This window comes from Escherichia sp. E10V10 (assembly GCF_004211985.1).
GTDB lineage: Bacteria > Pseudomonadota > Gammaproteobacteria > Enterobacterales > Enterobacteriaceae > Escherichia.
Window position 1 is genome coordinate 115,343 of the sequence record NZ_RHJO01000007.1, and the last position, 57,671, is coordinate 173,013.

The 57,671-nt window shown below is 50.3% G+C and carries 55 protein-coding genes and 1 tRNA gene (2 of these 56 running past the window's edge); 17 read left to right on the plus strand and 39 right to left on the minus strand.

The features are described 5' to 3' along the window. The 9 genes from phnI to D9736_RS13160 all read right to left on the minus strand — a co-directional run. Nucleotides 1-883, minus strand: the 5' portion of a protein-coding gene (gene phnI, locus D9736_RS13120; protein WP_130258479.1) for an alpha-D-ribose 1-methylphosphonate 5-triphosphate synthase subunit PhnI. Its footprint begins 182 nt before the window's first position; 883 of the gene's 1,065 nt are visible here — the first part of the coding sequence; the start codon lies at nucleotides 881-883; the stop codon falls past the left edge of the window. Beyond that, nucleotides 883-1,467 carry a phosphonate C-P lyase system protein PhnH gene (gene phnH, locus D9736_RS13125; RefSeq protein WP_089574897.1) on the minus strand — a complete coding sequence of 195 codons (585 nt, stop codon included), beginning with the start codon at nucleotides 1,465-1,467 and terminating at the stop codon, nucleotides 883-885. The genes phnI and phnH overlap by 1 nt, the downstream gene beginning before the upstream one ends. Further along, the gene (phnG, locus tag D9736_RS13130) at nucleotides 1,464-1,916 is read right to left on the minus strand and encodes a phosphonate C-P lyase system protein PhnG (protein WP_130258480.1); all 453 of its coding nucleotides are present in this window, start codon (nucleotides 1,914-1,916) and stop codon (nucleotides 1,464-1,466) included. The genes phnH and phnG overlap by 4 nt, the downstream gene beginning before the upstream one ends. Next, a complete protein-coding gene (gene phnF, locus D9736_RS13135; RefSeq protein WP_001295387.1) occupies nucleotides 1,917-2,642 on the minus strand; it encodes a phosphonate metabolism transcriptional regulator PhnF in 726 nt (241 codons plus the stop codon). 20 nt (nucleotides 2,643-2,662) lie between these two features. After that, nucleotides 2,663-3,442 carry a phosphonate ABC transporter, permease protein PhnE gene (phnE, locus tag D9736_RS13140; protein WP_001193500.1) on the minus strand — a complete coding sequence of 260 codons (780 nt, stop codon included), beginning with the start codon at nucleotides 3,440-3,442 and terminating at the stop codon, nucleotides 2,663-2,665. 105 nt (nucleotides 3,443-3,547) lie between these two features. Then, nucleotides 3,548-4,564, minus strand: coding sequence for a phosphonate ABC transporter substrate-binding protein (gene phnD / locus D9736_RS13145; protein ID WP_130258481.1), 1,017 nt, complete (start codon nucleotides 4,562-4,564; stop codon nucleotides 3,548-3,550). Nucleotides 4,565-4,588: 24 nt separating this feature from the next. Further along, on the minus strand, nucleotides 4,589-5,377 hold the full coding sequence (gene phnC / locus D9736_RS13150) for a phosphonate ABC transporter ATP-binding protein (protein ID WP_112043037.1): 789 nt from the start codon (nucleotides 5,375-5,377) through the stop codon (nucleotides 4,589-4,591). A gap of 132 nt (nucleotides 5,378-5,509) precedes the next feature. Next, nucleotides 5,510-5,953 (minus strand): VOC family metalloprotein YjdN, encoded by a 444-nt coding sequence (gene yjdN, locus D9736_RS13155; protein WP_130224349.1) that lies wholly within the window; start codon nucleotides 5,951-5,953, stop codon nucleotides 5,510-5,512. A 286-nt stretch (nucleotides 5,954-6,239) separates the two neighbouring features. Then, complete coding sequence (locus D9736_RS13160; RefSeq protein WP_001300891.1) at nucleotides 6,240-6,575, minus strand: zinc ribbon domain-containing protein YjdM; 336 nt, start codon at nucleotides 6,573-6,575, stop codon at nucleotides 6,240-6,242. A 397-nt stretch (nucleotides 6,576-6,972) separates the two neighbouring features. Between D9736_RS13160 and crfC the strand changes: the two genes are divergently transcribed. The 4 genes from crfC to pmrR all read left to right on the plus strand — a co-directional run bounded on the left by crfC (nucleotide 6,973) and on the right by pmrR (nucleotide 12,045). Continuing rightward, the gene (crfC, locus tag D9736_RS13165) at nucleotides 6,973-9,201 is read left to right on the plus strand and encodes a clamp-binding protein CrfC (RefSeq protein WP_130258482.1); all 2,229 of its coding nucleotides are present in this window, start codon (nucleotides 6,973-6,975) and stop codon (nucleotides 9,199-9,201) included. Beyond that, nucleotides 9,198-10,076, plus strand: a complete 879-nt coding sequence (locus D9736_RS13170) for a diguanylate cyclase regulator RdcB family protein (RefSeq protein ID WP_130258483.1) — start codon at nucleotides 9,198-9,200, stop codon at nucleotides 10,074-10,076. The genes crfC and D9736_RS13170 overlap by 4 nt, the downstream gene beginning before the upstream one ends. Before the next feature lie 262 nt (nucleotides 10,077-10,338). Beyond that, entirely contained in the window at nucleotides 10,339-11,841 is a 1,503-nt protein-coding gene (proP, locus tag D9736_RS13175) for a glycine betaine/L-proline transporter ProP (protein WP_130216781.1), read from the plus strand. Between the two features lie 114 nt (nucleotides 11,842-11,955). Continuing rightward, nucleotides 11,956-12,045, plus strand: a complete 90-nt coding sequence (gene pmrR / locus D9736_RS13180; protein WP_074399408.1) for an LpxT activity modulator PmrR — start codon at nucleotides 11,956-11,958, stop codon at nucleotides 12,043-12,045. Here pmrR and pmrB read toward each other — a convergent pair. The 7 genes from pmrB to melR form a co-directional block, all read right to left on the minus strand. Beyond that, nucleotides 12,021-13,121: a two-component system sensor histidine kinase PmrB gene (gene pmrB / locus D9736_RS13185; RefSeq protein ID WP_165383162.1), complete on the minus strand. Its 1,101-nt coding sequence runs from the start codon at nucleotides 13,119-13,121 to the stop codon at nucleotides 12,021-12,023. The genes pmrR and pmrB overlap by 25 nt on opposite strands. Then, nucleotides 13,122-13,790 (minus strand): two-component system response regulator BasR, encoded by a 669-nt coding sequence (gene basR, locus D9736_RS13190; protein WP_064525700.1) that lies wholly within the window; start codon nucleotides 13,788-13,790, stop codon nucleotides 13,122-13,124. Further along, nucleotides 13,787-15,430, minus strand: a complete 1,644-nt coding sequence (gene eptA, locus D9736_RS13195; RefSeq protein WP_130258484.1) for a phosphoethanolamine transferase EptA — start codon at nucleotides 15,428-15,430, stop codon at nucleotides 13,787-13,789. The genes basR and eptA overlap by 4 nt, the downstream gene beginning before the upstream one ends. Nucleotides 15,431-15,534: 104 nt before the next feature. Next, nucleotides 15,535-16,872, minus strand: coding sequence for an arginine/agmatine antiporter (adiC, locus tag D9736_RS13200; RefSeq protein WP_130216777.1), 1,338 nt, complete (start codon nucleotides 16,870-16,872; stop codon nucleotides 15,535-15,537). Between the two features lie 136 nt (nucleotides 16,873-17,008). Next, nucleotides 17,009-17,770, minus strand: coding sequence for a DNA-binding transcriptional activator AdiY (gene adiY, locus D9736_RS13205; RefSeq protein WP_130205913.1), 762 nt, complete (start codon nucleotides 17,768-17,770; stop codon nucleotides 17,009-17,011). Nucleotides 17,771-18,103: 333 nt separating this feature from the next. Then, a complete protein-coding gene (adiA, locus tag D9736_RS13210; RefSeq protein WP_130258498.1) occupies nucleotides 18,104-20,371 on the minus strand; it encodes an arginine decarboxylase in 2,268 nt (755 codons plus the stop codon). A gap of 197 nt (nucleotides 20,372-20,568) precedes the next feature. Next, nucleotides 20,569-21,477 (minus strand): transcriptional regulator MelR, encoded by a 909-nt coding sequence (gene melR, locus D9736_RS13215; RefSeq protein WP_130258485.1) that lies wholly within the window; start codon nucleotides 21,475-21,477, stop codon nucleotides 20,569-20,571. 282 nt (nucleotides 21,478-21,759) lie between these two features. Here melR and melA point away from each other — a divergent pair, with 282 nt between their 5' ends. Beyond that, nucleotides 21,760-23,115: an alpha-galactosidase gene (gene melA, locus D9736_RS13220; protein ID WP_130205917.1), complete on the plus strand. Its 1,356-nt coding sequence runs from the start codon at nucleotides 21,760-21,762 to the stop codon at nucleotides 23,113-23,115. Here the strand turns inward: melA and D9736_RS13225 are convergent. The 5 genes from D9736_RS13225 to D9736_RS13245 all read right to left on the minus strand — a co-directional run bounded on the left by D9736_RS13225 (nucleotide 23,112) and on the right by D9736_RS13245 (nucleotide 29,853). After that, on the minus strand, nucleotides 23,112-23,762 hold the full coding sequence (locus D9736_RS13225) for a DUF2238 domain-containing protein (protein ID WP_130221794.1): 651 nt from the start codon (nucleotides 23,760-23,762) through the stop codon (nucleotides 23,112-23,114). The genes melA and D9736_RS13225 overlap by 4 nt on opposite strands. A 122-nt stretch (nucleotides 23,763-23,884) precedes the next feature. Next, nucleotides 23,885-25,531, minus strand: coding sequence for a class I fumarate hydratase (gene fumB / locus D9736_RS13230; RefSeq protein WP_130205921.1), 1,647 nt, complete (start codon nucleotides 25,529-25,531; stop codon nucleotides 23,885-23,887). Nucleotides 25,532-25,608: 77 nt separating this feature from the next. Then, nucleotides 25,609-26,949, minus strand: a complete 1,341-nt coding sequence (dcuB, locus tag D9736_RS13235; RefSeq protein WP_000899528.1) for an anaerobic C4-dicarboxylate transporter DcuB — start codon at nucleotides 26,947-26,949, stop codon at nucleotides 25,609-25,611. A gap of 556 nt (nucleotides 26,950-27,505) precedes the next feature. Beyond that, entirely contained in the window at nucleotides 27,506-28,225 is a 720-nt protein-coding gene (gene dcuR, locus D9736_RS13240; protein WP_130205923.1) for a two-component system response regulator DcuR, read from the minus strand. Further along, nucleotides 28,222-29,853, minus strand: a complete 1,632-nt coding sequence (locus D9736_RS13245; protein ID WP_130258486.1) for a sensor histidine kinase — start codon at nucleotides 29,851-29,853, stop codon at nucleotides 28,222-28,224. The genes dcuR and D9736_RS13245 overlap by 4 nt, the downstream gene beginning before the upstream one ends. Nucleotides 29,854-30,032: 179 nt before the next feature. On the opposite strand from D9736_RS13245, the gene yjdI reads away from it, so the two are divergent. From yjdI to ghoT, 4 genes are all read left to right on the plus strand, one after another. After that, nucleotides 30,033-30,263 (plus strand): 4Fe-4S mono-cluster protein YjdI, encoded by a 231-nt coding sequence (gene yjdI, locus D9736_RS13250; RefSeq protein ID WP_130216765.1) that lies wholly within the window; start codon nucleotides 30,033-30,035, stop codon nucleotides 30,261-30,263. 11 nt (nucleotides 30,264-30,274) lie between these two features. Then, nucleotides 30,275-30,547, plus strand: a complete 273-nt coding sequence (locus D9736_RS13255) for a GNAT family N-acetyltransferase (protein ID WP_000405647.1) — start codon at nucleotides 30,275-30,277, stop codon at nucleotides 30,545-30,547. Nucleotides 30,548-30,764: 217 nt separating this feature from the next. Continuing rightward, nucleotides 30,765-31,061, plus strand: coding sequence for a type V toxin-antitoxin system endoribonuclease antitoxin GhoS (gene ghoS, locus D9736_RS13260; protein ID WP_130205929.1), 297 nt, complete (start codon nucleotides 30,765-30,767; stop codon nucleotides 31,059-31,061). A gap of 27 nt (nucleotides 31,062-31,088) precedes the next feature. After that, on the plus strand, nucleotides 31,089-31,262 hold the full coding sequence (gene ghoT / locus D9736_RS13265; protein WP_064525730.1) for a type V toxin-antitoxin system toxin GhoT: 174 nt from the start codon (nucleotides 31,089-31,091) through the stop codon (nucleotides 31,260-31,262). 118 nt (nucleotides 31,263-31,380) lie between these two features. Here ghoT and lysS read toward each other — a convergent pair whose 3' ends face one another. The 11 genes from lysS to aspA form a co-directional block, all read right to left on the minus strand. Beyond that, nucleotides 31,381-32,898, minus strand: a complete 1,518-nt coding sequence (gene lysS, locus D9736_RS13270; RefSeq protein WP_130216763.1) for a lysine--tRNA ligase — start codon at nucleotides 32,896-32,898, stop codon at nucleotides 31,381-31,383. Between the two features lie 237 nt (nucleotides 32,899-33,135). Continuing rightward, nucleotides 33,136-34,593 carry a dipeptide/tripeptide permease DtpC gene (gene dtpC / locus D9736_RS13275; RefSeq protein ID WP_130258487.1) on the minus strand — a complete coding sequence of 486 codons (1,458 nt, stop codon included), beginning with the start codon at nucleotides 34,591-34,593 and terminating at the stop codon, nucleotides 33,136-33,138. A 58-nt stretch (nucleotides 34,594-34,651) separates the two neighbouring features. Continuing rightward, nucleotides 34,652-36,799, minus strand: coding sequence for a lysine decarboxylase CadA (cadA, locus tag D9736_RS13280; protein ID WP_130216761.1), 2,148 nt, complete (start codon nucleotides 36,797-36,799; stop codon nucleotides 34,652-34,654). A gap of 79 nt (nucleotides 36,800-36,878) precedes the next feature. Next, nucleotides 36,879-38,213 (minus strand): cadaverine/lysine antiporter, encoded by a 1,335-nt coding sequence (gene cadB, locus D9736_RS13285; RefSeq protein WP_130216759.1) that lies wholly within the window; start codon nucleotides 38,211-38,213, stop codon nucleotides 36,879-36,881. Nucleotides 38,214-38,575: 362 nt separating this feature from the next. Continuing rightward, complete coding sequence (gene cadC, locus D9736_RS13290) at nucleotides 38,576-40,114, minus strand: lysine decarboxylation/transport transcriptional activator CadC (protein WP_130221790.1); 1,539 nt, start codon at nucleotides 40,112-40,114, stop codon at nucleotides 38,576-38,578. Between the two features lie 602 nt (nucleotides 40,115-40,716). Next, a tRNA-Phe gene (locus D9736_RS13295) sits at nucleotides 40,717-40,792 on the minus strand. A gap of 106 nt (nucleotides 40,793-40,898) precedes the next feature. Then, on the minus strand, nucleotides 40,899-41,474 hold the full coding sequence (locus tag D9736_RS13300) for a transcriptional regulator (RefSeq protein ID WP_130258488.1): 576 nt from the start codon (nucleotides 41,472-41,474) through the stop codon (nucleotides 40,899-40,901). A 35-nt stretch (nucleotides 41,475-41,509) separates the two neighbouring features. Further along, entirely contained in the window at nucleotides 41,510-43,207 is a 1,698-nt protein-coding gene (gene dsbD / locus D9736_RS13305; protein WP_130258489.1) for a protein-disulfide reductase DsbD, read from the minus strand. Continuing rightward, nucleotides 43,183-43,521 carry a divalent cation tolerance protein CutA gene (gene cutA / locus D9736_RS13310; protein ID WP_064525746.1) on the minus strand — a complete coding sequence of 113 codons (339 nt, stop codon included), beginning with the start codon at nucleotides 43,519-43,521 and terminating at the stop codon, nucleotides 43,183-43,185. Before cutA ends, dsbD begins: the two co-directional genes overlap by 25 nt. 115 nt (nucleotides 43,522-43,636) lie before the next feature. Next, a complete protein-coding gene (gene dcuA / locus D9736_RS13315) occupies nucleotides 43,637-44,938 on the minus strand; it encodes an anaerobic C4-dicarboxylate transporter DcuA (protein ID WP_130216753.1) in 1,302 nt (433 codons plus the stop codon). Nucleotides 44,939-45,055: 117 nt separating this feature from the next. Then, complete coding sequence (gene aspA / locus D9736_RS13320; protein WP_130205949.1) at nucleotides 45,056-46,492, minus strand: aspartate ammonia-lyase; 1,437 nt, start codon at nucleotides 46,490-46,492, stop codon at nucleotides 45,056-45,058. Nucleotides 46,493-46,828: 336 nt separating this feature from the next. On the opposite strand from aspA, the gene D9736_RS13325 reads away from it, so the two are divergent. Next, nucleotides 46,829-47,305: an FxsA family protein gene (locus D9736_RS13325; RefSeq protein ID WP_130258490.1), complete on the plus strand. Its 477-nt coding sequence runs from the start codon at nucleotides 46,829-46,831 to the stop codon at nucleotides 47,303-47,305. A gap of 15 nt (nucleotides 47,306-47,320) precedes the next feature. Here the strand turns inward: D9736_RS13325 and yjeH are convergent, their stop codons facing one another. Then, nucleotides 47,321-48,577: an L-methionine/branched-chain amino acid transporter gene (gene yjeH, locus D9736_RS13330; protein WP_130258491.1), complete on the minus strand. Its 1,257-nt coding sequence runs from the start codon at nucleotides 48,575-48,577 to the stop codon at nucleotides 47,321-47,323. A 275-nt stretch (nucleotides 48,578-48,852) separates the two neighbouring features. Here yjeH and D9736_RS13335 point away from each other — a divergent pair, with 275 nt between their 5' ends. The 3 genes from D9736_RS13335 to D9736_RS13345 all read left to right on the plus strand — a co-directional run bounded on the left by D9736_RS13335 (nucleotide 48,853) and on the right by D9736_RS13345 (nucleotide 51,327). Beyond that, nucleotides 48,853-49,146: a co-chaperone GroES gene (locus D9736_RS13335; protein ID WP_001026276.1), complete on the plus strand. Its 294-nt coding sequence runs from the start codon at nucleotides 48,853-48,855 to the stop codon at nucleotides 49,144-49,146. Between the two features lie 43 nt (nucleotides 49,147-49,189). After that, nucleotides 49,190-50,836, plus strand: coding sequence for a chaperonin GroEL (gene groL, locus D9736_RS13340; RefSeq protein WP_000729132.1), 1,647 nt, complete (start codon nucleotides 49,190-49,192; stop codon nucleotides 50,834-50,836). 137 nt (nucleotides 50,837-50,973) lie between these two features. Further along, nucleotides 50,974-51,327, plus strand: a complete 354-nt coding sequence (locus D9736_RS13345) for a DUF4156 domain-containing protein (protein WP_000558209.1) — start codon at nucleotides 50,974-50,976, stop codon at nucleotides 51,325-51,327. 202 nt (nucleotides 51,328-51,529) lie between these two features. Here D9736_RS13345 and D9736_RS13350 read toward each other — a convergent pair whose 3' ends face one another. Then, complete coding sequence (locus D9736_RS13350; RefSeq protein ID WP_130258492.1) at nucleotides 51,530-52,399, minus strand: YjeJ family protein; 870 nt, start codon at nucleotides 52,397-52,399, stop codon at nucleotides 51,530-51,532. A gap of 393 nt (nucleotides 52,400-52,792) precedes the next feature. After that, complete coding sequence (epmB, locus tag D9736_RS13355; protein WP_130258493.1) at nucleotides 52,793-53,821, minus strand: EF-P beta-lysylation protein EpmB; 1,029 nt, start codon at nucleotides 53,819-53,821, stop codon at nucleotides 52,793-52,795. Between the two features lie 41 nt (nucleotides 53,822-53,862). On the opposite strand from epmB, the gene efp reads away from it, so the two are divergent. The 4 genes from efp to sugE all read left to right on the plus strand — a co-directional run bounded on the left by efp (nucleotide 53,863) and on the right by sugE (nucleotide 55,356). Next, on the plus strand, nucleotides 53,863-54,429 hold the full coding sequence (gene efp, locus D9736_RS13360; RefSeq protein WP_000257278.1) for an elongation factor P: 567 nt from the start codon (nucleotides 53,863-53,865) through the stop codon (nucleotides 54,427-54,429). Nucleotides 54,430-54,480: 51 nt separating this feature from the next. Continuing rightward, nucleotides 54,481-54,606: a lipoprotein antitoxin entericidin A gene (ecnA, locus tag D9736_RS13365; RefSeq protein ID WP_064525758.1), complete on the plus strand. Its 126-nt coding sequence runs from the start codon at nucleotides 54,481-54,483 to the stop codon at nucleotides 54,604-54,606. Nucleotides 54,607-54,716: 110 nt separating this feature from the next. Beyond that, nucleotides 54,717-54,863: a lipoprotein toxin entericidin B gene (gene ecnB / locus D9736_RS13370; protein WP_000239596.1), complete on the plus strand. Its 147-nt coding sequence runs from the start codon at nucleotides 54,717-54,719 to the stop codon at nucleotides 54,861-54,863. A gap of 175 nt (nucleotides 54,864-55,038) precedes the next feature. Next, nucleotides 55,039-55,356, plus strand: a complete 318-nt coding sequence (gene sugE / locus D9736_RS13375; RefSeq protein WP_130205961.1) for a quaternary ammonium compound efflux SMR transporter SugE — start codon at nucleotides 55,039-55,041, stop codon at nucleotides 55,354-55,356. Here the strand turns inward: sugE and blc are convergent. The 4 genes from blc to frdC all read right to left on the minus strand — a co-directional run. Further along, nucleotides 55,353-55,886 (minus strand): lipocalin Blc, encoded by a 534-nt coding sequence (blc, locus tag D9736_RS13380; protein ID WP_130216743.1) that lies wholly within the window; start codon nucleotides 55,884-55,886, stop codon nucleotides 55,353-55,355. The genes sugE and blc overlap by 4 nt on opposite strands. Before the next feature lie 87 nt (nucleotides 55,887-55,973). Next, nucleotides 55,974-57,116 (minus strand): BlaEC family class C beta-lactamase, encoded by a 1,143-nt coding sequence (locus D9736_RS13385; RefSeq protein ID WP_130258494.1) that lies wholly within the window; start codon nucleotides 57,114-57,116, stop codon nucleotides 55,974-55,976. A gap of 62 nt (nucleotides 57,117-57,178) precedes the next feature. Beyond that, the gene (gene frdD, locus D9736_RS13390) at nucleotides 57,179-57,538 is read right to left on the minus strand and encodes a fumarate reductase subunit FrdD (RefSeq protein WP_000609663.1); all 360 of its coding nucleotides are present in this window, start codon (nucleotides 57,536-57,538) and stop codon (nucleotides 57,179-57,181) included. Between the two features lie 10 nt (nucleotides 57,539-57,548). Then, nucleotides 57,549-57,671, minus strand: partial view of a fumarate reductase subunit FrdC gene (frdC, locus tag D9736_RS13395; RefSeq protein WP_001568431.1) — the 3' end only. It continues 273 nt past the right edge of the window; 123 of the gene's 396 nt are visible here — the last part of the coding sequence; its start codon lies beyond the right edge, outside the window; it ends in the stop codon at nucleotides 57,549-57,551.

A 57,671-nucleotide genomic window follows, 5' to 3' on the forward strand; every position in this document is an offset into this window, starting at 1 on the left:
GCAGAGCGCGGTCAACCAGCGCCATCGCCATCGCTTTACGTTCGCTCATACCGAACACCAGCCCGTAGCCGCGCGTGAAGTGCGGCGGCTCATCCGGCGGGTCGATAAAACCGTTGACCATTTCACACTCGGTCATCAGCAGTTCGCCGACGTTCACCGCAAATCCCAGCTCTTCCGGCACAATCGACACGTCGATATAGCCGCTGCGGATTTCGCCCGCGAACGGGTGATTGCGCCCGTAACCGCGCTGGGTGGAGTAGGCCAGCGCCAGCAAGTAGCCTTCGTCGCCGCGCATGAGCTGTTGCAGGCGGGAGGAGCGTGAGCAGGGATAAACCGGCGGTGTGCGGGTGATGTCATCCGGCTGTGCGCCGCTCTCTTCTTCAAACTTCGCCAGCCCCTGACGCGCCAGCAGACTGAAAACGTGCGGCGACGGGGCTTGCTCGCTGTCGGCGGTGGTCAGCGTTGGCGCTTCGCCGTTTGCCAGCAGGGTAAAATCGAGCAGGCGATGGGTGTAGTCGTAGGTTGGGCCAAGCAGCTGGCCGCCGGGAATGTCTTTATAAACGGCGGAGATACGGCGTTCGAGACGCATCCCGGTGGTGTCGAGCGGCTCGCTCACCGCCAGTTTCGCCAGCGTGGTGCGGTAGGCGCGCAGCAGGAAAATCGCCTCAACGTTATCGCCGCTGGCCTGTTTCAGCGCCAGCGCCGCCAGTTCGCGGTCGGCAATGCCGCCTTCGGTCATCACGCGATCCACCGCGAGATTAAGCTGCTGTTCAATCTGGGCGACGCTCAGTTCAGGCAAATCGGTATTGCCCCGGCGTCGGCTCTCTTGCAGGGCGTGGGCGGCGTCGATCGCCTTTTCGCCCCCTTTCACGGCAACGTACATCAGCACACCTCCACATGAGTGGTTCGCGGGATAGCCAGCAGGCGCTCGCCGCAGGTCAGGATCAGGTCGATGCCGAGCGGGAACGGGTGCGGGCGCTCGGTGAGTTCGTGCAGAATGCACTCCGGTAGCTGCGGGGCGATCATTCGTTCTTCGGCAATACCCGCGCCGGTGAGACGCAACATGCGCCCGCCGCTCAGGCTGGCGACCTGTAAAATCAGCGTTGCACCCGCTTCCGGCGCAACGGCGGTGCCGGTGGAAAGGGCGTTGAGCTGTTCGCTGGAAATCGCCTCATCCGTCACCGCGAAGGTCGCCTGTTCCGGTTGATTGACCAGCGGCGCGTTGGTATGAAAACGCAGGCTCTGGCTGACGATATCGTTACTTAATGGCGCGGAAAGCCACACCGGCGTGTCGTTATCGGCCAGCGTCAGCAGCACGCTGGTGGTGGCGATATTCAGCGGCTGCCAGCCGCGCTTGAGCTGATGCAGGGCGACAATCACGCCCGGCTCGCTCATGGCCTTTAACAGGCGACGAAAACTGTGCTGGGCATCCTGCACGGGAAGCATAAAAGCGGTTTCCAGGGTCATGCGTTGTCTCCGCGAACCATCGTAAAGAAGTCGACTCGGCTGGCGTTCACTTCGGCCTGGCGTGCGGCAATGCGTGCCATACGGTCAGCATCCAGCGGGGCAATAAGGGTTTCTGATAAGTTTTGAAAGTGGCGAGAATGCTGCATCAGCGCGTCAATCAGTGCGCAGCGTTCGGCGTGCTGTTTATCACGCCCCAGCACCCAGCTGTAGCCGAGCGTGCCGTCAGTCAGGCGTACGGCGGCGCGGGTCAGCGTGGCGTCGCCGGCAAAAAAACGATCGCCGGTGCCGCCCATCCGCGCCTGAATCTGCACCAGGCCGGTTTCGGCGGCGCGGATAACGTCATAGTCGGCGGTGATGTTCAGCGCGTTCAGGCGGGCTGCCAGTTCAGCCGGTTGGCTGTGCGCCAGTACGGACATCCAGTGCTGGCGGGTCGCGGTATCTGCGTGCATTCAGTGCTCCATAGTGAATTCAATCATGTCGGCGCGCGTCAGGCTGACGGAGTACTCCGCCGGGCTGCTTTCACCGTCACGGTGGTTAAGGGTTCGCACGCACAGCAGCGGCGACATATTCGGGATTTCAAGACGCTGGCACTCTTTGGCCTGGGCGCGGCGGGCGCTGATCCGCGTCTGGCTGCGGCGCAGCGCAATCCCCGTTTGCTCGCGCAGAAAATCGTGCAGCGAGCCGCTGTCGAAGCGTTGCAGCGTCGGCCAGAGGGTGAGGTCCGCAAAGTAGTGGTCGATTAAACAGAGCGCGACGCCGTTGACCCGACGCAGGGTGCGCAGGTGGATGACGTTCTCCCCCTCGGTTATCCCCAGCGCGTCAGCGACGTGACCGGAGGCGGGGCGCAGCACCGACAGCAGTTTTTCGCTGGTGGGATGGCTGCCCTGGTCCAGCAGGTTCTGGCTAAAACGCGCCTGGGCGTTGAGTGGGTAATCGAACGGGCGCATCAGCACCAGCACGCCGACGCCCTGACGGCGCTGTACCCAGCCTTTCTCCACCAGTTGGTCGATGGCGCGGCGCAGGGTGTGGCGATTCACCTCAAAGCGCGCCGCCAGTTGCTGCTCGGCGGGAAGATAGTCGCCGCAGCGATAGTGTTGACGAAGCTCCTGCTCAAGTTTTGCGGCTATCTCCTGATAGCGTGTTGGGTAGCTGGTCGGATGTGTAGACAAGTGCATAGCTATCAATGCCTCGCTAATCAGATAAAGTGCTTACGCAACCGTTGAGAGAGGAAATCCAGCAGGCTGACCGTGACGATAATCAGCACCATCAGGGCGCAGGTTTGCTGGAACTGGAAACCACGAATCGCTTCCCACAGCGTGACGCCGATCCCGCCCGCGCCGACCATGCCGACGACGGTCGCCGAACGGACGTTGGATTCGAAGCGATAGAGGGAATAGGAAATCAGCAGCGGCATCACTTGCGGCAGCACGCCGTAGAGGATCTCTTCCAGCTTGTTGGCGCCGGTGGCGCGAATACCTTCCACCGGGCCGGGTTCGATCGCTTCCACCGCTTCGGAAAGCAGTTTGGAGAGCACGCCGGTGGTGTGGATAAACAGCGCCAGCACGCCAGCGAACGGGCCGAGGCCGACGGCGACCACGAACAGCATGGCGAAGACCATTTCGTTAATGGCGCGGCAGGCGTCCATCAGGCGGCGAACGGGCTGGTAAACCCACCACGGCACCAGGTTTTCGGCGCTCATCAGGCCGAAGGGGATGGAGAGAACGACTGCCAGCGCGGTGCCCCAGACGGCGATTTGCAGCGTGACGGCCATTTCGGTGAGGTAATCCTGCCACTGGCTGAAATCGGGCGGGAAGAAGTCGGCGGCGAACGTCGCCATGTTGCCGCCGTCTTTAATCAGCGTGAGCGGGGCCATTTCCGCGCCCTGCCACGAGACGACTAGCACGGCGAGAACAACGGCCCAGCTCAGAAGCGAGAACCAGCTTCGCTTGGGTGGGGCGATGGTGATGGTTTGCATGTTTGGCTCCGGTTTGTAGGCCAGATAAGGTGCTTGCACCGCATCCGGCATCAACGTCTGCACATTGTCGGATGCGACGCCGGGGCGTCTTATCCGACTTACGATTTACTGCACCGCTTTACTCACCGAACTCATCGCGCTTAACGCGTTGTTCAGTCGGTCCAGGTCATCCAGCTGTGCCTGAATGGCGGTGGTTTTCGCCAGCTTGTCCTGCTCATTCAGTCCTTTATTGCCCTTAACGCCCTGCATCTCTTTAAACAGCGCGAGCTGGCGAATGGGAACCAGTTGCAGGTCGCTGGAGGCGCGGAACGGCGCCCAGCCCAGGCGTTCCAGCACCGCTTTCTCTTCCGGCGTTTTGCCGTAGTTCATAAAGAAGTCGTAGATCTTGTCTTTGGTGGTTTCGGACAGATTTTTGCGCCAGACGATCGGATCGCCTGGGATCAGCGGCGATTTCCAGATCACTTTCAGTTCTTTCAGCTTCTCCGGTGCGGAGGTTTTCAGCTTGTCGAGGTTTTCGGTGTTGTTGGTCGCCACATCCACCTGCTTGTTGGCGACGGCCAGCGCATTGGTTTCATGTCCGGCGTTGACGGTGCGCTTGAAGTCGCTGGCGGAGATATTGTTTTTGGCAAAGACGTAGTAACCGGGGACGAGGAAGCCAGAGGTGGAGTTAGGATCGCCATTGCCGAAGGTGAGATCTTTTCGCTTCGCCAGCAGATCGTTCAGGTTGTTGATCGGGCTGTCTTTGTTGACGATCAACACGCTCCAGTAACCCGGCGATCCATCCGCCGCGACCGTTTGGGCGAAGACCTGGCCGTTGGCGCGATCCACCGCTTCCATTGCCGACAGGTTGCCGTACCAGGCGATATCCACTTTGTTGAAGCGCATTCCCTGGATAATGCCCGCGTAGTCCGGGGCAAAGAAGGCGTTGACCTTCAAGCCCAGCTTCTTCTCCATATCCTGTAAGAATGGCGTCCATTGCGGTTTCAGGTTTTGCTGTGATTCCGTTGAAATAATGCCGAAATTCAGCGCCTTTTCCTGTTCTTCGGCGTGTGCCGGGCTTAACAGGGTGCTGAGGCTGAACATGCTGGTGAAGGCCAGCGAGGCAATTATCTTAGCGTTCATTCGTTTTCCTCAATGATGGGGATGTCAGGCAGCTTTCGCGTTCTCTTCGATGCGATTAATGCTGCGGTAGAGATGGTCAAAACGTTCGTTATCAAACTGTTGGCTGCTGCCGTCGTAGAAGACGTGCCCCTGGCGCAGGGCGACGATGCGTTCGCAGTAGCGCAGGGCGTAATCCACCTGATGCAGCGTGACGACCACGGTGATGCCGTCGTTCTGGTTGATGTCGCGCAGGGTATCCATCACGATGCGGGCGGATTCCGGGTCCAGCGAGGCGATCGGTTCGTCCGCCAGAATCACCTTCGCCTGCTGCATCAGCGCGCGGGCAATCGCCACACGCTGCTGCTGTCCGCCGGATAGGGTGGAAACGCGTTGATGGGCAAAATGCACCATGCCAACGCGGGTCAGCGCCTGTAACGCGCGTTGTTTCTGCTCGCGGGTGAACCAGCTAAAACAGGTGCGCCAGAACGGCGTGCTGCCGAGCGCGCCAATCAGCACGTTTTCCAGTACGCTCAGGCGATTCACGAGGTTGAATTGTTGGAAGATGTAGCCGGTATGGGCGCGGCTTTTGCGGATATCGCGGGCCAGACGGCCTTCGCGCTGGACAGTGCGGCCCAGCAGCTCGATATGGCTACCGACAGATTTATCGCCGGTAATCAAACCGCTTAAGTGACGTAAAAGGGTGGATTTGCCGGAACCGGACGGCCCAAGCAGAGCCACCATTTCACCATGATGAATGTTCAGATCAACCGCGTGCAGCGCCTGATGCTGATTGAAGGTTTTGGCGAGCTTCTCGACACGGATAATCGTTTGCATGATGCAGCCTCCCTAAAAAAGTGGCTCCATCGTGGCGGATTATTGTGACGATTTGGTTAATTAAAAGTGACTAACAGATGAAGAGTTACCGAGATTTCGATGACAGTGCGGGAGGGCGGGCCTCCCGGCGGGTTATTGCGTTGGTTGTTGTTTAACGACATTAATCATCCACGGCACGCCAAATTTATCGGTGACTTTGCCGAAGCCATGCGCCCAGAAAGTTTCCTGCCAGTCCATTTCGATTTTTCCGTTAGCTGCAAGGTTATCAAACCAGCGTTTTCCTTCTTCGACCTGTTGCGAATCGAGTACCAGTGTAAAGCCGGAGTAGCTGGCTTTTCCTGACGGCATGGCATCGCTCATCATGATATCGCTTCCGGCAATACGCACGTTAGCATGGGCGATGGCGGTATCAGGAAATTGCATCCCGGAAGGGCAGCCTTCGGCGCTGTCCTGCGCTGATTTCGGCATTTCCCCGAAGCTGATTTTATAGAGCAGTTCCGCGCCCAATGTGCGTTGATAATAAGCAATTGCGTCGGCACAGTTACCGGCAAAAGAGAGGTAGGGACTTAACGGCATGATGGTGACCTCAGTTAAGAGAAGCCAGTTAAGTGTAGTTCGAAATTTGTACAGATGAGAGGGAGGCCTGATAAGACGCGCGAGCGTCGCATCAGGCATCTGGCACCGTTGCCGGATGCGGCGTAAACGCCTTATCCGGCCTACGGAGGGTGCGGGAATTTGTAGGCATGATAAGACGCGCGAGCGTCGCATCAGGCAGTCGGCACCGTTGCCGGATGCGGCATAAACGCCTTATCCGGCCTACGGATCTACCGATCATGTGCCAACATTACATTGAGCAATACAATCAGTTCTTTTTCACAAACTCAGATTTCAGTTTCATCGGACCAAAACCGTCGATTTTGCAATCGATGTTATGGTCGCCTTCAACCAGGCGGATGTTTTTCACTTTGGTGCCGATCTTCAGCATCGAAGAGCTACCTTTCACCTTCAGATCTTTAATGATGGTAACGCTGTCGCCGTCAGCCAGCAGGTTGCCGTTAGCATCTTTAACGATCAGCTCGTCACTTTCCTGTGCAGGTTCTGCGTCGTTCCATTCGTAGGCACATTCCGGGCAGATGTACATGCCGTTATCTTCGTAAGTGTATTCGGAGTTGCATTTTGGGCAGTGTGGTAATGACATGTGGATTTCCTCAAAAGTCAGCGGGGCAAAAGCGCCAAAAAACGGCAGATTGCCGAAAAAGGCCGCAATTATACACAAAATCCCTGAGTTTGTCGGGGGTACTGCTGATTTTAGACGACGATCGTTTTCATTTGAAAGAGAAGGCAAAAAGAAAATAATCTTTTTGCCTCAGTTTATTATTTGAGATAAGGTTAACTTTATTCTTGTTCTTTTTTTAATTTAATTGTTTTTTATCTTTCTGACTTTTAAACGTGTCGGAAGAGACTTCGTCATTCTAATAAAAACAACAAATTAAATATAAATTATTTCCCGCAGTAATTATAAAAGCCGAAAACAGAACTAAAAAACGATCTGGCTAAATAAAAGTAATAAAATTTGCTTTAAGGAAGAACTTTCCATGTGCACACAGACAATATATGAGTTAAGTCAGGAGGCGGAACGTCTGTTACTGCTTTCCCGACAACAGTTGCAGTTGCTGGAAAAAATGCCTCTCACTGTACCTGGAGAAGTGGCGCCGCCTCTGACTTTACCCTGGAGTCAGCATAATATCGTCGAGCGCCACGCGATGCTGAATAATGAGCTGCGTAAAATTTCCCGTCTGGAAATGGTGCTGGCGATTGTCGGCACAGTGAAAGCAGGGAAATCAACCACCATTAATGCCATTGTTGGCACTGAAGTTCTTCCTAATCGCAATCGCCCTATGACTGCGCTGCCAACGCTTATTCGCCATATGCCGGGGCAAAAAGAACCCGTGCTGCATTTTTCACATGTCGCGCCAATTGACCGTTTAATCCAACAATTACAACAACGCCTGCGTGATTACGATATTAAGCATCTGACCGATCTGCTGGAAATAGATAAAGATATGCGTGAACTTATGCAGCGGATCGAAAATGGCGTCGCTTTCGAAAAATATTACCTGGGCGCCCAGCCTATTTTTCATTGTCTGAAAAGTTTGAATGATTTGGTGCGCATGGCGAAAGCGCTGGACGTTGATTTTCCTTTTTCTGCTTACGCCGCCATCGAACATATCCCAGTGATTGAAGTGGAGTTCGTTCATCTGGCGGGGCTGGAAAGTTATCCGGGGCAGTTAACATTACTGGATACTCCCGGGCCAAACGAAGCCGGGCAACCACATCTGCAAAAAATGCTTAATGAGCAGCTGGCGCGCGCTTCTGCGGTGCTGGCGGTGATGGATTATACGCAACTGAAATCGATCTCCGATGAAGAGGTGCGCGCGGCGGTTATGGCCGTCGGCAAGTCAGTACCGCTGTATGTATTGGTCAATAAATTCGATCAGCAGGATCGTAACAGCGACGATGCCGAACAGGTGCGGGCGCTGATTTCCGGGACGTTGATGAAAGGCTGTGTTACGCCAGGGCAGATATTTCCGGTATCGTCGATGTGGGGCTATCTGGCGAATCGGGCGCGCCATGAGTTAGCTAGCAGCGGCAGGTTGCCCGATCCTCAACAGCAACGCTGGGTGGAGGATTTTGCTCATGCGGCGCTCGGCAGGCGCTGGTGTAACGCGGATCTGGAGGATATCGACCATATTCGCCATGCAGTTGAGCAATTGTGGGAAGACTCGTTATTCGAACAGCCGGTGCAGGCGTTGCTTCATGCCGCGTATGCCAACGCGTCGTTGTACGCTCTGCGTTCTGCCTCGCATAAATTGTTGAATTACGCCCAGCAGGCGCGGGAGTACCTTGATTTTCGCGCCCACGGCCTGACTGTCGCCTGCGAGCTATTGCGGCAAAATATCCACCAACGCGAAGAAAATTTGCAGCTATTGCAACTCAATCAGACGCAGGTGAGCGGTGAGATTCAACATGAAATAGAGCTGGCCCTGGCATCAGCCAACGACTTTTTGCGTCAGCAGCAAGAGCAGGTGAATGCCCAGTTAGCCGTGCTGTTTCAACATGATTCGTGGCCATTAAGCGAGATTCGTACTCGCTGCGAGACACTGTTACAGACGGCACAGACCCAAATCAGCCGGGATTTCACGCTGCGTTTTGCTGAACTCGAATCCACCCTTTGCCGGGTACTAACCGATGTTATTCGTCCCATTGAACAACGGATTAAAGTGGCATTGAGTGAGTCTGGGTTTCGCCCTGGATTTGAGTTTCCTGTTTTTCGCAGCGTGGTTCCCCACTTCAATACTCGTCAGCTATTCAGCGATGCAATATCACTCCAGGAAATACCGGATGAGCAAGTCACCCGTTTAGGTGTTGTACGTGAGACTTTCTCGCGCTGGTTGAATCAACCAGACTGGGGACGGAGTAGTGATAAATCCCCGACGAAGACCGTTGATTACAGTGTGCTACAACGTACGTTAACCGAAGAAATTGACCTCTATTGCCAACAAATGGCTAAAGTTTTAGCGGTTCAGGTCGATGATTCTGTCACGGCAGGAATGAGCACATTTTTCGCTGATTTCGCTGTATGTTTGACGGAATTACACACGCGTTTACGCGAAAGTCTGGCTTTGCGACAGCAAAATGAATCCGTGGTGAAAATTATGCAGCAGCAATTGCAGCAGACTGCAACAACGCACGGCTGGATTTATACGGACTCTCAGTTGTTACGCGATGATATTCAAACTCTTTTCACGGCAGAACAGTATTGACAAAGACATTACTGGACGGCCCCGGTCGCGTGCTGGAGTCGGTTCATCCCCGCTTTTTAGTGGATCTGGCGCTGGGCGATGATACCCGTCATCCGCAAGCCCATCAGCAGCAGTTTCGTGAACGACTGATGCAGGAGATCCTTGCTCGCACACAGCTTCAGACGTGGGCGAATGCCGGAATGTTAAATGCGCCGCTTAGTCTACGCCTGGCATTGGTGGAAAAACTGGCGGCAATGCTTGACCCCGGTCATCTGGCGTTGACACAGATCGCACAATATCTGGCGTTACTGCAAAAAAGGGATCTCCGCCCACAATCCGCTTTCCCGGAACTCCAGCAGCAAATTACCGCTTTATATGAGTGGTTTTCCGCTCGTTGTCACTGGAAGGAAAAAGCCTTAACGCAACGAGGGTTACTGGTGCAGGCGGGCGAACAGAGCGAGCAAATTTTTACTCGCTGGCATGCCGGTGCGTATGACAGTTGGTCGCTGCCTGGACGTTGTTTCATCGTTCTGGAAGAACTGCGTTGGGGGGCGTTTGGCGATGCCTGCCGTCTGGGAAGTCCGCAAGCGGCAGCGTTGTTGCTTGGTGATTTGCGCGTAAAAGCGACGCAATATCTGGCTGAAAGTATCAACGCAGCACCGACTACTCGTCATTATTACCACCAGTGGTTCACATCACCCACAGCTCTAAGCGGTGGTGATCATGCTGACTTTTTAGGTTGGTTGGGTAAGTGGTCCGATGCAGATAAACAGCCCGTTTGCTGGTCGGTGACCCAACGTTGGCAAACTGTCGCGGTAGGGATGCCACGGCTCTGTTCAGCACAACGTCTGGTGGAGGCCATGGTCGAGGAAATCTTCTCTGTAAATCACGTGTAAATAATCAGTTACATTGGGGAGTGTTTAACGAAATTCATATGTGAAGTTGATCACAAATTTAAACGCTGGTAGGGTAAAAAGGTCATTAACTGCCCAATTCAGGCGTCAACTGGTTTGGTTGTACAATTCTTAATCGGAACGTGTAAGTAAACCCGCTACGCTTGTTACAGAGATTGCACCCTGCAATTCCCGCTTCCCTTTTGCGGGCGCCACGTTATTTGCCTGACGTGTGCGGAAATGGGCTTACTCTGCGAGGAAAGCTATGCTGAAAAGGAAAAAAGTAAAACCGATTACCCTTCGTGACGTCACTATTATTGATGACGGTAAACTGCGCAAAGCCATTACCGCAGCATCGCTGGGTAATGCAATGGAATGGTTCGATTTTGGTGTTTATGGTTTTGTTGCCTACGCATTAGGTAAGGTCTTTTTCCCGGGGGCTGACCCCAGCGTGCAGATGGTTGCTGCACTCGCCACCTTCTCCGTTCCCTTTCTGATTCGACCGCTTGGCGGGCTCTTCTTCGGTATGTTGGGCGATAAATATGGTCGCCAGAAGATCCTTGCGATCACCATTGTGATTATGTCGATCAGTACGTTCTGTATTGGCTTAATACCGTCCTATGCCTCTATTGGTATTTGGGCACCGATTCTGTTGTTGATCTGTAAGATGGCGCAAGGATTCTCGGTGGGGGGCGAATATACCGGGGCGTCGATATTTGTTGCGGAATACTCCCCTGACCGTAAACGCGGCTTTATGGGCAGTTGGCTGGATTTCGGCTCTATTGCCGGGTTTGTGCTGGGTGCGGGCGTGGTGGTGTTAATTTCGACCATCGTCGGTGAAGAAAACTTCCTCGACTGGGGCTGGCGTATTCCGTTCTTTATCGCTCTGCCTTTAGGGATTATCGGGCTTTACTTGCGCCATGCGCTGGAAGAGACGCCTGCTTTCCAGCAACACGTTGAGAAACTGGAGCAGGGCGACCGGGAAGGTCTGCAGGATGGTCCGAAAGTCTCGTTTAAAGAGATTGCCACCAAACACTGGCGCAGTCTGTTGACGTGTATTGGCCTGGTGATTGCCACCAACGTCACTTACTACATGCTGCTGACCTATATGCCGAGTTATTTGTCGCATAACCTGCACTACTCCGAAGACCACGGAGTGCTGATTATTATCGCCATTATGATCGGTATGCTGTTTGTGCAACCGGTGATGGGCTTGCTAAGTGACCGTTTTGGCCGTCGTCCGTTTGTGATCCTCGGTAGTGTTGCGCTGTTTGCGCTGGCGATCCCGGCGTTCATCCTGATTAACAGTAATATCATCGGCCTGATTTTCGCCGGGTTGTTGATGCTGGCAGTGATCCTTAACTGCTTTACGGGTGTTATGGCCTCAACGCTGCCAGCGATGTTCCCGACGCATATCCGTTACAGCGCGCTGGCGGCGGCATTTAATATTTCGGTGCTGATTGCCGGTCTGACGCCAACGCTGGCGGCCTGGCTGGTCGAAAGCTCGCAGGATCTGATGATGCCCGCCTATTATCTGATGGTCGTGGCGGTGGTTGGTTTAATCACCGGCGTAACCATGAAAGAGACGGCGAATCAGCCATTGAAAGGTGCGACGCCAGCGGCGTCAGATTTACAGGAAGCGAAGGAAATTCTTGTCGAGCATTACGATAATATTGAGCAAAAAATCGAGGATATTGACCACGAGATTGCCGATTTGCAGGCGAAACGTTCTCGCCTGGTGCAGCAACATCCGCGTATTGATGAGTAATCTGAAATGGATGGCCTGCTGCGACGCTGTCTTATCAGGCCTACAACCGAACTCTTAAGGTTCACTTAATCTCTGGCGCGCATACTCTCCTCCAGGTTAACGGAGGAGAGTGCAATGAAAAACCGTATTTATGAACGTTTAACTACCGTGTTCAGCGTGCTGGTAGTCAGCAGCTTTCTCTATATCTGGTTTGCCACGTACTGATCTTTCTTCAGCCGTACCCAGGCACGCGTGCCGGAGGTTTCTTCCCGGTTTTGCAGGAAAAACTGCCCGTGATGTAACTGCGTGATGCGGCTGACAATACTTAATCCCAGACCAATTCCGCCATAACGGCTGTCCATTCGTACAAACGCTTTGCTTAACTCCCCGCATTTACTCTCATCAATACCTGGCCCTTCATCTTCAACCGCCATTACCGCACCGCCATCTTCTTGCAGCTTAATCATGATGTTGCTGCCTTGTGGGCTGTAACGATGGGCGTTTTCTACCAGGTTTCGCAATAGCATCCGCAACAGGGTTGCATCACCCTGAACGGTGATGTCGGCGGCGCTTTCTGGCAACAGCAAGGTTTGCTGACGCTGGTCGAGCATGGTACTTAACTCGTCATACGAGGGCAGAATGACATCTTCCAGCAGTTTTACATGCTGATAATTACCGGATGAAAATGACTGACCCGCACGCGCCAGTTGTAACAACTGGGAGACGCTCTCCATCATCTGATCAAGCCGCGCCACTAACGGCGCTACATCAATGTGATGCGTTTTCGCCAGCAACTCCAGATGCAAACGTACCCCCGCCAGCGGCGTTCGCAGTTCGTGAGCGACGTCAGCGGTAAACAAGCGTTCGTTATCCAGCGTGCTGGTCAGGCGAGATACCAGATCGTTCAAAGCCGAAACCACCGATTCGATTTCGAGGGTGGCACTGTGAATGGCAATGGGCGTTAAGTTGTCGGCGGTACGCGCTTCCAGCTCTTTTTGCAACTCCGCCAGCGGACGGGTGATGCGCCGTACCGCCTGATAGCAGATGAATAGCGTCAGGCTGACCATAAACACGCCGGGGACAATCAGGCTGGCAACCGCTTCGCGGATCTCACGCATGATGTGGCGGTCGTTGTTGCGATTGTCGCGTAACGCCTGCTCAAATAGCTGAATCTGCTCGGTACTTTCATGCCATAGCCAGAAGACGCTGATCAGTTCAAACACCAGCAGAATGGCCCCGATGGTCAATATCAGCCGCTGGCGCAGCGATATTGGCCGACGCAGAAAACGCATCAGATTCAATTAGTTCTCCTCATTTACGACCAGCATATAGCCAAAACCGCGTACGGTGCGGATGCGCGACTTGCCCACTTTGTCGCGCAGGTTGTGAATATGCACTTCCAGGGTGTTGGTCGAGGGTTCGTTGTCCCAGTTATAGATGTCGTTGTAGAGAATTTCCCGATGCACGGGGCTGCCTGCCTTGAGCATCAACCGTGACAGCAGAGCATATTCTTTCGGCGTCAGAATCAGTTCTTCACCGCCCATCCATACCTGACGGCGACCCATATTCAGCGTCAGGTTGCCAACAATCAACTCGCTTTCGCCCTGATTATTATGGCGTCGCAGCAGGGCGCGAATGCGGGCGTGTAACTCTTCCAGCGCAAAAGGCTTCACCAGATAGTCGTCAGCCCCGACATCCAGCCCGGCGATTTTGTCGGTCAGAGTGTCGCGGGCGGTGAGGATCAGCACCGGCAGGGTGTATTTTTTCTGCCGGATGCGGGCGAGAAAATGCAGCCCGTCTTCGTCAGGTAAACCTAAATCCAGCACCACCAGACTGTAATGACCAGCTTCCAGGCTTTGTTCCGCCATCCGTGCGGTTGTGACGCCATCACAGGCGTAGCCTTCCGTTTGCGCCGCCAGAATCAATCCCTGCAATAACAGTGTATCGTCTTCAACAATTAGAATTTTCATTCAGTCGTTCTCCTGCAAGTTTGCAGAATATCATCCGCAGCCTGGTAATACTTCGTCTCAACACCGGTTAATCCCAACAGCGTTGAGAATAAATTGTCTTGTGAATAGTGCTGCGTTTGCGCCTGTTTTTGCAGGCAGTTCTGGTCAACCTGATACCGCTTTTGATAATCCTCCGACAGCCACAGCAGCATTGGCACCTGTTTTTGGCTATCCGGGGCGATGGCATAAGGCAGGCCGTGCAGATAGATGCCATTTTCACCTAACGATTCACCGTGATCAGAAAGATAAACCAGGCTGGTGGTAAATTTATCCTGATGTTCTTTCAGCAGATTAATCGCTTTATCAACAATATAGTCGACGTAGACCAGCGTGTTGTCGTAAGTGTTCACCAGTTGTTCTTTCGTGCAGGTTTGGATCTCGTTGGTGTCGCAAGTAGGGGTAAATTTCCTGAACTGCGGCGGATAACGGTTGTAATAGGTCGGGCCGTGGCTGCCGATGGTGTGTAATACAATCACGCCATCACCTTGCAGATTATTGATGTACTCTTCCAGCCCGTGGAACAGCACCTCGTCATAGCATTCGCCGTTGATGCACTGACCAGGCAAGTTCAGCGCAGTGACGTTCTGGTGAGGCACGCGGTCGCAGACGCCTTTGCAGCCGCCATCGTTGTCATTCCAAAGCACGTTGATACCCGCCCGCTGAATGATATCCAGCACGCCTTCCTGGTGTTGTGCCAGCTCTTCTTTGTAATGCTCGCGCGGCATATCCGAGAACATGCACGGTACAGAAACAGCCGTTGCTGTGCCGCAAGACGCGGTATTGGGGAAATAGACCACGTTATCTTTCGCCAGCCGTGGGTTAGTTTCACGCGGGTAACCGTTGAGCGAGAAGTTCTCCGCCCGCGAAGTTTCGCCGACGATCAAAATGGTCAGATTTTTACGTTTTTCATTTTGCATTAACGGGTTGCGGTGAGCATCCTCACCAATGCGCACCAGCGGCAGATTTGCCAGTCGCTGGTGGGAATACCATGACCAGCTGGCGACAATGCTGTTAGACGGGCTTAAGGATTTCACCAGCTGTTTGTTGTTGCGAAACAGCGAGGCGTAGTCTTTATAAAACAGCGCGGCGACCAGCAGAATCAGCAGCACAGAAATCAGGATATTAGCCCCACGGAAAAGAACGCTGCGCAGGCGCGAGTTGGCGGGTTTAATTTTAATCCAGCAGGCTATCAGCGCCGCAAGTACGCCGCTTAACCCCAGCGTTAATAACATTTGTGGTGTCATCAGCGCATAACTTTCTGCCGGAGTGGTATCAATAATATTGGCAATCATCGAGCGGTCGATGACGATGCCATAGGTCATGATGAAATATTGCGCCGACGCGCCGACCAGAATAAACAGGCACGCCAGCGGGCGATTAAGCCATAAGAAAGAGCCTAGCGTCAGAACAATATTCATCACACTAAACGCGACGACTGGCATTGATAAGAAAACCAGTACGTTATGCAGCGAATCCAGCGGTAACGCCTGCAATACTTGTTTAAAAAAGGCAATATTCAGGCAGATAGAGATATAAAAAGCAGCCAGCAATAGCCAGGCGAGTAAATTCAAAGAGGGTCTTTTTAGAAGGCGCTTCAACATCACGGTGTTTCCATCGAACAAAGTGCGCATATGTTCGCAAAGCAAAGTTAAGCCAACCTTAAGTTCTTAAGGTTGGCTTATGCGTGTGCTGGATTAAGGGGGACTTAATCTTTACTGATCGGTGCATCTAAAGGATAGGGGTTTTTATGCATCCGGTTGTAGTTCAGCGCATACATGGCTGTGATTACCATCAGAGTGACGAATGACCACATGACCTCTTGTGCGCCAGAACCGACCACCGCCCAGATACAGTAAAGGAAGGCGATAGTCGTGATGGTCAGGTACGCCGGGCGCGCTTTGCCAAAGTGACCGTGACCTAAAAGCAGTAAAGCGGCACAGGTGTAAAGATAAGGCACGAGGGTAAAGATTACCGATACGGAAGACACCAGACCAAACTCTTTGGTGGCGTTTGGCGAGATGCTACTGAACTGGAAGATAGTCATCAGAATACCAACGATAATCAACCCGGCAACCGGGGTACCCGCTTTGTTAACGCGGGCAAAAATGGGGGGGAACAGGCCGTCATCGGCAGCCGCTTTCGCCGTTTGCCCGGCCAGTAGTGTCCAGCCGCCCAGCGAGCCTAAGCAACCTGCCGCTGCGCAGAAGGAGACAATGGCCCCAGCGGTATCACCCAGCGCCATCCGCGCTGCATCGCCAAAAGGTGAGGCGGAAACGCGCAGCGCGGCATTAGGGATCATCCCCATAATTGCCGTGGTCGAGAGTACATAGCAGACGGCGGCAATCAACACCCCGCCAATGGTGGCGATAGGCACGTTGCGTTTCGGGTTTTTCACTACGCCCGCCGCAACGGAAGCACTTTCTACCCCGATAAACGACCACAACGTGACGTTTAAGGTACTTTGAATCGCACCGAAAGTACCCTGACCACTCACGTTCCAGGCTGCCATATACGTTTCACTGTGGAACCAGAACCAGCCGAATACTGCAATTCCGACAATGGGGATCAGCGCCAGCACAGTGGCGACAGCCTGCACGCGGGTGATCATTTTTGGACCGACGATATTAAGCAGAACGAAGATCCACAGCACCACCACACAGGTGATGGTTAATACCAACGGATCTTTGAGGATAGGGAAGAAGTAGCTTAAATACCCCACGCCAATGACCACCATAGCAATATTGCCGATCCAGCAGGCCAGCCAGTAGAGAACGTTTGTTTGATACCCGAGGAAAGGGCCAAAGCAGCGGCGCGCGTAGGCATATGAACCGCCAGGGCTGGGATCAAGGAAAGACATTTTGGCGTAGACCATCGACAAAGCCAGCGCACCGATAATCGTCACCAACCAACCATATATGGCTATCCCGCCTGTCGAGGCCAGGTTTGCAGGTAACAGAAAAACCCCTGACCCCATAATATTCCCCGACACCATCAGGGTGACGGGGATTAAGCCCACTTTGTGAGCGTCAGCATCCGAAGACATAATTAAACTCCTGCGAAGGCGAGCTTCGTGACAATAAATTACGTCATATCATACGCCTACACTCGCGCGTTGAATTATCCTCAACCGGGTTATCGCTGATGCTGTTATTAATATAGCTCTTCGTTCAGGTTATAAATCAGGCGACAGAATGTTCTCTGTGCTGACTAACATAATGGAGAGGCGTCATACCATAGAAGTCTTTAAATACAGATATAAAATAGGAAGTGCTGTTGTAGCCGCAGGATTGTGATACCTGTGAGATATTTTTGCCGTCCATCATTAATTCATTTACGGCATAACGCATACGGCAGGTGGTGATTATTTGGCTATAACTGGTGTTTTCACTTTTCAGTTTTTTCTTTAACAGGCTGGGGCTTAGACATAAACAGCTGGCTACCATACTAAGATTCCAGTCTTTATGAATATCGCTTTCAATTATTTGATAAACGCTATCACTTACACAATTACGTAACATATACATCATAAGAGAAAGGAATTTTTTACTGTCGAGAAAGCGTGATAGCACAGTGAATAATAATGCACGAGTGCGTTCTTTTTCTGACTCTGTTTCAGCGGGCATCATGCTATGTTGAGCAGCGACGCGAAAGAGGTCCAGTGTCAGGCATGGTAAGGCCAGGACTGGGGTGGCGCTTCGTTGCCAGACGGGTATTTTTGAGAGATCTTTATTCAGAAAACGGAGGTAATCTTTGATGATGTTATGACTAATATGCGCAACCAAAGTGTTATTAAGTGAGGAGACATCAATAATATTATTTTCACAACTTAATAACGCCATGTGGTTAGCCTTCAGGCTTATAGGTTCTTTCCCATTCACCCTTAACCAGACATCTTTTTCAGTCAATAAAACAATACAAGGTTGGTCGCTGCAAATCCTCATACATGTACTCCTGAATGCAAATAAAAGACCCGTTTTCGCCAGGAAGAGCGATACGGGGAAATGGTTATATAATTGTATGACGAATCAAAACATGCATAAAAATAACGTGTTTTACTAATATTACAAATTTTTATAGTAATTTCTCATGTACAAAAAATTTTACATGCTGAAAAAGTGTAAATAACAGGCAAAAAAAAGCGCGGGGTGGGACCGCGCAAAAAGTATGACATTTTTGTTTGCAGCAATTTTTATGAAAACGTTGCCATACTCAAAAGGCCTCAGGCCAGGCGGCATAATGTTATTTAAACAATTACGCCTTCAGCGGAATAGTGGTTACGCTTTCACACACATCACATGGTAAATACCGTCAATAATTTCGGTACCTTCAGTTTCGTGTTCGAAACCAGGGAAATGATGATCCCAGGATTGTAGTGAGCGTAAATAGCTTACCTGCGGACTGTTTTTATCGCCGAAGTTTTCGCCAGAGAGCAGCATTGGGATTCCTGGCGGATACGGGATGACAGAGTTCGCCGCAATACGTCCCGGCAGGTTTTCAATGGATACCAGTTCGACGTTGTTATCGACAATCGCGTTGTAGGCTTCACGCGGGGTGATTTCAGCCACCGGCAGGCCAGAATAGGCTTCGTTCAACCGTGCGCCTGGGTTGTTTTCTTTCAGCCAGGCAAACATTTTGTCACCCAGATCGTGAATACCCATATTCGCGTAAGTGTCAGGATATTGTTCAGCAAGTTCTGGCATCACCTGCGCCAGCGGTGTATTAGCATCGTAGTGGCGTTTGAAAGAGCAAAGTGTGTTAACCAGAGTTCCCCATTTCCCACGGGTTACGCCCATAGAGAACAGGAACATAATCTGGAAGTCAGTGGTGCGGGTTGGCACAATGCCGTGACGACCAAGCCAGGCGGTGACCAGTGCGGCAGGTACGCCAGTCTCTTCCAGTTCGCCGTCTTCTCCCATCCCCGGTGCGAGGATGCTGACTTTAATCGGGTCGAGCATGCTCCAGTTGTCCGGGATATCTTTAAAGCCGTGCCAGCTTTCGCCTGGGTGCATTACCCAGCAGTCCTGAACGGTGGTCAGCAGTTTGCTCGGCGCGTCGGCAAAGTCATAGGTTTTGCCAGTTTCCGGGTCGGTAACCACTTCTTTATTCCACGGTTTAAAGAACCAGTTTCCTTCGTCGGTAAATTCTTTATACAACCGCGCCATTGCCTGACGGAAATCGACCGCTTCGTCGATCACTTCCTGCGTCAGAGACTGGCCGCTGTTGCCGTCCATCATCGATACTGCCACATCGTTTGATGCGCAGATGGCATACAACGGGGAAGTGGTGGCATGCATCATATATGCCTGATTAAAGCGCGAGAAGTTGACAGCCCCACGGCCTTCGCGCACATGAATGTAAGACGCCTGCGACAGCGCATTCAGCAGTTTGTGAGTGGAGTGGGTAGCGAACACGGTTGGGCCGTTATGATCGCCAGGTTCACCGCGCATGGCATAGTGATCGGCATAGATCGGATTAAAGCGCGCATAACCGTACCAGGCTTCGTCGAAGTGCAGACGATCGGAGGTTTTTTCCAGCAGAATCTGCGCTTCTTTGGCGTTATAACACACGCCGTCGTAGGTGCAGTTGGTGACCACGCAGTAAGAGGGTTTTTGCCCAACTTTATCTTTGGTCAGCGGGCTTTCGCTGATTTTCTTCTGTAAAGTTTCAGGCTGCATTTCCTGCGGGTAGATTGGCCCGATAATGCCGTAGCGGTTGCGGCTTGGCACCATGTAGACGGGTTTCGCGCCAGTCAGCATTAAGCCTTGTTCGATGGATTTGTGGCAGTTACGGTCAACGACCACCACATCGTTATCGGTCATGCAAGCCTGCATGATGGTGCGGTTAGAGCCGGAAGTTCCGACGACGACTGACCAGGAACGATCGGCGCCAAATACGCGCGCGGCATATTTTTCACTTTCGCCAAATGCGCCAGTATGGTCAAGTAAAGAACCGAGGGAAGTTCTTTCGATGCCCATGTCGGTACGGAACAGATTTTCACCATAATAGTCATGGTAGAAACGCCCGGCTGGCGTTTTGGTGAAGCCAACGCCGCCCTGGTGGCCCGGTGCAGCCCAGGAATACTCGTGGATGTCGCTATATTTCATCAGCGCGCTGAACAGTGGCGGCAACAGTTGCTGGCGGTAGCGGGTCATCGCGGCAACGGCGCGTCCGGCGATAAAGTCGGCGGTATCTTCCAGAATCCAGGCGAATTCATCGACAAGCTCCAGCAGGTCGCGATCCATTGCGGCGAGGGCTTTTTCCCGATCGCCTAACAGGAATACCGGCACATTTTGCTGGCGTTCGTGAAGCTTACCGATCAATTCTCTGACGTTTTGATGTTCGTCCGGATGTTCCATTTGATAGCTGAACATCAGACAATCAATGGCCTCATTTGAAGAGAGAATGGCAAAGCCGTCATCAAATGAGGTTGATTTAATGACAGTGACATTTTGCTGGCTTAAGGCATTCGCCAGACGCTCAACGGCGTTACCGACCCAGGTGTCCTGATGGAGAAACTCGCTTTCAACAATTAATACTTTCATCATTGCTTACCCGGTTATGAAGGAATCTTCGTTGCGGGCAAGTATCTTCTGGGTATTTCAGGCTGTAAAGCGAGTAAAAAACAGTCGCTTTTGTTTTTTTATTTTTATAAACAAACAATTACATTGATTTCTAAAGTTGTTTTCACTGCTTATTATCGACAGCTAAACTATTTTTTTGGCTGATACTGATATCATCTTTATCCGGGAAGCGTCTGGCGGTGTTGTTGGCTAAGTTTGCGGTATTTTTGCGGCGACATGCCGACATATTTGCCGAACGTGCTGTAAAAGCGGCTGCTCGAACGAAAGCCTGCTGTCAGGGCAATATCGAGAATACTTTTATCGGTATCGCTCAGTAACGCGCGAACGTGGTTGATGCGCATCGCCGTAATGTACTGTTTCATCGTCAATTGCATGACCCGCTGGAAGATCCCCATCGCATAGTTGGCGTTAAGTTTGACGTGCTCGGCCACGTCGTTGATGGTTAGCGCTTGATCATAGTTTTCTGCAATAAAGCCCAACATCTGGCTGACATAAAACTGTGCATGACGCGAGACGCTGTTTTTGTGCGTAGGCGAGGTTTTATTGACCAGAACCGGCTCCCAGCCAGAGAGACTAAATCGCTTGAGCATCAGGCCAATTTCATCAATAGCAAGTTGGCGAATTTGCTCGTTTGGGCTGTTGAGTTCCTGCTGCCAGCGACGCACTTCAAACGGACTAAGCTGCTGTGTCGCCAGTGATTTGATCACCATACCGTGAGTGACGTGGTTTATAAGGTCTTTATCCAGCGGCCAGGAGAGAAACAGATGCATCGGCAGATTAAAAATCGCCATGCTCTGACAGGTTCCGGTATCTGTTAGTTGGTGCGGTGTACAGGCCCAGAACAGTGTGATATGCCCCTGGTTGATCTTCACTTTTTCATTGTTGATCAGATATTCCACATCGCCATCGAAAGGCACATTCACTTCGACCTGACCATGCCAGTGGCTGGTGGGCATGATATGCGGTGCGCGAAACTCAATCTCCATTCGCTGATATTCTGAGTACAGTGATAGCGGGCTGCGGGTCTGCTTTTCATCGCTGCTACACATAAAGTTATCAGTATTCATGGATGGCTCTCTTTCCTGGATTATCAGAATTATGGCATGAGTGGGGGAGGATGACTGCGAATGGGAGCACGGTTTTCACCCTCTTCCCAGAGGGATGCGGGGACCGTCCGAGCATAAGGAGGCCGAAATCTCTGCTTTTCAGTTAATTTATTCCCATAAACTCAGATTTACTGATGCTTCACTCAGGATCTGAGTTTATGGGAATGCTCGACGGGGAAGCCGGAAGTTTTCTGTGGTATCGCCTGCCATGATGAAGACATTCAAGTAAGCCTGGAGATCTGAATGATGTCTGCACCCAAAATTACATTTATCGGCGCTGGTTCGACAATTTTCGTTAAAAATATTCTTGGTGATGTGTTTCACCGTGAGGCGCTGAAAACGGCGCATATCGCTCTGATGGACATTGATCCCACACGGCTGGAAGAGTCGCACATTGTGGTGCGCAAGCTGATGGATTCAGCAGGGGCCAGCGGCAAAATCACCTGCCACAGCGAACAGAAAGAAGCCTTACAGGGCGCCGATTTTGTGGTGGTGGCGTTTCAGATTGGCGGTTATGAACCCTGCACAGTGACTGATTTTGAGGTCTGTAAGCGCCACGGTCTGGAACAAACCATTGCCGATACGCTGGGGCCGGGCGGCATTATGCGTGCGCTACGTACCATTCCGCACTTGTGGCAGATTTGCGAGGACATGACGGAAGTTTGCCCCGATGCCACCATGCTCAATTACGTTAACCCGATGGCGATGAATACCTGGGCGATGTATGCCCGCTATCCGCATATCAAACAGGTGGGGCTGTGCCATTCGGTGCAGGGAACGGCGGAAGAGCTGGCCCGCGACCTGAATATCGATCCGTCCACGCTGCGTTATCGTTGCGCTGGTATCAACCATATGGCGTTCTACCTGGAGCTGGAGCGCAAAACCGCAGACGGCAGTTACGTGAATCTCTACCCGGAACTGCTGGCAGCGTATGACGCAGGCCAGGCACCGAAACCGAATATTCATGGTAATACTCGCTGCCAGAATATTGTGCGCTATGAAATGTTCAAAAAACTGGGCTACTTCGTCACGGAGTCGTCAGAACATTTTGCCGAATATACGCCGTGGTTTATTAAGCCAGGTCGTGAGGATTTGATTGAGCGTTATAAAGTGCCGCTGGATGAGTACCCGAAACGCTGTGTTGAACAGTTGGCGAACTGGCATAAAGAGCTGGAAGAGTATAAAAACGCCTCCCGGATTGATATTAAACCGTCACGGGAATATGCCAGCACGATTATGAACGCTATCTGGACCGGCGAGCCGAGTGTGATTTACGGCAACGTCCGTAACGATGGATTGATTGATAACCTGCCACAAGGATGCTGCGTGGAAGTGGCCTGTCTGGTTGACGCCAATGGTATTCAGCCAACCAAAGTTGGTGCACTGCCTTCGCATCTGGCTGCCCTGATGCAAACCAACATCAACGTACAAACGCTGCTGACCGAAGCCATTCTCACCGAAAATCGTGACCGTGTTTACCACGCCGCAATGATGGACCCGCACACCGCCGCCGTGCTGGGCATTGACGAAATTTATGCCCTGGTTGACGACCTGATTACCGCTCACGGCGACTGGCTACCTGGCTGGTTGCACCGCTAAGGTGTAATCGCTTCCGGCGCTCTGGTGATTAAGCCATAGCGCCGTAACTGGCGGCAGTGAAGACGAGCGAGCAATATCACTGTCGTTAATGCGCCAAGCAACGCACAGAACATATCGGATTGCGTGTCCCACTGGTCGCCCTGCGTACCGAGAAAATCATCCGCTCCCTGGCCCATCGCCAGTGCCGCCCACCACTCGATCAACTCATACATGGCGCTTATCGCCAGCGCTACGCAGCAGACCAGGAACGCCACCATTTTACGTCCGCGCACGTACATCCCGCGCACGAGAATTTCTCGTGCCACCAGTGCAGGCACCAGCCCCTGGAAAAAATGCCCCAGCTTGTCATACGGATTACGGCTCAACCCTAACCATTCCTGCACCTCAAAACCGATGGGGACTTTCGCGTAAGTGTACTGCCCGCCGACCATCAGGATGATGGCGTGAAAGAAGATGAGCGTATAGAGCAGCGGCGTTAACGGGTAACGTCTGGCGGTGGCAAGCAGTAGCGGCACCACAATAATCACTGGTGTCACTTCCATCAGCCAGGTGAGTTTGTCATGGGCCGAAATGCCGGTATAAATCAGGATTAACGTGAGCGCCAGTGCGCCGGTGTTAAGAATTAACGGCTTGAGTGTGCGGATCATGGTGAGTTCGCAAGTCAGGGAAAATACTGACTATTCACCAGCAAGCGTGAAATTACAATCGCAAAAGAGGTGGCCCAGGGGGATCACCTGGCAGCATGCTGCCAGGCGCTGGGCCGAAGAGGTTACTTAGTGCAGTTCGCGCACTGTTTGTTGACGATCTGCTGGAAGAAGTCGTTGCCTTTGTCATCGACCAGGATAAACGCCGGGAAATCTTCTACTTCGATTTTCCAGATAGCTTCCATACCCAGCTCCGGATAAGCAACGCATTCCAGATGCTTGATGCTCTGCTGCGCCAGTACCGCCGCCGGACCACCGATGCTACCGAGGTAGAAGCCGCCGTGTTTATGACACGCGTCGGTAACCTGCTGACTGCGGTTACCTTTCGCCAGCATGATCATGCTGCCGCCGTGGGATTGCAGCAGATCCACGTAGGAGTCCATACGACCTGCGGTGGTTGGGCCAAGTGAACCTGATGGATAACCGGCAGGCGTTTTCGCCGGACCCGCGTAGTAGATCGGGTGATCTTTGATGTACTGCGGCAGTTCTTTACCGGCATCAATCAGCTCTTTCAGCTTGGCGTGTGCAATATCGCGACCCACGATAATGGTGCCGGTGAGCGACAAACGAGTGGAAACCGGATATTGCGAAAGCTGGGCGAGAATCTCTTTCATCGGGCGGTTAAGGTCAACTTTCACCGCTTCGCCTTCACCCGCCTGGCGCAGTTCTTCCGGAATGTACTGGCCTGGGTTGTGTTCCAGTTTTTCGATCCAGATACCTTCGCGGTTAATTTTCGCTTTGATGTTACGGTCAGCGGAACAGGAAACGCCCATACCGACCGGGCAGGAAGCGCCGTGACGTGGCAGGCGGATTACGCGGATATCGTGAGCAAAATATTTACCGCCAAACTGCGCGCCAAGACCGAGTTTCTGGGCCTCTTCCAGCAGTTCCTGTTCCAGCTGGACATCGCGGAACGCCTGACCATGTTCGTTCCCTTCCGTCGGCAGTTCATCGTAATAGTGAGCGCTTGCTAACTTGACGGTTTTCAGGTTGGTTTCCGCAGAAGTGCCGCCAATCACAAACGCGATATGGTACGGCGGGCAGGCTGCGGTACCGAGGGTGCGCATTTTCTCGACGAGGAAGTTTTTCAGTTTACCCGGAGTCAGCAGGGCTTTAGTTTCCTGATAGAGATACGTTTTGTTGGCAGAACCGCCGCCTTTGGCGACGCAGAGGAATTTATATTCATCGCCATCTACCGCGTACAGGTCGATTTGCGCAGGCAGGTTAGTGCCAGTGTTGACCTCTTTGTACATGTCCAGCGGCGCGTTCTGTGAATAGCGCAGGTTATCTTCGATATAGGTGTTATAGACGCCTTTCGACAGCGCTTCTTCATCACCACCGCCGGTCCATACGCGCTGACCTTTTTTACCAACAATGATCGCGGTGCCGGTATCCTGGCAGGTCGGTAGCACGCCTTTGGCGGCGATTTCGGAGTTTCTCAAGAATTGCAGCGCCACGTATTTATCGTTCTCGCTGGCTTCTGGGTCGTGAAGAATAGAAGCAACCTGTTTCTGGTGTGCCGGGCGGAGCATGAAAGAGGCGTCGTGGAAGGCTTGCTGCGCCAGCAGGGTCAGGGCTTCTGGTTCCACTTTCAGGATGGTTTCGCCATTGAATTCGGCAACGCTAACGTAATCGGAAGTGAGCAGATAGTATTCGGTGTTGTCTTTCCCCATCGGGAAAGGCGCCTGGTAGATAAAGGGTTTGTTTGACATAGCTTCCAGCCTGTAACTCTGTATTTGTTATACGAAAATGGCGTGCCGCACAGCGACGGGCGGCACGCAAAGTGCATTTATAAGAACCCGTACATCGCGGCGAAGATCCAGCCAAAGACGCAAGATACGCTCACGCCAATCAACCCTGGCAGAATAAAGCTGTGGTTGATGACGAAGCGACCGATGTGGGTGGTGCCGGAACGGTCAAACTGAATCGCTGCCAGATCGCTTGGATAGGTCGGCAGGATGTAATAACCGTAGCAAGCCGGTGCTGAAGCCACGATGTAAGCCGGGTCAACGCCAATCGCCAGTGCGACAGGAACAATCGCCGCCAGCGCCGCGGCCTGGGAGTTTACAAACTTGGAAACCAGCAGCAGAACAATGGCATAGGCCCACGGATACTCTTTCACCATTTCGCCCAGTACGCCCTGAATTTCAGACATATGCGCACCGAACATGGTTTCTGCCATCCATGCGATACCGTACACCGCCACGATGGCGATCATACCGGAACGGAAGACTTCGTTTTTTGAGATAGACGCGGGATTGGTTTTGGTCAGGATAATAATCAGTGCGCCGGTTAGCAGCATAAACATTTGAATAACCAGCACCATCGACAGCGGTTTGCCGCCGAAGGACGGACGCAGGTCCGAATCAGCACCGAGAAGTGCGACCACGGCAATTGCCCCGAGGAAGATCCACATTGCCAGCCAGTTGCTTTTCGGCAGTTTTTTATCCAGCAGCGTCGCGGTGTCACCGTAAACGTACTCACGGTTTTCCGGTACGGAGATGAATTTCTGGAACTCTTCGTCTTTATCCAGATCTTTACCGCGGAACCAGCTGAAGATACCGATCGCCAGGATACCGAGTAACGTCGATGGAATGGTGATTGCCAGCAGGTCGAGGAACTCAAGGTGACGACCATCAAAGGTAACGTTACCCAGCATCGCGACCAGTGACACTACCGCAACCGACACCGGACTGGCGATAATCCCCATCTGTGCACCGATAGAGCTTGCCGCCATCGGACGTTCCGGACGGATATTGTTCTTAATTGCCACGTCGTAGATGATTGGCAGGATGGTGTAAACCACGTGACCTGTACCGCAAAGAATGGTCAGCGTACAGGTAACAAACGGCGCGACAATGGAGACATATTTCGGATTGCGGCGCAGCAGTTTCTCGGCAATTTGCAGCATGACGTCAAGGCCGCCCGAGGCTTGCAACGTGGCCGATGCCGCCACCACCGCGATGATAACCAACATAACATCAACCGGTGGTTTACCTGGCTGAAGATGGAAGACGAATACCAGAATGACGAGGCCGATACCGCCTAATAAACCTAGCGCGATACCGCCCTTTCTGGCGCCATAGAACAGACATATCAATATTATGATAAGTTGGATAGTAAATAGCATTTGTGAACCCTCGCGATAATCCCATTTAAATTTCTACTGAATAGAACGCAGTCTCGTTCTGTTTGTATGAACTTTTTTCAGAGCCTGACTAATATCCTTTTGGTCGTTACTGGCCTGAGTAATTACTTCACAGTGAATATTGGCTGATTCAGGCAGCAATAAATTAATACACTGTGATAAGCGACTTTTTCAGAGAAAAATACTCTCTGGCGATGGGGTTATAGTTTGTGCTGCGCAGATGTTAATAGTTTGTTTCCTACTATCTTATTGATATTTATTGGTATATTTTTTGTTCTAATGGCGGTTATAGATTATTCTGATCTACCCATTTATGGGTAAAAATACACATAATGCGGGTGACATAATAGTTAATTAACTTTTGTTAGCGTTTTGAAATTAAAAACACTATTTATCCTAAAGAATATTAAATCGATGAAATGAGAAGGGGATAATTATATTTGATCTGGCACAAGTTTTACTGATGGACGATGTAACTTGTGCCAGTGCTCTTTTGCATTACTGCAATAATTGTTACTTGCGGATAACCAATGGTGCGTTATTGGCAATATTGTTTCAGCAATGAGTAATGTTCCGCTTGAATACGGTAACGGTAAACCGGACGACCCGTGACGCCATAATGGATGCTGGTAAATAAGATGTGGCAGTTGACCAGCCAGATCAGGTACTTGCGGCAGGAAACGCGCGAGATGTTCACCTCGTTGGCCAACTCGTCGGTTGAAAACTCATAGTCCTGATGCGCGTCAATCCACTGGCACAGCGTGCGTAACGTCTGCGGCGTTAAGCCTTTTGGCAAGCGACGAGGATCCTGCTCGTTGGCGCTGCTGCCGTGGATTAGCTGATCCAGCTCGGCCTGGTCATAATACTGATGTTTTTCCAGCGCCATTTTCTTTTGTCGCCAGCCGGTGAGTGCCTCTTCAAAGCGTGATGCCTGGAAGGGTTTTATCAGGTAATCAACAACGCCGTAATGCAGCGAATCTTTAATCGTCGCGGCATCGGCGGCGGAAGAGATGACTATCACATCGCTTTTGCAGCGAGCGTTATGCAGTACCGGAAGTAAATCGAGCCCGTTCTCCTTCTGCATATAGATATCGAGCAATATCAGGTCAATAGACGTGTCGCTGTTGAAAATTATCTCTTTGGCTTTTTCCAGTGTCGAGGCCGTTCCGCAGCATTGAAAGCCCGGGATCTGCGCCACGTATCGGCGATTCAGCTCCGCCACCATTGCGTCGTCATCGATAATTAATACATTGATCATTTGCTCGACTTCTCCCCGTCCCAGGGTATCTGGACAAAAAATTGTGTGAAAATCCCGGGTTCCGATTCTACGGCGATACTGCCGTCGAGATTTTCTACCTGTTGTTTGACAAGAGCTAAACCGACGCCTCGTTCGCTTCCTTTTGTCGAGACACCTTTGTCAAAAATGTGATCGATTTTGTCGGGTGCGATCCCCGGTCCATCATCGTTAACTTCACAGTGCAGCCAGCCGTGACGGTAGTGCAATGTTACGCTAATTTCGCCTCCGGGTTCCGGCCCTAATGCCTCCAGCGCGTTTTCTATCAGATTTCCCAACGTGGTAATCAGCGTCGCGACCTGGTCTTCACTGCCGCTGTCGGGCAACTGGCTTTCGCTGTTTAAAATCAGCGTATGGCCTAAATCGGTCGCGCGGTTAATCTTGCTGATTAAAAAACCAGCGATAACCGGCGATTTGATCTTGCCCAACAGAGAGCCAATCTCTTCCTGATAGTTATTGGCTGTTTTGAGAATGTAATCTTCCAACTGCTTATAACTCTTCAGATGCAATAATCCGAGAATCACGTGCAATTTATTCATAAATTCGTGGGATCGTTCACGAAGTGCGTCAGCATAGTTGACCAGACCATCCAGTCGCTGCATCAGTTTACGTACTTCAGTTTTATCCCTGAAGGTTGAAATGGCACCGATGATAACGCCATTACTGCGCACCGGAACGGTGTTGATCAGTAAGAGCCGATCTTTGACGGTAATCTCTTCGTCGCGGCGCGGCGTACCGTCGCGTAACACTTCCGAGACATCTACTACCTGTGACCACGAGTGGCTTAGCGTCGATAGTTTCTCATCGTCCTGCGACTTACGGTAATTCAGCAATTCTTGTGCGGCATCGTTGATCAGCGTGACTTTGCCGCGATCGTCCACGGCAACGACGCCTTCTTTGATAGACTGCAACATGGCCTGGCGTTGCTCAAACAGTGTGGATATTTCGTAGGGTTCCAGGCCGAAAAGGATTTTTTTCAGCACCTTAACCAGAATGCAGGTGCCGATGAGGCCGACCAGCATGCCAAATAACACCGACCAGATAATGCTCCAGCGACTGTCATTGATCTGTTGGGTCACGCGGCTTAACTCAAGGCCGATCGCCACCACGCCAATCTGTTTATTATTCTCATCATAGATGGGGGTAAATACGCGTAAAGCCTGCGCCAGAAAACCGCGATTGATAGCGACATTTTCTTCGCCATTCAGCGCTTTAAGGATGTCATCACCTTTAAATGGCTGACCAATACGTTGGGCTTCAGGATGCGAGTAGCGAAGACTTTGCATATCGGTAACGACAATAAACAGCAGATCGTTACGTTTGCGCACGGCTTCCGCGATGGCCTGGATCCCGCTCTCCTGCGGTTTTTTCTGCAAGCCCTGACGGATTTCCGGCGAATCGGCAAGGGTACGCGCCACCGCCAGCGCCTTGTTGGCCAGTCCGTCACGCGTCATATCACTGATTTGCGAGAAGTAAATCAGGTGCACCACCAACAGTACCGAGAACAGCACCGCGCTGACCATTAAGATCACTGTGGTACTCAATTTCATCGGACGTTTGCGTAACTTGCGGTAGGGCAATGAATGTCTCATCAGCTTCCTTGTGTGACAAATTTCTTAAGCATTATCTCTGATGAGGCAGGTAATTCAAAGGGAGTAAGAATAATTGGCTATATAGGGGAAGAGGCTCTGGAAACTGAAACTGCCGGTGCTGTATGAAGATTCCGGGCTATGCTTATTGCGAAAACCATACTGATGAGAGAGGGAAGGTCATGGATCAGGATCTACTGGACGGTGGTTATCGTTGCTATACCGGCGAAAAGATCGATGTCTGGTTCAACACTGCAATATGTCAGCATTCTGGCAATTGCGTACGTGGCAACGGCAAGTTATTTAATCTCAAACGTAAGCCGTGGATCATGCCAGATGAAGTGGACGTCGCCACCGTAGTGAAAGTGATTGATACGTGCCCGAGCGGCGCGCTGAAATACCGTCATAAATAAGCGAGGGGAAAATGGAAATACGTGAAGGCCACAATAAATTTTACATCAATGACGAGCAGGGTAAGCAAATCGCTGAAATTGTCTTTGTGCCGACTGGAGAGAATTTAGCGATTATCGAACATACCGATGTTGATGAAAGCCTGAAAGGGCAAGGGATTGGTAAACAGTTGGTTGCGAAAGTCGTGGAAAAAATGCGCCGGGAAAAACGAAAAATTATCCCACTGTGCCCATTTGCGAAACACGAATTTGATAAAACGCGTGAGTATGATGATATTCGCAGTTGATGAGTAACGATATTTTTCATGCTCTGCGTAATGCGATGCAGGGGAGTATCTGAAGGGTCGGGGGATGCACAAAGAATGGTCAGAGAGAGCTTTTTCTTGTCCCAAGTCATCCCCTTTAGTGAGCAAAAAAAAAAGAATATCTCCTATATGAGAATCATCAATCGGGGTTAATAAACTTTGCATCCCCAGGGCATTTAATATTGATAGGAGTCTTATTATGGAAGGTAAAAAAAAGTTCAATACTTATGTCGTTTCTTTTGATTATCCATCATCTTATTCCTCAGTTTTCTTAAGGTTAAGATCATTGATGCATGATATGAACTTCTCCTCTATAGTGGCTGATGAATATGGAATACCACGACAATTGAATGAGAATTCTTTCGCAATAACGACATCATTAGCCGCAAGTGAAATTGAAGATTTAATCAGGATCAAATGCTTAGACTTGCCAGATATTGATTTTGACCTCAACATTATGATAGTTGATGACTATTTCCGTCAGTTTTACAAGTAGCCAGGAAGGATAAGAAGAACATAAAAAATGACACTATTCTCTAAAATATTAATTTTTTATGTGATTGGTGTGAACATATCCTTTGTCATTATCTGGTTTATCTCACATGAGAAAACACATATTCGTTTACTTAGTGCATTCCTGGTAGGAATAACCTGGCCAATGAGTCTGCCTGTGGCATTACTTTTTTCTCTCTTTTAGGAGCTGTGGTTGAGTGGATCCGCTGGTTATCTTGAAACGAAGCGTCTCTCCTCAAAACTTGATTTGCGGAACGACGAACGAAGCAGTCGCCTGGCTGCTTCGTTCATTAAAGTGAAACTTATTTCTGTGGACGCATCGCCGGGAAGAGAATAACGTCGCGAATAGTATGACTGTTAGTAAACAGCATAATCATTCGGTCGATACCAATTCCCAGACCTGCGGTTGGCGGCAGACCATATTCCAACGCAGTCACGTAATCTTCGTCGTAGAACATCGCTTCGTCGTCACCTGCAGCTTTGGCGTTAACCTGTTCCTGGAAACGTTCAGCCTGATCTTCTGCGTCGTTTAATTCGCTAAAACCATTACCGATTTCACGACCACCGATGAAGAATTCAAAACGGTCGGTGATTTCCGGGTTAACATCATTACGGCGCGCCAGCGGTGACACTTCTGCCGGATACTCAGTAATAAAGGTTGGCTGAATCAGATGTGCTTCTGCAACTTCATCAAAGATTTCGGTGACAATACGTCCCAGCCCCCAGCTTTTCTCTACTGTAATACCGATAGATTCAGCTAATGCTTTAGCGGCATCAAAATTATCCAGGTCGGCCATCTCGGTTTCTGGACGATATTTTTTGATTGCTTCACGCATGGTGAGTTTTTCAAACGGTTTGCCGAAATCAAACACATGCTCGCCATAAGTGACTTTAGTGGTACCCAGTACCTCTTGTGCCAGGGTGCGGAACAGTGACTCTGTCAGTTCAATCAAATCGTGGTAATCCGCATACGCCATGTAGAGTTCCATCATCGTGAACTCAGGGTTATGACGAACAGAAATACCTTCATTACGGAAGTTACGGTTGATTTCGAATACCCGTTCAAAACCACCTACAACCAGACGTTTCAGATACAGCTCCGGCGCGATACGCAGATACATATCTAAATCCAGAGCATTATGATGGGTAATAAACGGGCGAGCAGATGCCCCACCTGGAATTACCTGCATCATCGGGGTTTCTACTTCCATAAAGCCGCGTGCGACCATGAACTGGCGGATAGCGGCCAGAATTTTTGAACGGACAACAAACGTTTGACGGGATTTATCGTTAGCGATGAGGTCCAGATAACGTTGACGATAACGGACTTCCTGATCCTGCAGACCATGGAATTTATCTGGTAAAGGACGTAGTGCTTTAGTCAGCAGGCGTAACTCAGTACAGTGAATGGAAAGCTCACCAGTTTGCGTCTTAAACAGCGTACCGCGGGCACCGATAATGTCACCCAGGTCCCATTTTTTAAACTGATCGTTATAAACACCTTCTGGCAGGCTATCTCGTGCAACGTACAGTTGAATACGGCCACCGACATCCTGCAAAGTTACAAAGGAGGCTTTCCCCATGATTCGACGGGTCATCATTCGGCCAGCAATCGAGACTTCAATGTTTAAGGATTCCAGTTCCTGGTTATCCTTCGCATCAAACTCTTCGTGCAACTGGTCAGAAGTATGGTCGCGGCGAAAATCATTGGGAAACGCCACGCCTTGCTGACGCAGCGCTGCCAGTTTTTCGCGACGATTTCTCATTTCATCGTTAAAATCAATAGCCTCATTGGCTCCCTGTGTTTCTTGTTCAGACATTTTGGTTCCTCTTAATCCAGCTTTCAATTTAGCGTAGATAAAGAGACAGATCGGTACACTGTATTATCTGCCTCGACTATTAGTAACTCAGTTCATCTTATCTAAACCAACGCTTACCTCAAGTTGATATCACTAATAAATAACCATAAAAATGGTTTAAATATCTTATTAATCTGGGATTTGCTAGTGTGATTAACTGAAAGTAAATTGATTCATAACTAATTGTTTTTACGGAAGTTAATCGTTGCTTTCCTGTATCATATTCGTCGGAGTGCTAAACAGAAATCGGGTAGCAAAGGCCAATGCCACGATGATCGCGACACAAGCCAACGTCCACTCTCCCATCTGGGAAAAGAATCGCTGGTAAGCTGCAATTGCCATACCGCTAATTTGCGACTCTGTCGTCTGTTGTGCCACTACGCCTGCCAGCCAGTTGGCGACCGCGCCTGTTGCCAGCATATAAATACCGGTTAATACGCCAGACATTTTCAGACGCGTGATTTGTGCAATCGCCACCGGGTCAATAAAGAGTTCGGCAAAGCCCATTAGCGCCAGCCCGGATATCATCACACCCATTGACGCTTGACCGCCAGCCGCTGCATGTCGGGCATCAAATGCCAGCAACATAAAGCCACAAGCCATCAGCAGTAAGCCAAAGGCAAACTTCAGCCAGACGCGCAATGTTGAGTTGCCGTGGCTTTCTGGCGACGCCAGCCAGGCAAGTACAACTCCAGCGAGCATCACCGCAATTGCATTCACTGACTGGAATAGCGCAGTAGGTACTTCAATATTGAATGCCTGACGATTCACAAAGCGATCGATAAACAAGCTGATGGTACTGCCGCCCTGTTGTGCCAGTACCCAGAACAACGTCCCGACAAACATCAACAATACAATTTGCCAAAGAGCACGGCGGTGTTCGGGGAATTTGATCATCATGCGGGCAATGATTTGTGCAGCAATAAGGCAAACAATCGCCAGCAAATATCCGGACCAGTCGTTCTCCAGCAGCAGGGTAAAAAATACTGGGGCTAAACAGAGCATCACCACTAACCAGCTCCATATCGGTAAGGCAAACTTCACGCGAGTGAGCGCTTTTTTATCCATACTACGCGTGGACTGGAAATGACGATGACCGCTTAAGAAAATCAACAAACCGATAAACATGCCGCCACCCGCAAGGGCAAAGCCAACATGCCATCCATACCACTGAGCAGCCAGGCCGCAGGCGATGGGGGCTGCGATAGAACCGATATTGCCCGCGGCATACAGCAGCGAAAAACCGCCATCACGTCGATGATCGTTCTCGTCGTAGAGCTCGCCAAGCAAACAGCTGATGTTTGATTTGAATAAACCGTAGCCACAAATAATGATTGCCAGCGCCAGATACAGGCTAAAGGTTGAATTTGTATCAATGCCCAGCACCACATGGCCAAGGGTCATTAACAGCGCGCCGGCAATCACCGCAGTGCGGTTGCCGAGCAGGCGGTCGGCAAGCCAGCCGCCGAGAATAGGGGTAACGTAAACCAAAGAAGCGTATGCGCTGAACAGGCTGATGGCATGGTTATCATCAAAACCAAGCTGATGAGTGAGATAGAGAATGAGTAAGGCACGCATGCCGTAAAAACTGAAGTACTCCCAGATCTGGATCGCCACGATATAGTATATCGCGCGCGGCTGTGAGGGTGTTTTCATGTGTTCTCCTTATGAGCAAAAAAGGGAAGTGGCAAGCCACTTCCCTTGTACTAGCTAATTATTTTTTGCCTTCTTCTTTCAATACCTTAACGGTATAGCGGCCATCAGCCTGACGGTATGCACCGTGAATATCGGTTTCAAAGCCCGGATAGTGAGCGCCGATTTCACACAGCATCTGCAGGAACTCCAGAACCGGACGGCTTTCTTCGGTGATCATTTCACCTGGCATTACCAGAGGAACTCCCGGCGGATACGGAAGGATCATATTGGCGTTAATACGACCTACCATTTCGTCGAGGTAAACTTCTTCGGTCATACCGTGCAGCTCTTTCTGGAACGCAGCATACGGAGTCATTACCATAGTCGGCAGCACTTCAAATGCGCGATACATCAGATCCGGCAGATTGTGGTGAACAATCAGTTTGTGGATATTCTGAGCCAGTTCCTGAATACGCATGTTTTCATAGAATTCAGGATCTTCACGATACAGAGACGGCAGCATGTTTTTCACACGCAGGTTCAGGTCGAACGCACGTTTGAAGTCAGTCAGAGCACGCAGCAGGCTCAGTGCTTTGGTCTTATCAATACCGATGCTGAACAGGAACAGCAGGTTATACGGACCGGTCTTCTCAACAACGATGCCATGTTCGTCGAGGTATTTCGCCACGATGCTGGCCGGAATACCAAAGTCGCTCATGGTGCCGTCTTTTTCCATCCCCGGAGTCAGCAGAGTGACTTTGATCGGGTCAAGATACATGTGCTCGTTATCGATGTTTTTGAAGCCGTGCCAGGTGCTGTCAGAACGCAGCGGCCAGCATTCAGTAGTATCGATATGATCCGGCTGCCATACATCAAAGAACCAGCCATCAGATTCCGTTCTCAGACGTTTGATCTCTTTACGGAACTTGATCGCACGTTCAATGGAACCGTCGATCAGGCGTTTACCGGCATTACCTTTCATCATCGCCGCAGCGGTTTCAGTGGACGCCACGATACCGTAGTGCGGAGAAGTGGTGGTGTGCATCATGTAGGCTTCGTTAAAGGTTTCTTCGTTTACGTCACCTTTAACGTGGATCATGGAAGCCTGAGAGAACGCCGCCAGCAGTTTGTGAGTGGACTGGGTTTCGTAAATCACTTTCCCTTCGACACGGCCACCGCTCATACCGCATTTACCTTCGTAAATCGGTGAGAAGTTGGTGTAAGGCACCCACGCGGAGTCAAAGTGGATGGATTTCACATCCAGCGTTTTCTTAATGAAGTCGGTGTTGTACAGCAGACCATCATAGGTAGAGTTAGTAATTACGGCATGTACCGGCCAGGTCGCGTTTGGTGTTTCTTTCACGCGCTTAGCAATGGTAGCGTGCTGGAATTCACTCTGTGGGATACCGCCAAGAATACCGTAAGCGTTACGGGTCGGGCGGAAATAGATTGGCGTAACATCGCTCATCATCATCAGATGGGTCAGCGATTTGTGGCAGTTACGGTCAATCAGAATGGTGCTGCCTGCCGGAGCAGAGTACATACCAACAATTTTGTTCGCAGTGGAAGTACCGTTGGTCACCATGTAGCTGCGGTCTGCGTTAAAGACGCGAGCGATATACTGTTCTGCTTCTTTGTGTGGACCGCTGTGATCCAGCAGGGAACCCAGTTCAGATACTGAAATGGAAATATCAGATTTCATGGTGTTCGGACCAAAGAAATCATAGAACAGGCTACCTACCGGGCTTTTCTGGAATGCAGTACCGCCCATGTGACCAGGAGTACAGAAAGTATATTTACCTTCACGAACATATTTAAACAGCGCTTTGGTCAGCGGAGGCAGAATAGTGTTGATATATTCGTCAGTGGTCTGCTTGATCTTGTTAGCAATATCATCAGCAGCACCCAGCGCATATTCAAAGAAGCTAATCTGTAAACGCAGATCGTTCAGGCTTACATCGAGTGTGGAATATGTATTAGCGAACGCGTACAACGGCAGGTTCTCGTTCATTTTGCTAATTTCTTCGCACAACTCGAGATTATATTTATCCCAGTCAAAAATAACGCCGCACAGACGCGCATTGTTTTCGATCAGTTTTAATAAGTCGTCACGGTCGTTCGGGTAAACAATCTGGAAGTTCAGACGTTCAAGCGCGCGATGAAGTTCACGGATGGGTTCTTCTTTAAAATAAACCCCCATGTGATTCAATATTGCAATAACGTTCATAGTCATATCTCCAGGTAAAAAAGGCCCCTCCCAACACATGGGACAAAATGAAAGGAGGAGCCTCGGAAAATACTTTTAATTAATGTGCGTTAGATGCTGTGTGGTTATCCATTGAGTGGCTCTGGCGCTCGTGCATTTTGCGAGCGTAGAACATCAGGATAATCAGGCTGACGATGAAGGTACCTGCCAGCTCGAAGGAGCTTGCACCCATCAGAGCGATGAAGCAGAACACGCAACCCAGTACAGAGCAGATCAGGCTGACAAAGTTGCGGATGTTAACGCCTTCAAAACGAATCAGGTCAACGCAAGAGTAGAAGTACGGCAGCATAGTCAGCAGTACTGCGATACCGGTCAGTTCACCGAACAGGTCAGAGGCTTTACCACCGGCAGAGTTCATCAGAGTGATGAGGATCATCAGGGCAGTCATTTTCACTGCAGCCAGCAGCAGACCTTTTTTCGGAATACCGTTGCTGTCGACTTCACCATAAATTTTCGGGAAGTTACCGTCGTTAGCGGCACGTACACCTGCCTGGCCTACCAGCATCATCCAGGAGCCCAGAGAAGTCAGGCACGCAAAGGCGGTGAATGCAGAAACCAGCGGCGCAGCCCAGTTACCGAGGATAGTTGAAGCACTGATTGCAAACGGAGCACCGGAAGCTGCCATTACAGAAGACGGATACATACCGGAAAGCACCTGAGTCGCAGCAATGTAAACAATACCTGCTAAACCAGTACCCAGCATGGTTGCCAGTGGAACGGTACGTTTCGGGTTTTTAACCATACCAGTACTTACAGCTGCGGATTCAACACCCACGAAGGCCCACAGGCAGAGCAGAATACTTTTAATGATTGCGTGACCATCAGTGGTACCCGCAGTATTCCAGTTAGCTGCATAAGTTGCAGCATCAAACCAATGCCAGCCAACAATAGCAGTCATAACCACAGGAATAAGAACCAGCACCAGGCCAATAGTGGTTAAACGGCTTACCCAGGTACCGCCGAGCATATTTACAAAGGTAAATACCCAGACGATAGCAATACAGGCGATACCTGCCGGAACAGGATCATTTAATACTGGGAAGAAGGTGGAAAGATAAGATACAGCGGTAATACCAATCGCCAGGTTACCAATCCAGTTAGCATGGTAATAAAGAACACCTGTCTGAAAACCAAATGCAGGGGAAATTTCTCCAGCATAAGCAATTGGGCCACCTTGTTGCGGGTTCTTTGTTGCCAGTCGGGCATATACATAAGCCAGCGACATTGCACCAATAATAGAGATGATCCAACCCCAGATAGCAATACCACCGATACTTGCAAGGTTCGCAGGTAATAATGCAATACCGCTCCCCATCATATTACCGGCAACAACACCGGTACAGGCAAATAGCCCAATCTTCTTGGCAGAACTCATGCTCTTCTCCTAATTTCATTTTAGAATTTGGAGTCCGGGTCATGATGTATAACTATTTACTGACCAGACCAAACTGGCGACAAGACTACTCAAAAAAAAAGATTAATCCTAAAGATTAGGTGAAATAATACAAAAGTTTATGTCAGTGAGGATTTTAGCTCTTCATCAACAGATCAGAATCGCAAGTTGATATCATGAAAAGATAAACATTCAATATTTACAATTAGTTACGAGAAAGTTTCTGGTTAAATTTATGTAATAAAAAGTTATGCAGCAAATAAATTGCTGCAACATGTTATGTCAATAAATATACAAGCGTTTAACGCTTAAAATCCCCGCGAATGAATCAATCCAGGATTTGTTTATTCTGACGCGAGAAATTTGTCGAGATAAGGAACAACATAAGAAACAGAAGTCTGGAATATGCCATTTTCAATCCAGTAAAGGGTGTTTGCTCCTGGGCGTAAATTAAAGGCGGTGAGATATGCATCAGCAGCTTCTCGGTTCATCCCCTTCATCTCATAAACTTTGCCAAGCAACACATAATTTAGCCAGGACATTTCAAGGTCAATGCCAGTATTTATCGCCTGATAAGATTCGTCTGTTTTCCCTTTTGTCAGAGCACTGACCGCTTTTATTTGATAGAGAATGGCCAGATTATTCATTCCTGGCAGTGTAGCAATGTTATCAATTTCTGTGTTCAGTGCTGCTAATTGTTTTTCATCTAAAGGATGCTGAGAATGACGTACTATATCAACTAATGCTTTCTCTGCTCTCGCGTAGGTAAATTCGGGAGATGATTGAACAATCTCACCTAATAACTCACTGGCACGGTTCAATGATTTATCATCACCATGCATTAAATAATCATGTGCCTGATAAAAATTAGTTAATAACACACCACGATGAGGCAAAATTTGTTGGAGCATCTCCTGCATTCGTTGTGGCCACGGTTGATTTAACGCTTTTGACAAACTCTCCAGTAAATCATTTTGAATCGCCAGCTGATTACCGTTAGTGATGACATAACGTTTATCCAGCATGGTTGAACCATCTGCATTATCTACCAATTTCACCGACATAAAGCACTGTTGAGCGCGGTATTGGCGCTGATTAACAAACGCAATAGATAATGTTTTACCGGAACTGCTCGGTTCATCAATGTTGTAGTTGATTTTGTCATGAACCATAAAAGTGGAGAAGGTATTAAGTGATGTCGCCACCAAATCACCCACGCCTATCGCGTAAGAGAGCTGATACGGGGAAGTCCAGCTGTTACAACTCTTATTTACCATATTAATGTCAATATCGCGTGGATTGAGCAAAATACGCGATTTACTCATAGGAAGACGCGTTTCAAGACTGGAAAACGCCACCAGTGCTACACAGATACCTAACGACAACAGGAAAAAAAACCATACCCAAAAGGTAGTGAATCGTTTGCTTTTAACTGGGGATTGTTCAGGTGGCGTTGCGGTGTTTTGAATGTTAAGACTGTGGGAAGGGGAATCTGTGTCAGGAATCGCCTCTGGTATAGGGGGAGGCGAAGATTGCATTATTTCTTCTCCCTCCTCTTCGCTGTACCAGATAACCGGCACCATTAATTTATAACCGCGCTTTGGTACAGTAGCGATATAGACAAGACTATCTTCATCATTATCTTTTAATGACTTACGCAGTTCTGAGATACTCTGCGTTACAACGTGATTGGTAACAATACTTCTCTTCCAGACATTATCGATAAGTTCATCTCTGCTAAGTACTTCGCCACTGTGTTGAGCAAAGAAAACCAGAAGATCGATTAGTCTCGGCTCAAGGGTAAGTTGACGCCCATTGCGACTAATTTGGTTTATGGACGGAGTAACAAGCCACTCGCCAACGCGAACTACAGGTTGTTGCATAATAAAAACTCATTCGAAAAGGGAATGGTGCAATGATAATTGCCATAACCTATTTTTACCATCTATAGATGGATGCGTTTACATATTACAGGTGAATGTGAGACGTTATTTTTACCACCCGTAAACCTCTTGATTACATCGCCTTACGAAATGACTTTAATGAGAATCAGAAGTAATTTGCCTTACCACCAGGATTGATTATCTTTGCCAAAGAAAACGTTCAGAAAATAATCCCCGGAAAATTGCCTGGAACGCTTACTATTTTAATGGATTGTTAGTCTTTGCATGATCAAACGGACTGATACATTTCTCTTTGTTCGCATCCAGGAAATCTCATCTGTCGGCGTTCTGTTTATGGATGCGTTACGCTCCTGATGACGTCATTTGACGTTCAACAGCATCACGGGGCCGCACGACATTTTGCGTCAGTCAGTGTCATAGCTCCGGGACAAATTTTCTCAAACAGGGGGATACCCGCAAAATGCTGGTGATGTGGGGAGAATTTGGTTGAGTTTGGTGGGAGTGATTTGGAGGAAGAACGGTTAAATCGTGGCGTCCTGAAACGAAAAACGGACCTCCGTGGAGGTCCGTTTATATGAATTTGGTGCCCGGACTCGGAATCGAACCAAGGACACGGGGATTTTCAATCCCCTGCTCTACCGACTGAGCTATCCGGGCAACGGGGCGCATTAAACCGTAATCTGCACATCTCGTCAACCTAATTTCAGTAAAAGCGATTCAACTGCTTAAGATTGCGGCAAATCGCTTCTTTTCTGTGTTTCTGTCAGGTCAGTGCGCCACCCTGGCGGCAGCGAGCGAAGCGCAGGATATCTTCCGCCAGCCGATGTGCGGTATCGACATCCGCCTGGCTACGATTCACCAGCATTCGGCTTAAACAACCTTCCAGCACCAGTTCCAGCTGCTTTGCTACCATCGCCGGATCGTCCACTTCCAGCGTGGTTAACAGTTCATGGGTAAAGTCGTAGGCCGCGCTTTTTTGCTGATCGGCCAATTGATGAATAGGGTGGCCAGGATCGGGATAAAACGTACAGGCAGCGATAAACAGACAGCCCGGGTAGCGGTTGTTTTTAACGCACTCCGATAGCGCCTGATAACGCGCCAGCAGCTTTTGTTCGGCGGTTTGCGTTTCGTCCAGCATCAGCTGACGACGCCAGACATCTATCTGTTGGCTAAGATAGCGCAGGGCATCGTAGAGGATCGCCTCTTTGTCTGGCCAGAAGCGGCGCAGCTCGTCCAGTGGATAATCCACACGTTCAGCAACCATCTCCAGCGTGGTGTTGGCAATCCCTTGTAATTCTAATAATTTCAGGGCTTCTCCCAGTACATCTTCACGTTGCACGCTATTTTCCTCCGTCTTTCCCACTGAAGTGTCGTTCACGGTTGGCGATCGCGCAAATGTGCGCTGAAGGTTTCTGCATCCATAAAGCCCGTGACGCGCGCTTGTGGATGCTCCTGGCCTTGTCCGTCAAAAAAGAGAATTGTCGGTAGGCCAAGGACATTTAGATGCTTTAACAGCGCCACATCTTGTGCGTCGTTGGCAGTGACGTTGGCCTGAAGTAAGACCGTGTCTGCTAACGCTTTTTGCACCTGCGGGTCGCTGAAGGTGTATTTCTCAAACTCTTTACAGGCGACGCACCAGTCGGCATAGAGATCTAACATCACCGGTTTGCCTTTGGCTTCAGCGAGTGCCTGATTTAACTCATCTACCGTTTTGATTTGTGTAAAGTTGAGATGCGCCTGAGTTTGCGCGGTATGCGTCGCGCCAAATGCCCAATCCTGGAGTGGGCGCACGCTAACCAATGCTGCCGCCAGCAGGATAATTTGCACAATACGCATCCAGCCGCGTTTGGCCTGTAAGCTGGTGATAAAGGCCCAGCCAAAGAACGCGACACCCAGCGCCGACCACAAGCGTAATCCCCAGACATCACCAATCACTCGCTCCAGCAGGAAGACCGGCAGCGCGAGGATCACAAAACCAAATGCGGTTTTGACCTGTTCCATCCACGGGCCGCTTTTCGGCAGCAGGCGGTTACCAAAGACGGTAATTAGCATCAACGGCAGGCCCATGCCCAGTGCATAGAGATAAAGCGTGCCGCCGCCCAGCCACATGTTTCCGCTTTGGGCGATATACAGCAGAATCGCGCTAAGCGGTGCGGTGGTGCATGGTGAACAGATCAGCCCGGCAATCGCTCCCATAACAAACACACCGCCGGGCGAGCCACCTTGTTGGCGATTGCTCATTAGCGTGAGGCGCGTTTGCAGCGAAGAGGGGAGTTGCAGGGTAAACAAGCCAAACATCGACATCGCCAGCAAGGTAAAGACGATAGCGAGGCCGATAAGCACGTAAGGATGCTGTAGCGCTGCCTGGAACTGTAACCCTGCGGCGGCAACCACCAGACCCAGCGCCGTGTAGGTGAGCGCCATCCCCTGCACATAAGTAAAGGTCAGCAACAATGCTCTGGCAGTGGAGAGCCGCTGTTTACCGCCCAGCACGATACCGGAAATTAGAGGGTACATCGGCAGTACACATGGCGTGAAGGCGATACCGATACCAATCAACAACGCCCAAAGCGCGGAAAAGGGCAATTGCGCGACGGGCTGCTCTTGCTGCGGAACTGATGCAGACGGTGGCGTCGCGTTGTTAGTAACCACTTCGCTTAACGGAACGGTTTTGGTTTCTGGCGGATAACAAAAACCGGCGTCAGCACAGCCCTGGTAGGTGACAGTTAATGTCGCACCCGCACTTGCCTGGTTGATGGTCACAGGAAGCGTCAGCCGCTCGCGGTAAATCTCGCTTTTGCCGTAAAACTCATCTTCATGCCAGACGCCCTGGGGCAGCTGCACGTCGGTAATTTTCGCGTGTTCCGGCGTAATGCGGATCTGTTTACGGTAAAGATAGTAACCGTCTTTGATCTGCCAGCTCAGATTAAGCTCATGTTGGTTTTGCTGAAAATCAAAAGCAAAGGCTTGATCCGCGGGGACAAATTGTGAGCGTCCCGGCGCGTCGAATAATCCGGCAAAAACGGAAGTGCTGCAAAGTAGCAGGATCAGCGTAAAGATGCGTTGAGCCATGAGAGGTAATCTGTGTCTCCGTGTGTAACAGGTAAAACCAGAAGCTCCGGGGTTTGATACGGATGATGAGACTTCAGGCATTCCAGCAGTGCCTGCTGGTGAGATACGGTGGTTTTTAAAATCATCTGCACTTCGTATTCCTGTTCCAGTTTACCTTCCCAGTAATAGAGAGAGGTAGCGCCAGGAATCAAGGTCGCACAGGCCGCCAGTTTTTCCGCCAACACTTTGGCGGCTAATTCCTGGGCCGTCGCTTCATCCGGCGCGGTGCACAACACCACGACGGACGCGGTATTCGAACTTTTTTCATCAAGCATAAACACCTCGCAAGAACAGATGGAACCGCAAGAGAGAGGTCACTATACAACGGACGGGGAAAGGATGTTAGTCGGCGGGAAAGAAAGCGGGGCGTGAACGCCCCGCGATTTGTCATTACAGCATCACGCTGCCCAGCAAGAAGCCGAAGCAAACGGCCAGGGCAACACCCAGAGTACCTGGGATAAAGAACGGATGGTTGAAGACGAATTTACCGATACGAGTGGTACCCGTGTCATCCATCTGTACCGCAGCAACCAGCGTCGGGTAGGTCGGCAGAATGAACAGACCAGACACGGCTGCGAAAGAAGCTACAGCGGTCAGTGGAGAAACGTTCAGCGCCAGAGCCATCGGCATCAGTGCTTTTGCAGTTGCAGCCTGAGAGTACAGCAGAGCAGAAGCAAAGAAGAAGATAACAGCCAGCAGCCACGGATGACCCTGAATGACTTCACCAGCGGTATCTTTGATCCAGTCGATGTTGTTGGAAACGAAAGTATCGCCCAGCCATGCAACACCCAGGATACAAATACAGGCGCTCATACCTGCTTTGAAGGTGCTGGAGTTGAGGATGTTGTCGGTGTCCACTTTGCAAAGAACAGTGGTCAGGGTTGCAACGCTCAACATGATAATCAGGATAGCGTTAGTGGTGTTCATCAGCGGTTTTTCAACCAGGCCCATGCTCGGGCTGTTGATAATCGCGTAGATAACCACGCCAACTACGCCCAGCAGGAACAGCCAGACGGACGTTTTTGCACCGGATTTGATTTCAATCTGCTTCTCACCGCGCAGTTCAACCAGACCTTCTTCCAGACGCTTGCGATAAATCGGATCGTCAGACAGTTTTGAGTTGAAAAGCATGGTTACCAGGAAGGACATCACCAGAACTGCCAGCAGGGTAGACGGGATGACCACAGAGAGCAGATGCAGGTAGCTGATGCCATGACCTTCCATCACGGAAGACATGTAAACCACCGCCGCAGAGATTGGTGATGCGGTGATCGCAATCTGCGCGGATACCACTGCAGTAGACAGCGGACGGCAAGGTTTAACGCCTTGTTCCTTCGCAACTTCAGCGATAACTGGCAGTGTTGCCAGAGAGATGTTGCCGGTACCAGCAAAGATGGTCAGGAAATAGGTTACGATCGGTGCAAGGATCGTGATGTATTTCGGGTTACGGCGCAGCAGCTTTTCTGTCTGGTGAACCAGATAGTCCAGACCGCCAGCAACCTGCATAGCAGAAATAGCAGCGATAACCGCCATGATAATGGAAATGACATCGAATGGGATGTTACCAGGCTTGACGCCGATAGCGGCAAGAACCAGCACCCCCAATCCACCTGCAAAACCAATACCAATTCCCCCTAATCTGGCGCCCAAGAAGATCGCCAGCAAAACGATGATGAGTTCTACAACTAGCATATTAGCCTTCCTTGTTTTTTAACAAGTTGATATCAGGTTGTTGTTTTTAAGTTACTACTCACAAGAAAAAAGGCACGTCGTCTGACGTGCCTTTTTTATTTGTACTACCCTGTACGATTACTGTTCGCTTTCATCAGTATAGCGTTTTGCTTTGTAAGCCGGATGCATCAGGTTCTGTACGGAGAAAATATCGTCTAGTTCTGCTTCAGTCAACAGACCGCGCTCCAGAACGACTTCACGTACGCTCTTGCCAGTTTCGGCACAGATTTTACCCACGATGTCACCGTTGTGGTGGCCGATGAATGGGTTCAGGTAAGTGACGATACCGATAGAGTTGTAAACGTAACCTTCGCACACTTCTTTGTTAGCAGTGATGCCGTTAACGCATTTTTCCAGCAGGTTGTAGCAAGCGTTGGTCAGAATGTGAACGGATTCAAACATGGCCTGGCCAATGACCGGCTCCATAACGTTCAGCTGCAGCTGACCCGCTTCTGCTGCCATGGTAACAGTGATGTCGTTACCGATGACTTTGAAGCAAACCTGGTTAACCACTTCCGGAACAACTGGGTTTACTTTAGCTGGCATAATGGAAGAGCCCGCCTGCAGTTCCGGCAGGTTGATCTCGTTCAGGCCGGCACGTGGGCCAGAAGAGAGCAAGCGCAGGTCGTTACAGATTTTGGACATCTTCACAGCCATGCGTTTCAGCGCGCCATGCACCATAACGTAAGCGCCGCAGTCAGAGGTCGCTTCGATCAGGTCTTCAGCAGGTACGCATGGGAAGCCAGTGACTTCAGCCAGTTTTTTCACTGCCAGCGGAGAGTACTCTTTCGGCGTGTTCAGGCCAGTACCGATTGCAGTTGCGCCGAGGTTAACTTCCAGCAGCAGTTCAGCGGTACGTTCGATGTTTTTCACTTCTTCTTTCAGCAGGATGCTGAAAGCGCGGAATTCCTGACCGAGGGTCATCGGTACTGCGTCCTGCAGCTGGGTACGACCCATTTTCAGGATGTCCTGGAATTCGACAGCTTTACGTTCAAAGCCTTCACGCAGTTGGTTAATAGCATCTACCAGTTTAATCAGAGAAGAGTAAACCGCGATGCGGAAACCGGTCGGGTAGGCGTCGTTAGTGGACTGACATTTGTTAACGTGGTCGTTCGGGTTCAGGTACTGATATTCACCTTTCTGGTGACCCATCAGTTCCAGACCGATATTGGCCAGCACTTCGTTGGTGTTCATGTTTACGGAAGTACCTGCGCCGCCCTGGTAGACGTCTACCGGGAACTGATCCATGCATTTTCCGTTGTTCAGGACTTCATCACATGCGGCAATGATTGCATTCGCTACACTTTTAGGAATGGTTTGCAGCTCTTTGTTTGCCATAGCTGCGGCTTTTTTAACCATTACCATACCGCGAACAAATTCAGGAATATCGCTGATTTTGTTGTTGCTGATATAGAAGTTTTCAATCGCTCTCAGAGTGTGAACACCATAGTAGGCATCAGCTGGAACTTCCCTGGTACCCAACAGATCTTCTTCGATACGAATGTTGTTTGACATGTGAACCTTCTTTTTCAAGCTGCCAATGATTTGCTGTAAACACACAGAATATATGTGGTTTCGAATGTTTTTCGACCGACGATTATCCCCTGCATCGACCGAATACCTGGGATCATATGCTGCTTGTGGATTTCTACCGTAATCTGGATCACTTTAAGTGTCGGTTTTTACCCCTTAATTATTAATTTGTGAAATAGATCACCGCTTTGGGATTACTACCAAAAATAGTTGCGCAAACATCTTGAAATTTTGCTAATGACCACAATATAAGCTGAACGCGATTCGCAACCCATTCAGGCGACCGGATTTAACTGGTTGCTATTACAGGAGAAACCTTTGCGCTGGTTACCTTTTATTGCCGTTTTCCTTTATGTCTATATTGAGATTTCAATCTTTATTCAGGTTGCTCATGTCCTGGGAGTATTGCTGACCCTCGTGCTGGTTATATTCACCTCAATTATTGGTATGTCACTGGTACGTAATCAGGGCTTTAAGAATTTTGTGCTGATGCAACAAAAAATGGCGGCGGGAGAAAACCCAGCGGCGGAAATGATTAAAAGTGTTTCGTTGATCATTGCCGGTTTGCTGCTTTTATTACCGGGCTTTTTCACCGATTTCCTCGGTCTTCTACTTTTATTACCGCCAGTGCAAAAGCACCTGACGGTGAAGCTGATGCCGCATTTGCGCTTTTCCCGTATGCCGGGCGGTGGTTTTAGTGCCGGAACCGGTGGCGGTAATACTTTTGATGGTGAGTATCAGCGTAAGGATGATGACCGCGACCGCCTTGATCATAAAGACGATCGCCAGGATTAATGACGAAACGCCGGATTATGTGGTTATGCCATTTTCCGGCGTTTTTCGTTTTGGCAGAAATAGCCATAACCCCGCCAGCATGATCAGGGCATATAAACTTTTCCAGCCGACCATCGCCAGTAACAGAACACATAACAGCCCGCCAATTACCGCCAGTAGTCGATAACGTCCTTGCAATAATTTACAGCCTGCCAGCATGCATAACAGGTAAATCATAATAAAGATGCCATTGGCATAGATGATAAGTGCGTCCAGATTGATCTCTAACATATGGATCGCCAACGTGCTCACCACGCAACAGCCGAGTACGGCATTAAGGGCATTAGTCGGGATATGACGAGAAGAGAGGCGTGCCAGGCAGTGGTCAGGATTGTGTTGCGCCTGCGACCAGACTAATCGGGCGAAGCTCTGTATATAAATGTTGAGACTGGCAAAGCAGGCCAGATAGCCAATCACGCAGGCAATCCACAATGCTCCTACACCGAACAGCTGCACCACAATTTTTGGAAGCGATGCTGCCGCCGCCATTTTTTCACCATAGGCGTCGAAGCGTAATACCACCACCGTACAGCTCCAATAGACTAATCCTGCCAGCAACAGACCAATCATCAGAGCGCGGGGAAAATCACGCTCTGGATTTTTAAATTCCGAGGCGAGATGGGCAAATGCCTCCAGACCGACAAAACACCAGAACATCACCGATAACGCAGCAAACAACCCGGAAAGTTCGATATTACCAGGTGCCGGGAAGGGGATATTCGCAGGTTTGATATCGCCCGCCCACCAGATAGCGACAATCAGCGCGACGATAAGCCCGGCAATCACCGTTTGTAGATTGGCACTGGAACTGGCTCCGCGAGTGCCGATGTACCACACCAGCGCCAGCGTACCAAGTTCTGCTAACAACAGTTGCCAACTATGCCAGCCAAACATTGCCTGGCCAAAGCCGGCGGCAATTTGTAGTGCAGCGGGCAGGCCTACGGGAATGACCGATAAAAATAGCCAGCCAGTGACTCGCTCAAGCCGCGAGCCAAACGCTATGCCAACGAAGTGCGCGACGCCGCCCGCACTGGGATAGTGGCGTCCCAGCAGCGCAAAGACGATTGCAATCGGGAACACTAAGATAATCAAAACGGGCCAGGCCCACAGGCTGGTATTGCCCGCTAGCAGGGCGGCTAATGCGGGAACGGCAAACACGCCCGTGCCTAATAATGAGGTTGATAACAGGCCGATCCCCTGGGCCAGTCCCAGTTCTTGTTTGAGTCCACTCATGGGTTAATGTCCAATTGTGCCCAAATTTTGGGCAACTGCGCAGGATCTCGATGGTAGCACAATCAGATTCGCGTATGGCGGCGATGGAGAAATTGCGATGAAATGTGATGTGAATCAGGATTTTTACCTGATTTTGTACTGATCAGAATTTTTTTTCATTTGCCCCCTTGAAGGGGGAGAAGCCCATCCCCATTTCACTGGTCACCAGCCGGGAAACCACGTAAGGTCCGGCGTCACCCATAACAGATACGGACTTTCTCAAAGGAGAGTTATCAATGAATATTCGTCCATTGCATGATCGCGTGATCGTCAAGCGTAAAGAAGTTGAAACTAAATCTGCTGGCGGCATCGTTCTGACCGGCTCTGCAGCGGCTAAATCTACCCGTGGCGAAGTGCTGGCTGTTGGCAATGGCCGTATCCTTGAAAATGGCGAAGTGAAGCCGCTGGACGTGAAAGTTGGCGACATCGTAATTTTCAATGATGGCTACGGTGTGAAGTCTGAGAAGATCGACAATGAAGAAGTGTTGATCATGTCCGAAAGCGACATTCTGGCAATTGTTGAAGCGTAATCCGCGCACGACACTGAACATACGAATTTAAGGAATAAAGATAATGGCAGCTAAAGACGTAAAATTCGGTAACGACGCTCGTGTGAAAATGCTGCGCGGCGTAAACGTACTGGCAGATGCAGTGAAAGTTACCCTCGGTCCGAAAGGCCGTAACGTAGTTCTGGATAAATCTTTCGGTGCACCGACCATCACCAAAGATGGTGTTTCCGTTGCTCGTGAAATCGAACTGGAAGACAAGTTCGAAAACATGGGTGCGCAGATGGTGAAAGAAGTTGCCTCTAAAGCGAACGACACTGCAGGCGACGGTACCACCACCGCAACCGTACTGGCTCAGGCTATCATCACTGAAGGTCTGAAAGCTGTTGCTGCGGGCATGAACCCGATGGACCTGAAACGTGGTATCGACAAAGCCGTTACTGCTGCAGTTGAAGAACTGAAAGCGCTGTCCGTACCGTGCTCCGACTCTAAAGCGATTGCTCAGGTTGGTACTATCTCCGCTAACTCCGACGAAACCGTAGGTAAACTGATCGCTGAAGCGATGGACAAAGTCGGTAAAGAAGGTGTTATCACCGTTGAAGACGGTACTGGTCTTCAGGACGAACTGGACGTGGTTGAAGGTATGCAGTTCGACCGTGGCTACCTGTCTCCTTACTTCATCAACAAGCCGGAAACTGGCGCAGTAGAACTGGAAAGCCCGTTCATCCTGCTGGCTGACAAGAAAATCTCCAACATCCGCGAAATGCTGCCGGTTCTGGAAGCCGTTGCAAAAGCAGGCAAACCGCTGCTGATCATCGCTGAAGATGTTGAAGGCGAAGCGCTGGCAACTCTGGTTGTTAACACCATGCGTGGCATTGTGAAAGTCGCTGCGGTTAAAGCTCCGGGCTTCGGCGATCGCCGTAAAGCTATGCTGCAGGATATCGCAACCCTGACTGGCGGTACCGTAATCTCTGAAGAGATTGGTATGGAGCTGGAAAAAGCAACCCTGGAAGACCTGGGTCAGGCTAAACGTGTTGTGATCAACAAAGACACCACCACCATCATCGATGGCGTGGGTGAAGAAGCGGCAATTCAGGGCCGTGTTGCTCAGATCCGTCAGCAGATTGAAGAAGCAACTTCTGACTACGACCGTGAAAAACTGCAGGAGCGCGTAGCGAAACTGGCAGGCGGCGTTGCAGTTATCAAAGTTGGTGCTGCTACCGAAGTTGAAATGAAAGAGAAAAAAGCACGCGTTGAAGACGCCCTGCACGCGACCCGTGCTGCGGTAGAAGAAGGCGTGGTTGCTGGTGGTGGTGTTGCGCTGATCCGCGTAGCGTCTAAACTGGCTGACCTGCGTGGTCAGAACGAAGAGCAGAACGTGGGTATCAAAGTTGCACTGCGTGCAATGGAAGCTCCGCTGCGTCAGATCGTACTGAACTGCGGTGAAGAACCGTCTGTTGTTGCTAACACCGTTAAAGCTGGCGACGGCAACTACGGCTACAACGCAGCAACCGAAGAATACGGCAACATGATCGACATGGGGATCCTGGATCCAACCAAAGTAACTCGTTCTGCTCTGCAGTACGCAGCTTCTGTGGCTGGCCTGATGATCACCACCGAGTGCATGGTTACCGACCTGCCGAAAAACGATGCAGCTGACTTAGGCGCTGCTGGCGGTATGGGCGGTATGGGTGGCATGGGCGGCATGATGTAATTGCCCTGCACCTCGCAGAAATAAAGAAACCCCCGGGCAGAAATGTCTGGGGGTTTTTCTTTTGGTCATCTTTCTAGTATAAGATTCAGACACGGACGACGCGAGTTGCGTCCAGCTCATTGATTATGGGGAATAACATGCACGTAAAATACTTAGCAGGGATTGTCGGTGCCGCGCTACTGATGGCGGGTTGTAGCTCCAGCAACGAATTGAGCGCTGCCGGACAGAGCGTTCGCATCGTGGACGAGCAACCAGGTGCAGAGTGCCAGCTGATTGGTACTGCTACTGGTAAGCAAAGTAACTGGCTTTCCGGACAACACGGTGAAGAGGGCGGTTCTATGCGTGGTGCGGCAAACGATCTGCGCAACCAGGCGGCAGCAATGGGCGGTAACGTGATTTATGGTATCAGCAGCCCGTCGCAGGGCATGTTGTCCAGCTTTGTCCCGACTGACAGCCAGATTATCGGTCAGGTATATAAGTGCCCGAACTGATGGGATCCAGAGGCTGGGTGACAAACGTATAATTGCCTGATGCGCTTCGCTTATCAGGCCTACATCAGGCATTGCAACTGATTGAATGCTTGAGAATTTGTAGGCCGGATAAGGCGTTTACGCCGCATCCAGCATGATCAACGATCACGTTATCAGTCATTTCAGGCTGGATGGCTCCAGCCTCGCATTAGCAAAGATGAGATTATTTCGCCTGTGGTGCAGTTTTGCTGATGGATTGAACGCGTAGGTGATGCAGTGCGCGCAGGCATTGATCCTGGGTTAGTGGTTGGGCGTTATTGGCTGCCACAGTACGAACGTAGACCTGACACGGCACTCCAGCGAGCTTTTTCAGTCGAGGACTGAAATCAAGCATCCGGCGAGTGATAGCCTCCACTTCTTTACCCGGTGTTGCTTCACGCGTTTTCACTACTGCACCGCTAAATTGCTCTTTGCCACCTTCATCTTTAAAGCGATAAAGTACGGCCAGATAATGACTAAACAGATTATGTTTCCATTCTGGTTGGGAATAGGTGTCATATTCCAGATTACCATCATCCTGGCAGTCGACATCATATAACGGCAGGAAATCTAACAACGATGTAATACGTAACGCCAGTTCACGCATTTCTGCATTATTAATTGCATGAATGATTGCTCGCGCCAGCATTTCAATCTGCAACTCATTGACCACTAATTCGCATTTGCTGCCATCATGTAGCGTTAATGCGAAATTAAGATTTTCGCCCTGATTATCGGTAAGTTCCAGCGTGTTAACCCGGCGATTAATATCGGCATTTTTAAGCTCATCAACCAGAATTTCCGGGATGTTTTCTGCCATTTTCTTAATGACTTTATCGCGAGCTTGCTCATACTGAAGGCGTGCATCAGCATCCAGTTTATGCTTTTGATGCAGACGACTTTCCAGCGCAATCAACAGATCTCGCAGTTCCATGACAGACATAAAGAACAACGATTCTTTATTGCGAGGCTCTTTAATTTTCAGCGCCAGTGCAATGAAATTATTACTCTTGCGAATAACACCGGTATTAACACCCTTGATGCTTATGGCCATGTAGGTTCTCCCTAACCATTTCTCAATTAAATAATTAATTTTAATTTATAAGCCAGATAAATGGGCTTGGTAGTAATAGTTGTTAAAATAACATAAATAGCCGTGCTCACTCTATATAAACAGAAAAGAAAGGTTAATTATTGGTGTTGGCTATATAAAGAGTAAAAATAGCAATGTATATGAATAATTAAAGGTTATGCAACGGGCAAAGATTAAACTTCCCTGTAAAATGACAGGTCGCTGTACTGCGTTTGTTGCTCTTACCGGATGCGGCGTAAACGCCTTATCCGGCCTACAGTTCATTGAAAATTCATTCAATTTCAATGCACGATGTAGGCCTGATAAGCGTAGCGCATCAGGCAATTTTAATGTTTAACTTCCCTGTTTAATCAGTTACTGCTGGCGTAGCTGGAGATCCAGCGGCGTTTTGCTGGGTTCGCCACCAATCTCGCGCGCCAGTTTTGGCACCAGATATCCCGATACTAACGTCAGCAACTCACGCATAATCTGCCGCGCTTCATCATCGCTCACCATGAAATGTGCCGCGCCCTGCACTTTATCGAGCACATGCAGGTAATAGGGCATCACACCGGCGTCAAACAGTGCATTACTCAGATTTGCCAGCGTTTGCGCGTTATCGTTCACGCCACGTAACAGAACGCTTTGGTTAAGCAGGGTGACGCCGACATGGCGCAATTTAGCCATCGCCTGACGGAACGTTTCATCTACCTCATTGGCATGGTTGATGTGATTCACCAGCAAGATTTGCAGCGTAGAACGAGCAAAGCGTTCAACCAGCGCCTCGGTGATGCGTGCCGGGATCACAATCGGCAGACGGCTGTGAATCCGCAGACGTTTGATATGTGGGATGGCTTCCAGTTGCGTTAACAACCAGTCCAGTTCGTGATCTTTCGCCATCAGCGGATCGCCGCCGGAGAAAATAATCTCGTCCAGTTCCGGATGCGCAGCAACATACTCAAGTGCCGTCTTCCAGTTTCGCTTGTTGCCCTGATTTTCGGCATACGGGAAGTGGCGACGGAAGCAATAGCGGCAATTTACCGCGCAGCCGCCTTTGACCAGCAATAGAGCCCGGTTGTGGTATTTATGCAACAAACCAGGCACTACGCTGTGCTGTTCTTCCAACGGGTCGGTGGAGAATCCGGGCGCGACGACAAACTCATCTTGCGAGGTAAGTACCTGACGCAAAAGTGGATCGTCTGGATTGCCTTTCTCCATGCGATCGATAAATGAGCGGGGCACGCGCAGGGCAAACAGCTTTTTGGCGCTGCGTCCGGCCAACAGTTTTTCGTCCGCGTCTATATTCAAAAGACGCAGAAGTTCATCAGGATCGGTCACAACATCGGCAAGTTGCGCTAACCAATCTTCTCTGGATGGGGTATTTAGGGTTACAATATGCGCCATTTTGTGGCTTAGCTACCAATTAATAAATTTCAGAGGGCCTTATGGCAACGTACTATAGCAACGATTTTCGTGCTGGTCTTAAAATCATGTTAGATGGCGAACCTTACGCGGTTGAAGCCAGTGAATTCGTGAAACCGGGTAAAGGTCAGGCATTCGCTCGCGTTAAACTGCGCCGTCTACTGACTGGCACTCGCGTAGAAAAAACCTTCAAATCTACCGATTCCGCTGAAGGCGCTGATGTTGTCGATATGAACCTGACTTACCTGTACAACGACGGTGAGTTCTGGCACTTCATGAACAACGAAACTTTCGAGCAGCTGTCTGCTGATGCAAAAGCAATTGGCGACAATGCTAAATGGCTGCTGGATCAGGCAGAGTGCATCGTAACTCTGTGGAATGGTCAGCCGATCTCCGTTACTCCGCCGAACTTCGTTGAACTGGAAATCGTTGATACCGATCCGGGTCTGAAAGGTGATACCGCAGGTACTGGCGGCAAACCGGCTACCCTGTCTACTGGCGCTGTGGTTAAAGTTCCGCTGTTCGTACAGATCGGCGAAGTCATCAAAGTGGATACTCGCTCTGGTGAATACGTATCTCGCGTGAAGTAATGCGGTTGTGGTGCGGCCTGTGGGCTGCACCATCACTTTCTCAGGTCAGAGATGATGAAACGCCTTATCCTTCTTGTTTTGCTTGCCAGTGCGCTGCTCACGGGCTGTAACACCGCACGCGGTTTTGGTGAAGACATTAAACATCTCGGTAATTCCATCTCCCGCGCAGCCAGCTAATTTTTCTTCTCTTCGTAAAAATCGTCAGATTTCCGTCATTTTCGGTGGTGTTGTCTATTATTAATTTGCTATAGGCAAACACAAATAACATTACCTAAAAGGAAGACGTTATGGTGAAGAAGACAATTGCAGCGATCTTTTCTGTTCTGGTGCTTTCAACAGTATTGACTGCCTGCAACACCACGCGTGGCGTTGGTGAAGATATCTCCGACGGCGGTAACGCGATTTCTGGCGCAGCGACGAAAGCGCAGCAATAAGCAATAACGGTACGACAAGTTTGTCGTGCCGTTTATTTTTTCAGCGATAGTCACTAAGGTAATAGTTGAAATTCCCCTGCCACCAGGCAAAATATCCGTTCAACCATCAGCTTTGCAGGACGACCTGCAAACGCTTCTTTTCACCGGGGACGGCCCCATTTCTCCGGAGTTTTATATGTCCTGGATTATCTTATTTATTGCTGGGTTGCTGGAAGTCGTCTGGGCTGTTGGCCTGAAATATACCCACGGCTTTAGTCGTTTGACGCCAAGTGTTATTACCGTGACGGCGATGATTGTCAGTATGGCGCTGCTCGCCTGGGCGATGAAGTCATTACCTGTAGGGACGGCTTATGCTGTCTGGACGGGGATTGGCGCAGTCGGCGCGGCTATCACCGGCATTGTGCTGCTCGGCGAGTCCGCTAACCCGATGCGCCTGGCAAGTCTGGCGTTAATTGTGGTGGGAATTATTGGTCTGAAACTCAGCACTCACTAACTACCGGGCTGCTGTATCCAAATAAACTTACTAACATCAAACCCTTCCCGGGTTGCGACTGCCAGCATCTCCTGTTTAACTTCGTCAGAAATGGTTGGCGTGCGAGAGAGTATCCACAGGTAGTCGCGGTCCGGGCCGCAAACCAGCGCGTGGCGGTACTCCCGGTCGAGCGCGATGACATTATAACCGCCGTAGAATGGCCCAAAGAACGACACTTTCAGGGCTGCGCGACGCGGATCTCCAGTAAAGTAGGCTTTTCCTTCACTCTGCTGCCACATCTCTCTGTCTGGGTTATAGCCTTTATTAATGACATTCAGGCCGCCGTCATCCCGCAGGCTATACGTCGCGGTCACTTTCTCCAGCCCGCGTTCAAAACGGTGATCAAAACGGGCAATCTCATACCACGTACCCAAATAGCGTTTGGTATCGAAATTATTTACCACAGTAACGCCACGCGGCGGTGTGGGAGAACTACAGGCAACCACCAGAAATGCAGCTGTCGCTGCGGCAACGAGAGGGAGCAGGCGCATAAATGTTTCCTTACTGGTTTTTTCTAAGTGTAGATGACAGCAAGGAAATGCGAAGAAAAGGTCCGAAAATTCGGACCCGATGAAATTTTACTGTAGAGCGTTGAGAATCTGCCAGGCGGCGGTAACTCTCGCTGGATTGGGATAATTTTTGTTAGCCAGCATCACAATACCCAGCTCTTTTTCTGGGATAAACGCGACATAGCTACCAAATCCGCCGGTCGCACCTGTTTTATGCACCCATGATGACCGCACAGCAGGAGCAGGGGGCGTAATCGCTTTTACTGGGCTTGTCGCCAGCGCAATTTTACTGTCGCTGCCATTGATGATGCTGTCAGGATTTACCGGCCAGTCCAGCATTTCCCAGCCCAGGCCCTGATACATATCGCCGGTTTGCCAGTAGCGAGATTGCGCCAGTTGTATCCCTTGCTGAAGTGTTTTGTCGTTGATATCACGGGGATTCATATTGCTTCGTACCCAGCAGGCCATATCTTCAATCGTCGATTTTACACCGTAAGCTTCAGCATCCAGCGCCCCTGGCGAAACATGCACTGCCTTACCTTCGCGATATCCCCAGGCGTAATTCTTTTCTTCTGCGGGCGGCACATTAATCCACGTATGGTTGAGTTTGAGTGGCTGGAAAACACGATTTTGCATCGCCTGTTCAAAGCTCAAACCAGACGGCTTCACAGCCAGTGCGCCGAACAAACCGATACTGGAGTTTGCATACAGACGTTGTGTTCCTGGCGCCCATGCAGGCTGCCAGTTTTGATAGAAGCGCAGCAAGTCGCTTGAGGATTTCACCTCATCCGGCACCTGTAACGGCAGGCCGCCAGCGGTGTAGGTTGCGAGATGTAATAGTGTGATCCCATTCCACTGTTTAGCGGTAAGTTCAGGCCAGTATTTTGTGACGGGATCGTTTAGATTGATTTCCCCTCGAGCAATAGCGTCGCCACCAAGCACGCCCGTAAATGTTTTACTGACCGAGCCTAACTCAAACAACGTTTGCTGCGTGACGGGCCGCTTTTTTGCCACATCCGCGTAGCCCCAGGTAAAGTAATAAGGCTTACCCTGATAAATCACTGCAACGGCCATGCCGGGGATGTTTTGTTGCTCAACAAGTGGGGTAATTGTGTGATGCACAATATCGTTGATTTGTTGTTCGCTGTGGGGCGCGGCAAGAGTGGAGCAAGAGACGGTAATCAGTAAGGCGCAAAGCGTCGTTTTGAGCATAAGGTCTGGTTTCCATACAAAACGGCCCGCCATAGGCGGGCCGGATTTACATTGGCGATGCGTTAGATTGTAACGACACCAATCAGCGTGACAACTGTCAGGATAGCAGCCAGACCGTAGAAAACCCATTTGCCCGCAGGTACGTGGATTTTCAGATCGTGCATCGCGTGGTGCATACGGTGTAAACCACACCACAGCGGCAGGACGATCATCAGGAACAGGAATACGCGACCAATGAAGCTTTGCGCGAACGCCAGAACGCGTTCGTAGCTCAGTGCGTCACCCGGGAACAGACCCAGCGGCAGCAGAATGCCAACCAGCAGGATCATTACCGGCGCAATGATCGCACTCCACATACCACCGGCCCCGAAGAGGCCCCAGAATACCGGCTCGTCAGAACGCTTTGGATTTGGATTAATCATCTCAGGCTCCTTACCAGTACAGGGCAACAAACAGGATTACGATGGTGGCAACCACGGTTACCGCCCAGAGACTTTTGATAATTGGCTCTGGTCCCATTTTTTCGTCTTTTACAATGATATTGGCCGCTTTCGG

Excerpts from the sequence above, each read along its gene's own strand:
- phnH (WP_089574897.1), bottom strand. The coding sequence starts at position 1,467 with ATGACCCTGGAAACCGCTTTTATGCTTCCCGTGCAGGATGCCCAGCAC.
- phnG (WP_130258480.1), bottom strand. The coding sequence starts at position 1,916 with ATGCACGCAGATACCGCGACCCGCCAGCACTGGATGTCCGTACTGGCG.
- phnF (WP_001295387.1), bottom strand. The coding sequence starts at position 2,642 with ATGCACTTGTCTACACATCCGACCAGCTACCCAACACGCTATCAGGAG.
- phnE (WP_001193500.1), bottom strand. The coding sequence starts at position 3,442 with ATGCAAACCATCACCATCGCCCCACCCAAGCGAAGCTGGTTCTCGCTT.
- phnD (WP_130258481.1), bottom strand. The coding sequence starts at position 4,564 with ATGAACGCTAAGATAATTGCCTCGCTGGCCTTCACCAGCATGTTCAGC.
- phnC (WP_112043037.1), bottom strand. The coding sequence starts at position 5,377 with ATGCAAACGATTATCCGTGTCGAGAAGCTCGCCAAAACCTTCAATCAG.
- yjdN (WP_130224349.1), bottom strand. The coding sequence starts at position 5,953 with ATGCCGTTAAGTCCCTACCTCTCTTTTGCCGGTAACTGTGCCGACGCA.
- D9736_RS13160 (WP_001300891.1), bottom strand. The coding sequence starts at position 6,575 with ATGTCATTACCACACTGCCCAAAATGCAACTCCGAATACACTTACGAA.
- crfC (WP_130258482.1), top strand. The coding sequence starts at position 6,973 with ATGTGCACACAGACAATATATGAGTTAAGTCAGGAGGCGGAACGTCTG.
- proP (WP_130216781.1), top strand. The coding sequence starts at position 10,339 with ATGCTGAAAAGGAAAAAAGTAAAACCGATTACCCTTCGTGACGTCACT.
- pmrR (WP_074399408.1), top strand. The coding sequence starts at position 11,956 with ATGAAAAACCGTATTTATGAACGTTTAACTACCGTGTTCAGCGTGCTG.
- basR (WP_064525700.1), bottom strand. The coding sequence starts at position 13,790 with ATGAAAATTCTAATTGTTGAAGACGATACACTGTTATTGCAGGGATTG.
- eptA (WP_130258484.1), bottom strand. The coding sequence starts at position 15,430 with ATGTTGAAGCGCCTTCTAAAAAGACCCTCTTTGAATTTACTCGCCTGG.
- adiC (WP_130216777.1), bottom strand. The coding sequence starts at position 16,872 with ATGTCTTCGGATGCTGACGCTCACAAAGTGGGCTTAATCCCCGTCACC.
- adiY (WP_130205913.1), bottom strand. The coding sequence starts at position 17,770 with ATGAGGATTTGCAGCGACCAACCTTGTATTGTTTTATTGACTGAAAAA.
- adiA (WP_130258498.1), bottom strand. The coding sequence starts at position 20,371 with ATGAAAGTATTAATTGTTGAAAGCGAGTTTCTCCATCAGGACACCTGG.
- melR (WP_130258485.1), bottom strand. The coding sequence starts at position 21,477 with ATGAATACTGATAACTTTATGTGTAGCAGCGATGAAAAGCAGACCCGC.
- melA (WP_130205917.1), top strand. The coding sequence starts at position 21,760 with ATGATGTCTGCACCCAAAATTACATTTATCGGCGCTGGTTCGACAATT.
- D9736_RS13225 (WP_130221794.1), bottom strand. The coding sequence starts at position 23,762 with ATGATCCGCACACTCAAGCCGTTAATTCTTAACACCGGCGCACTGGCG.
- fumB (WP_130205921.1), bottom strand. The coding sequence starts at position 25,531 with ATGTCAAACAAACCCTTTATCTACCAGGCGCCTTTCCCGATGGGGAAA.
- dcuB (WP_000899528.1), bottom strand. The coding sequence starts at position 26,949 with ATGCTATTTACTATCCAACTTATCATAATATTGATATGTCTGTTCTAT.
- dcuR (WP_130205923.1), bottom strand. The coding sequence starts at position 28,225 with ATGATCAATGTATTAATTATCGATGACGACGCAATGGTGGCGGAGCTG.
- D9736_RS13245 (WP_130258486.1), bottom strand. The coding sequence starts at position 29,853 with ATGAGACATTCATTGCCCTACCGCAAGTTACGCAAACGTCCGATGAAA.
- yjdI (WP_130216765.1), top strand. The coding sequence starts at position 30,033 with ATGGATCAGGATCTACTGGACGGTGGTTATCGTTGCTATACCGGCGAA.
- D9736_RS13255 (WP_000405647.1), top strand. The coding sequence starts at position 30,275 with ATGGAAATACGTGAAGGCCACAATAAATTTTACATCAATGACGAGCAG.
- ghoS (WP_130205929.1), top strand. The coding sequence starts at position 30,765 with ATGGAAGGTAAAAAAAAGTTCAATACTTATGTCGTTTCTTTTGATTAT.
- ghoT (WP_064525730.1), top strand. The coding sequence starts at position 31,089 with ATGACACTATTCTCTAAAATATTAATTTTTTATGTGATTGGTGTGAAC.
- lysS (WP_130216763.1), bottom strand. The coding sequence starts at position 32,898 with ATGTCTGAACAAGAAACACAGGGAGCCAATGAGGCTATTGATTTTAAC.
- dtpC (WP_130258487.1), bottom strand. The coding sequence starts at position 34,593 with ATGAAAACACCCTCACAGCCGCGCGCGATATACTATATCGTGGCGATC.
- cadA (WP_130216761.1), bottom strand. The coding sequence starts at position 36,799 with ATGAACGTTATTGCAATATTGAATCACATGGGGGTTTATTTTAAAGAA.
- cadB (WP_130216759.1), bottom strand. The coding sequence starts at position 38,213 with ATGAGTTCTGCCAAGAAGATTGGGCTATTTGCCTGTACCGGTGTTGTT.
- cadC (WP_130221790.1), bottom strand. The coding sequence starts at position 40,114 with ATGCAACAACCTGTAGTTCGCGTTGGCGAGTGGCTTGTTACTCCGTCC.
- dsbD (WP_130258489.1), bottom strand. The coding sequence starts at position 43,207 with ATGGCTCAACGCATCTTTACGCTGATCCTGCTACTTTGCAGCACTTCC.
- cutA (WP_064525746.1), bottom strand. The coding sequence starts at position 43,521 with ATGCTTGATGAAAAAAGTTCGAATACCGCGTCCGTCGTGGTGTTGTGC.
- dcuA (WP_130216753.1), bottom strand. The coding sequence starts at position 44,938 with ATGCTAGTTGTAGAACTCATCATCGTTTTGCTGGCGATCTTCTTGGGC.
- aspA (WP_130205949.1), bottom strand. The coding sequence starts at position 46,492 with ATGTCAAACAACATTCGTATCGAAGAAGATCTGTTGGGTACCAGGGAA.
- yjeH (WP_130258491.1), bottom strand. The coding sequence starts at position 48,577 with ATGAGTGGACTCAAACAAGAACTGGGACTGGCCCAGGGGATCGGCCTG.
- D9736_RS13335 (WP_001026276.1), top strand. The coding sequence starts at position 48,853 with ATGAATATTCGTCCATTGCATGATCGCGTGATCGTCAAGCGTAAAGAA.
- groL (WP_000729132.1), top strand. The coding sequence starts at position 49,190 with ATGGCAGCTAAAGACGTAAAATTCGGTAACGACGCTCGTGTGAAAATG.
- D9736_RS13345 (WP_000558209.1), top strand. The coding sequence starts at position 50,974 with ATGCACGTAAAATACTTAGCAGGGATTGTCGGTGCCGCGCTACTGATG.
- D9736_RS13350 (WP_130258492.1), bottom strand. The coding sequence starts at position 52,399 with ATGGCCATAAGCATCAAGGGTGTTAATACCGGTGTTATTCGCAAGAGT.
- epmB (WP_130258493.1), bottom strand. The coding sequence starts at position 53,821 with ATGGCGCATATTGTAACCCTAAATACCCCATCCAGAGAAGATTGGTTA.
- efp (WP_000257278.1), top strand. The coding sequence starts at position 53,863 with ATGGCAACGTACTATAGCAACGATTTTCGTGCTGGTCTTAAAATCATG.
- ecnA (WP_064525758.1), top strand. The coding sequence starts at position 54,481 with ATGATGAAACGCCTTATCCTTCTTGTTTTGCTTGCCAGTGCGCTGCTC.
- ecnB (WP_000239596.1), top strand. The coding sequence starts at position 54,717 with ATGGTGAAGAAGACAATTGCAGCGATCTTTTCTGTTCTGGTGCTTTCA.
- sugE (WP_130205961.1), top strand. The coding sequence starts at position 55,039 with ATGTCCTGGATTATCTTATTTATTGCTGGGTTGCTGGAAGTCGTCTGG.
- blc (WP_130216743.1), bottom strand. The coding sequence starts at position 55,886 with ATGCGCCTGCTCCCTCTCGTTGCCGCAGCGACAGCTGCATTTCTGGTG.
- D9736_RS13385 (WP_130258494.1), bottom strand. The coding sequence starts at position 57,116 with ATGCTCAAAACGACGCTTTGCGCCTTACTGATTACCGTCTCTTGCTCC.
- frdD (WP_000609663.1), bottom strand. The coding sequence starts at position 57,538 with ATGATTAATCCAAATCCAAAGCGTTCTGACGAGCCGGTATTCTGGGGC.